At 67.0% G+C, this 55,657-nt stretch carries 53 protein-coding genes and 1 tRNA gene (1 of these 54 cut by a window edge); 29 read left to right on the top strand and 25 right to left on the bottom strand.

The annotated features are described in order from the left end of the window. The 8 genes from V6M56_RS14875 to V6M56_RS14840 form a co-directional block, all read right to left on the bottom strand. Positions 1–439 carry part of the coding region annotated (locus V6M56_RS14875) for a TRAP transporter permease (RefSeq protein ID WP_332684888.1) on the bottom strand (this coding region is incomplete at its 3' end). 598 nt of the annotated region lie to the left of the window's left edge, so 439 of the 1,037 annotated nt are shown. Between the two features lie 143 nt (positions 440–582). After that, entirely contained in the window at positions 583–1,530 is a 948-nt protein-coding gene (locus tag V6M56_RS14870) for a TAXI family TRAP transporter solute-binding subunit (protein WP_332684887.1), read from the bottom strand. 210 nt (positions 1,531–1,740) lie between these two features. After that, a complete protein-coding gene (locus V6M56_RS14865; RefSeq protein WP_332684886.1) occupies positions 1,741–2,142 on the bottom strand; it encodes a GFA family protein in 402 nt (133 codons plus the stop codon). Between the two features lie 283 nt (positions 2,143–2,425). Continuing rightward, positions 2,426–3,175 (bottom strand): ABC transporter ATP-binding protein, encoded by a 750-nt coding sequence (locus tag V6M56_RS14860; RefSeq protein ID WP_442881166.1) that lies wholly within the window; start codon positions 3,173–3,175, stop codon positions 2,426–2,428. Then, positions 3,175–3,936 (bottom strand): ABC transporter ATP-binding protein, encoded by a 762-nt coding sequence (locus V6M56_RS14855; RefSeq protein WP_332684884.1) that lies wholly within the window; start codon positions 3,934–3,936, stop codon positions 3,175–3,177. The genes V6M56_RS14860 and V6M56_RS14855 overlap by 1 nt, the downstream gene beginning before the upstream one ends. A gap of 4 nt (positions 3,937–3,940) precedes the next feature. Next, positions 3,941–5,062: a branched-chain amino acid ABC transporter permease gene (locus V6M56_RS14850; protein ID WP_332684895.1), complete on the bottom strand. Its 1,122-nt coding sequence runs from the start codon at positions 5,060–5,062 to the stop codon at positions 3,941–3,943. A 34-nt stretch (positions 5,063–5,096) separates the two neighbouring features. Further along, positions 5,097–6,122, bottom strand: a complete 1,026-nt coding sequence (locus V6M56_RS14845) for a branched-chain amino acid ABC transporter permease (RefSeq protein WP_332684883.1) — start codon at positions 6,120–6,122, stop codon at positions 5,097–5,099. Between the two features lie 86 nt (positions 6,123–6,208). Further along, positions 6,209–7,555, bottom strand: coding sequence for a substrate-binding protein (locus V6M56_RS14840; RefSeq protein ID WP_332684882.1), 1,347 nt, complete (start codon positions 7,553–7,555; stop codon positions 6,209–6,211). A 197-nt stretch (positions 7,556–7,752) separates the two neighbouring features. Between V6M56_RS14840 and V6M56_RS14835 the strand changes: the two genes are divergently transcribed. The 4 genes from V6M56_RS14835 (at position 7,753) to V6M56_RS14820 (ending at position 12,656) form a co-directional block, all read left to right on the top strand. Continuing rightward, positions 7,753–9,234 (top strand): helix-turn-helix domain-containing protein, encoded by a 1,482-nt coding sequence (locus V6M56_RS14835; protein WP_332684881.1) that lies wholly within the window; start codon positions 7,753–7,755, stop codon positions 9,232–9,234. Between the two features lie 85 nt (positions 9,235–9,319). After that, on the top strand, positions 9,320–9,703 hold the full coding sequence (locus tag V6M56_RS14830) for a response regulator transcription factor (RefSeq protein ID WP_332684880.1): 384 nt from the start codon (positions 9,320–9,322) through the stop codon (positions 9,701–9,703). After that, a complete protein-coding gene (locus V6M56_RS14825) occupies positions 9,700–9,969 on the top strand; it encodes a hypothetical protein (protein ID WP_332684879.1) in 270 nt (89 codons plus the stop codon). Before V6M56_RS14830 ends, V6M56_RS14825 begins: the two co-directional genes overlap by 4 nt. Then, complete coding sequence (locus V6M56_RS14820) at positions 9,969–12,656, top strand: ATP-binding protein (RefSeq protein ID WP_332684878.1); 2,688 nt, start codon at positions 9,969–9,971, stop codon at positions 12,654–12,656. Before V6M56_RS14825 ends, V6M56_RS14820 begins: the two co-directional genes overlap by 1 nt. A gap of 43 nt (positions 12,657–12,699) precedes the next feature. On the opposite strand, the gene V6M56_RS14815 is transcribed toward V6M56_RS14820, so the two are convergent. Then, on the bottom strand, positions 12,700–12,858 hold the full coding sequence (locus V6M56_RS14815; protein ID WP_332684877.1) for a hypothetical protein: 159 nt from the start codon (positions 12,856–12,858) through the stop codon (positions 12,700–12,702). Between the two features lie 29 nt (positions 12,859–12,887). Here V6M56_RS14815 and V6M56_RS14810 point away from each other — a divergent pair, with 29 nt between their 5' ends. From V6M56_RS14810 to V6M56_RS14730, 17 genes are all read left to right on the top strand, one after another. Then, complete coding sequence (locus V6M56_RS14810; RefSeq protein ID WP_332684876.1) at positions 12,888–13,238, top strand: hypothetical protein; 351 nt, start codon at positions 12,888–12,890, stop codon at positions 13,236–13,238. A 118-nt stretch (positions 13,239–13,356) separates the two neighbouring features. Further along, positions 13,357–14,187, top strand: a complete 831-nt coding sequence (locus tag V6M56_RS14805) for a hypothetical protein (RefSeq protein ID WP_332684875.1) — start codon at positions 13,357–13,359, stop codon at positions 14,185–14,187. 156 nt (positions 14,188–14,343) lie between these two features. Further along, positions 14,344–15,945: an arylsulfatase gene (locus V6M56_RS14800; RefSeq protein WP_442881165.1), complete on the top strand. Its 1,602-nt coding sequence runs from the start codon at positions 14,344–14,346 to the stop codon at positions 15,943–15,945. A gap of 67 nt (positions 15,946–16,012) precedes the next feature. Continuing rightward, positions 16,013–16,366, top strand: coding sequence for an HdeA/HdeB family chaperone (locus V6M56_RS14795; protein ID WP_332684874.1), 354 nt, complete (start codon positions 16,013–16,015; stop codon positions 16,364–16,366). A 107-nt stretch (positions 16,367–16,473) separates the two neighbouring features. Next, positions 16,474–18,927 carry a fused MFS/spermidine synthase gene (locus V6M56_RS14790; RefSeq protein WP_332684873.1) on the top strand — a complete coding sequence of 818 codons (2,454 nt, stop codon included), beginning with the start codon at positions 16,474–16,476 and terminating at the stop codon, positions 18,925–18,927. A 116-nt stretch (positions 18,928–19,043) separates the two neighbouring features. Next, a complete protein-coding gene (locus tag V6M56_RS14785; protein ID WP_332684893.1) occupies positions 19,044–20,018 on the top strand; it encodes an HAD family hydrolase in 975 nt (324 codons plus the stop codon). Positions 20,019–20,056: 38 nt separating this feature from the next. Continuing rightward, entirely contained in the window at positions 20,057–20,974 is a 918-nt protein-coding gene (locus V6M56_RS14780; protein WP_332684892.1) for a formylglycine-generating enzyme family protein, read from the top strand. A 573-nt stretch (positions 20,975–21,547) separates the two neighbouring features. After that, entirely contained in the window at positions 21,548–22,531 is a 984-nt protein-coding gene (locus tag V6M56_RS14775; protein ID WP_332684872.1) for an AAA family ATPase, read from the top strand. A gap of 12 nt (positions 22,532–22,543) precedes the next feature. Next, positions 22,544–23,548, top strand: coding sequence for a DUF58 domain-containing protein (locus V6M56_RS14770; protein WP_332684871.1), 1,005 nt, complete (start codon positions 22,544–22,546; stop codon positions 23,546–23,548). Continuing rightward, the gene (locus V6M56_RS14765) at positions 23,545–24,042 is read left to right on the top strand and encodes a DUF4381 domain-containing protein (RefSeq protein ID WP_332684870.1); all 498 of its coding nucleotides are present in this window, start codon (positions 23,545–23,547) and stop codon (positions 24,040–24,042) included. The genes V6M56_RS14770 and V6M56_RS14765 overlap by 4 nt, the downstream gene beginning before the upstream one ends. Positions 24,043–24,044: 2 nt before the next feature. Then, positions 24,045–25,061: a VWA domain-containing protein gene (locus V6M56_RS14760; protein ID WP_332684869.1), complete on the top strand. Its 1,017-nt coding sequence runs from the start codon at positions 24,045–24,047 to the stop codon at positions 25,059–25,061. Beyond that, entirely contained in the window at positions 25,058–25,975 is a 918-nt protein-coding gene (locus V6M56_RS14755) for a VWA domain-containing protein (protein ID WP_332684868.1), read from the top strand. The genes V6M56_RS14760 and V6M56_RS14755 overlap by 4 nt, the downstream gene beginning before the upstream one ends. Continuing rightward, positions 25,972–26,613: a tetratricopeptide repeat protein gene (locus tag V6M56_RS14750; protein ID WP_332684867.1), complete on the top strand. Its 642-nt coding sequence runs from the start codon at positions 25,972–25,974 to the stop codon at positions 26,611–26,613. Before V6M56_RS14755 ends, V6M56_RS14750 begins: the two co-directional genes overlap by 4 nt. After that, entirely contained in the window at positions 26,610–27,884 is a 1,275-nt protein-coding gene (locus tag V6M56_RS14745; protein ID WP_332684866.1) for a BatD family protein, read from the top strand. The genes V6M56_RS14750 and V6M56_RS14745 overlap by 4 nt, the downstream gene beginning before the upstream one ends. 20 nt (positions 27,885–27,904) lie before the next feature. Continuing rightward, entirely contained in the window at positions 27,905–28,165 is a 261-nt protein-coding gene (locus V6M56_RS14740; protein ID WP_332684864.1) for a DUF3302 domain-containing protein, read from the top strand. Beyond that, entirely contained in the window at positions 28,162–29,103 is a 942-nt protein-coding gene (locus V6M56_RS14735) for an HlyD family secretion protein (protein ID WP_332684863.1), read from the top strand. The genes V6M56_RS14740 and V6M56_RS14735 overlap by 4 nt, the downstream gene beginning before the upstream one ends. A 203-nt stretch (positions 29,104–29,306) precedes the next feature. Beyond that, complete coding sequence (locus V6M56_RS14730) at positions 29,307–30,497, top strand: MFS transporter (RefSeq protein WP_332684862.1); 1,191 nt, start codon at positions 29,307–29,309, stop codon at positions 30,495–30,497. Positions 30,498–30,853: 356 nt separating this feature from the next. On the opposite strand, the gene V6M56_RS14725 is transcribed toward V6M56_RS14730, so the two are convergent. The 6 genes from V6M56_RS14725 to V6M56_RS14700 form a co-directional block, all read right to left on the bottom strand. Next, positions 30,854–30,929: transfer RNA gene (locus tag V6M56_RS14725), tRNA-Ile, on the bottom strand. Positions 30,930–31,095: 166 nt separating this feature from the next. Further along, on the bottom strand, positions 31,096–33,501 hold the full coding sequence (locus V6M56_RS14720) for a methyl-accepting chemotaxis protein (protein ID WP_332684861.1): 2,406 nt from the start codon (positions 33,499–33,501) through the stop codon (positions 31,096–31,098). An 87-nt stretch (positions 33,502–33,588) separates the two neighbouring features. Continuing rightward, positions 33,589–33,723, bottom strand: coding sequence for a hypothetical protein (locus V6M56_RS14715; RefSeq protein WP_332684860.1), 135 nt, complete (start codon positions 33,721–33,723; stop codon positions 33,589–33,591). A gap of 269 nt (positions 33,724–33,992) precedes the next feature. Next, positions 33,993–34,403 (bottom strand): acyl-CoA thioesterase, encoded by a 411-nt coding sequence (locus V6M56_RS14710; protein ID WP_332684859.1) that lies wholly within the window; start codon positions 34,401–34,403, stop codon positions 33,993–33,995. Next, positions 34,396–34,767, bottom strand: a complete 372-nt coding sequence (locus V6M56_RS14705; protein WP_332684858.1) for a hypothetical protein — start codon at positions 34,765–34,767, stop codon at positions 34,396–34,398. Before V6M56_RS14705 ends, V6M56_RS14710 begins: the two co-directional genes overlap by 8 nt. A gap of 10 nt (positions 34,768–34,777) precedes the next feature. After that, positions 34,778–35,803 carry a methionine synthase gene (locus V6M56_RS14700; RefSeq protein WP_332684857.1) on the bottom strand — a complete coding sequence of 342 codons (1,026 nt, stop codon included), beginning with the start codon at positions 35,801–35,803 and terminating at the stop codon, positions 34,778–34,780. Positions 35,804–35,874: 71 nt separating this feature from the next. On the opposite strand from V6M56_RS14700, the gene V6M56_RS14695 reads away from it, so the two are divergent. Next, the gene (locus V6M56_RS14695) at positions 35,875–36,687 is read left to right on the top strand and encodes an AraC family transcriptional regulator (RefSeq protein ID WP_332684856.1); all 813 of its coding nucleotides are present in this window, start codon (positions 35,875–35,877) and stop codon (positions 36,685–36,687) included. 71 nt (positions 36,688–36,758) lie between these two features. Beyond that, positions 36,759–37,178 carry a VOC family protein gene (locus V6M56_RS14690; protein WP_332684855.1) on the top strand — a complete coding sequence of 140 codons (420 nt, stop codon included), beginning with the start codon at positions 36,759–36,761 and terminating at the stop codon, positions 37,176–37,178. A gap of 110 nt (positions 37,179–37,288) precedes the next feature. Here V6M56_RS14690 and V6M56_RS14685 read toward each other — a convergent pair whose 3' ends face one another. From V6M56_RS14685 to V6M56_RS14675, 3 genes are all read right to left on the bottom strand, one after another. Beyond that, on the bottom strand, positions 37,289–38,512 hold the full coding sequence (locus V6M56_RS14685; RefSeq protein WP_332684853.1) for an MFS transporter: 1,224 nt from the start codon (positions 38,510–38,512) through the stop codon (positions 37,289–37,291). 314 nt (positions 38,513–38,826) lie between these two features. Then, positions 38,827–40,098, bottom strand: coding sequence for a putative bifunctional diguanylate cyclase/phosphodiesterase (locus V6M56_RS14680; RefSeq protein WP_332684852.1), 1,272 nt, complete (start codon positions 40,096–40,098; stop codon positions 38,827–38,829). Between the two features lie 510 nt (positions 40,099–40,608). Beyond that, positions 40,609–40,893 carry an HlyU family transcriptional regulator gene (locus V6M56_RS14675; RefSeq protein WP_332684891.1) on the bottom strand — a complete coding sequence of 95 codons (285 nt, stop codon included), beginning with the start codon at positions 40,891–40,893 and terminating at the stop codon, positions 40,609–40,611. Positions 40,894–41,158: 265 nt separating this feature from the next. Between V6M56_RS14675 and V6M56_RS14670 the strand changes: the two genes are divergently transcribed. Next, positions 41,159–41,473, top strand: a complete 315-nt coding sequence (locus tag V6M56_RS14670; RefSeq protein ID WP_332684851.1) for a hypothetical protein — start codon at positions 41,159–41,161, stop codon at positions 41,471–41,473. Between the two features lie 204 nt (positions 41,474–41,677). Here V6M56_RS14670 and V6M56_RS14665 read toward each other — a convergent pair whose 3' ends face one another. From V6M56_RS14665 to V6M56_RS14650, 4 genes are all read right to left on the bottom strand, one after another. Next, a complete protein-coding gene (locus V6M56_RS14665) occupies positions 41,678–42,289 on the bottom strand; it encodes a LysE family translocator (protein ID WP_332684850.1) in 612 nt (203 codons plus the stop codon). A 210-nt stretch (positions 42,290–42,499) separates the two neighbouring features. After that, positions 42,500–44,530 carry an RNA polymerase sigma factor RpoD gene (rpoD, locus tag V6M56_RS14660; protein WP_332684848.1) on the bottom strand — a complete coding sequence of 677 codons (2,031 nt, stop codon included), beginning with the start codon at positions 44,528–44,530 and terminating at the stop codon, positions 42,500–42,502. A gap of 203 nt (positions 44,531–44,733) precedes the next feature. Beyond that, entirely contained in the window at positions 44,734–46,620 is a 1,887-nt protein-coding gene (dnaG, locus tag V6M56_RS14655; RefSeq protein WP_332684847.1) for a DNA primase, read from the bottom strand. A 190-nt stretch (positions 46,621–46,810) separates the two neighbouring features. Next, positions 46,811–47,746: a LysR family transcriptional regulator gene (locus V6M56_RS14650; protein ID WP_332684890.1), complete on the bottom strand. Its 936-nt coding sequence runs from the start codon at positions 47,744–47,746 to the stop codon at positions 46,811–46,813. Positions 47,747–47,885: 139 nt separating this feature from the next. Between V6M56_RS14650 and V6M56_RS14645 the strand changes: the two genes are divergently transcribed. After that, entirely contained in the window at positions 47,886–49,328 is a 1,443-nt protein-coding gene (locus V6M56_RS14645) for an MFS transporter (protein WP_332684846.1), read from the top strand. Between the two features lies 1 nt (position 49,329). Here V6M56_RS14645 and V6M56_RS14640 read toward each other — a convergent pair whose 3' ends face one another. After that, positions 49,330–49,791, bottom strand: a complete 462-nt coding sequence (locus tag V6M56_RS14640; protein ID WP_332684845.1) for a GatB/YqeY domain-containing protein — start codon at positions 49,789–49,791, stop codon at positions 49,330–49,332. 134 nt (positions 49,792–49,925) lie between these two features. On the opposite strand from V6M56_RS14640, the gene carA reads away from it, so the two are divergent. Continuing rightward, on the top strand, positions 49,926–51,134 hold the full coding sequence (gene carA, locus V6M56_RS14635; protein WP_332684844.1) for a glutamine-hydrolyzing carbamoyl-phosphate synthase small subunit: 1,209 nt from the start codon (positions 49,926–49,928) through the stop codon (positions 51,132–51,134). A 144-nt stretch (positions 51,135–51,278) separates the two neighbouring features. Here carA and V6M56_RS14630 read toward each other — a convergent pair whose 3' ends face one another. Next, positions 51,279–51,593, bottom strand: a complete 315-nt coding sequence (locus V6M56_RS14630) for a hypothetical protein (protein ID WP_332684843.1) — start codon at positions 51,591–51,593, stop codon at positions 51,279–51,281. A 408-nt stretch (positions 51,594–52,001) separates the two neighbouring features. On the opposite strand from V6M56_RS14630, the gene V6M56_RS14625 reads away from it, so the two are divergent. After that, positions 52,002–52,328 carry an NIPSNAP family protein gene (locus V6M56_RS14625; RefSeq protein WP_332684842.1) on the top strand — a complete coding sequence of 109 codons (327 nt, stop codon included), beginning with the start codon at positions 52,002–52,004 and terminating at the stop codon, positions 52,326–52,328. Positions 52,329–52,541: 213 nt separating this feature from the next. Continuing rightward, complete coding sequence (locus V6M56_RS14620) at positions 52,542–53,345, top strand: prephenate dehydrogenase (protein ID WP_332684841.1); 804 nt, start codon at positions 52,542–52,544, stop codon at positions 53,343–53,345. 73 nt (positions 53,346–53,418) lie between these two features. Here the strand turns inward: V6M56_RS14620 and V6M56_RS14615 are convergent, their stop codons facing one another. Then, positions 53,419–54,354, bottom strand: a complete 936-nt coding sequence (locus V6M56_RS14615; RefSeq protein WP_332684840.1) for a LysR substrate-binding domain-containing protein — start codon at positions 54,352–54,354, stop codon at positions 53,419–53,421. Between the two features lie 92 nt (positions 54,355–54,446). Here V6M56_RS14615 and V6M56_RS14610 point away from each other — a divergent pair, with 92 nt between their 5' ends. Then, on the top strand, positions 54,447–55,346 hold the full coding sequence (locus tag V6M56_RS14610; protein WP_442881163.1) for a DMT family transporter: 900 nt from the start codon (positions 54,447–54,449) through the stop codon (positions 55,344–55,346). The last annotated feature ends 311 nt before the right edge of the window (positions 55,347–55,657 follow it).

Below are 55,657 nucleotides of genomic sequence, written 5' to 3'. Positions count from 1 at the left end.
TCGCCGTCAGCGGCAGCGCCCAGCCGATCAGCCGCCGCGTCGCCTCCAGGACGAGGACGACGAGGATCACCGCCATCGCCATGTCGACCGGGGTCAGGTCGTCGACATAATAGATCCGGTTGACGACATAGTCGTAGTTCCAGAACAGGTAGCTGATCGGCGCGACGGCGAGCGCGAGCAGCACGTAGTCGAGCAGCGAGGGGGCCGCGTCGGCTCCGGCGCGGCGGTAGATCAGGAAGGTCAGCGTGAGCGCGAACAGCAGATGCGTACCGCGGAAGATGATCGCTTCCGGCGTGCCCTGCCCGCCGAGCATCGGCGGCAGGATCACCCACATATGGTAGAGCGCCATCGCGAACGCGATCACGGCGGTGACCAGCCGCACGATGCCGACATGGCTGAAATCGAATTTGAATTCGGGTTTCGGAACGCTGATATCCACGGACCTGTCCTGCTCGAAGACCGACCCTCCGCATGGCGGATACGCCGCGCGTCGCGCGACCGGATCAGTGGCTGCTGGGAGGAGCGCGCCGGAGGGCCGGCGCGCTGTATGTCAGGGCATCCGCGCCATGCGGCGCAAGGCGATCACTTCGCCTGAACCGCGATCCCCGCCTCCTTGTAGAACTTCGCCGCGCCGGGGTGGAACGGCACGCCGACATCCTCGGCCATGATCTTCGGGGTGAGGCCGGCCAGCGCCTTGCTGGTCGCCGCAAGCGCCGGAACGTTCTCCGCGATCGCCTTGGTCATCGCATAGACCTGCTCGGCCGGCAGCTTGCAGGACACCACGACATGGGTGGCGTAGCCGATCACCTTCACGTCCTGGTCCTGCTTCGGATAGGTGCCCTTCGGCACCGTGACCAGCGTATAGCCCGGGTTGAGCTTCTTCATCCCCTCGAGATCGGCCGAGAGGTCGAGCAGCTTCACGTCCCGCGCCGAGGCGAGGTCCATCACCGCGCCCGAGGGAATCGCCGTGCCGAGCGAAAAGGCCTGGGCGTGCCCGTCCTTCACCTGCTCGACCGAGTCGGTATAGGAGACGAAGGAGATCTTGACGTCGTTATAGCTCATCCCGTTGACCTTGAGCAGCTGCCCGGTGATGAGCTCGCCCGTATTGCCGCGCGGCTGGGTGGTGATCGCCTTGCCCTTCAGGTCCTTGACGGAGTTGATGCCGGAATCGACCGGCACCAGCATCTGGAAATACTGCGGATAGAGCGAGGCGACATTGCAGATGTTGTCGTGCTTCTTCGGGAAGGGCGCGTTGCCGGCCAGCCCGTCGACCGTCGAGATCGAGTTGCCGAAGCCGGCCTCGGCCTTGTTCTCCTCGATGGCGCGGACATTGGCGATGCCGGCTCCCGGCAGCGACTGCACGCTGAGGCCGGGAACGGCCTTCTCCCAGAGATCCTTGAGCTGGCCGCCGAGCGGTACCCAGACGCCCCCTTGCGGCCCGGTCATCAGCCGCATCTCCGCCGCCATCGCCGGCGCGGAGAGTACCGCTGCGGCAGCCAGACAGAACAGATAGCTCGGTGCGCGTGTCATCGATCTTCCTCCCTGAAGCGTTTTTTCGCTGGCGCCGCGTCTTCGCGCACGGTCGCTGCCCGATCGGACAAGCCGGCCTTCAGGCCGCGCTTGCCAACCCGTAGAAGCTATCGGCTGAGGCTGAGGTGGCAAGCCCCGATTTCGGGAGGCGGAATCAGGGCGGCACGCGAGGGGAATGGCGGGTCGGGCCGAAGCGCGTCGACCGGGCCTTCAGGTGCTGGAATCCTCGCGATCGCGCCCGTGCTGCTCCGCGCCCTTCAGGTGCGCCAGCCACGGCTCCCGGCGGATGGTCCAGAGCTCATAGGCCGGCACGAGCGCGCCGGGCGGGCTGTCCAGGGTGCCGAGCTTGATCTCGATCTGGTCCGAGCCTTCTTCCCAGCTGAAGAGCGACGAGCCGCATTTCGGGCAGAAGCGCTCGCCTCCCGCCCGGCTTCGCCAGCATCCGAGCTCGCCCGACAGGGTTGCGCTGGCCCTGGGCCAGATTCCGAAGAAGGAGAAGGCCGAGCCGGAATCCTTCCGGCAGGTCTCGCAATGGCAGATGCCGACGCGGATCGGCTCGCCGTCGAGTTCGTAGCGGACCTGTCCGCAGTTGCAGCCACCGGAGAGTTTCATCGTGACCTCGCGCGTTCCGGGTTTTCACCGCCATCGGCGGCAGACCAACGGCGCCAGGTCCGGCCCGGTTCCAGGCGACCGTGCCGGGCGGCGCCGACGCCCTGCAAGTTTTTCGATGTGGTGGCGATGGACAACCCCTCCAGTCACGAGGGGCCGAAAGTGCGCGGGATGATCGCAGCCACCGGCGCCGAACCGCGCTAGGCGCGCGACGGCTCGATCAACTTTTCCGCGTCCTGAAAGCGGACATCGCAGGTGAGCACGCCGGCGGTCGTATCGGCAAACCTTAGATCGCCAGGTATTCGTTCCGCAGCGCGGCGTCTTCCAGCACGGCCGAGGCCGGCCCGTCGAAGACGATGTGGCCCATGTCGAGGATCAGCGCCCGATTGGCCAGTTGCAGCGCCGCCACCGCGTTCTGCTCGACGATGATCGTCGTGATGCCGAGCGCCTTGATCTCGCGCACGATGCGCTCGATCTCCTGCACGATCACCGGCGCCAGTCCCTCATAGGGTTCGTCGAGCAGCAGGAGCTTGATGTCGCGCGCCAGCGCCCGCGCCACTGCAAGCATCTGCTGCTCGCCCCCCGACAGGGTCACGCCTTCCTGCTTGCGCCGTTCGGCAAGCCTGGGGAAATGCGAATAGATCTGCTCCAGGCCCCAGCCCTTCGGCTCGGCGATCCGCGCCAGCTGGAGGTTTTCCTCGACCGTCAGCCCGGGGATGATGCGGCGGTCCTCCTGCACGAGCTGGATGCCCTTCTGCGCCGCCTGGAAATCCTTGAGCTTGTGGATCGGCTCGCCATTGAGCCAGATCTCGCCGCGCTTCAGTTCGGGATCATGCGCGCGCGCCAGGGTCCGCAGCGTCGAGGTCTTGCCGGCGCCGTTGCGCCCCAGCAGCGCCACCACGTCGCCCTCGGCGACGTCGAAGGAAACCCCCTGGACGATATAGCTCTCGCCGTAGAAGGCGTGGATGTCGCGGACGCTGAAATAGGCCGGCGCCGCTTCCGCGGTCTTCACGTCTGGCATGGTCATCGCGTTCATCAATGCGCTCCCCCCAGATAGGCTTCCTGCACCTTCGGATTGCCCCTCACCTCGTCGGGAGGACCATCGGCAATGATCCGGCCCTGTGCAAGGACGGTGATGCGGTCGGCGAGCGAGAACACCACATGCATGTCGTGTTCGATGATGACCTTGGTCATCCCGCGTCCCTTGAATTTCTTCAGCAGGTCGATCGTCGAATTGGTGTCGTGCCGGGACATGCCGGCGGTGGGCTCGTCGAGCAGCAGCAGGCGCGGGTTCTGCACCAGCCCCATCGCCAGCTCCAGCCGGCGCTTGTCGCCGCGCGACAGGCTGGCGGCGATGGCGTCCTTCTGGCCGGCGAGACCGACATCCTCCAGCCAGTGCAGCGCCATGTCGCGGATGTCGGTGCGCTTCTCGACCGGCTGCATGGCGTTCAGCCTGAACGGGCCGTCGCGCTTGGCGAAGGCCGGCACCATGACGTTCTGCAACAGCGTCAGGTCGGGAAAGATCTCCGGCGTCTGGAAAACACGGACGACGCCCATCTGGTTGATCTCGTGCGGCTGCTTGCCGGTGATGACCTGGCCGTCGAAGACCACCGCGCCGGTGTCGGGCGCCAGCCGTCCGATGCAGACGTTCAGGAGCGTCGACTTGCCGGCGCCGTTCGGCCCGATGATGGCGTGGATGGTGCCTTCCTCGACCTGCAGGTCGACGTCGGAGAGCGCGTGCAGCCCGCCGAAGCTCTTGTGCACGTCGGCAACGTGCAGGACGACGTTGCGTGTCATGGCTCTACTCCGCCGGTTGGGTTTGCGCGGCCGGCATCGTCTCGCGATCGCCTGGCCGACGGTTGAACAGGTTCCAGATGCGGCGCAGCCCTTCCATGATGCCGCCCGGCAGGAAGATGACGATCAACATGAAGACGACGCCGAGCGTCAGGTTCCAGCCGTCGCCGACGAAGAGCGCGAAGAACGACACGACCGGCTGCTCGATCGCATCCGGCAGGAAGCCGAACACATTGTGCAGGGTCCGCTCGCCGAAGGCCGAGAAGATGTTCTCGAAATATTTGATCACCGCCGCCCCGATGACCGGCCCGACCAGCGTGCCGACGCCGCCGAGGATGGTCATCAGCACGACCTCGCCCGACGCCGTCCACTGCATCCGCTCGGCGCCGACCAGCGGGTCGGTCGCCGCCATCAGGCCGCCGGCCAGCCCGGCATACATGCCCGAGATGACGAAGGCGGCGAGCAAATAGGGCCGCGTGTTGAAGCCGGTGTAGCGCATCCGGTTCTGGTTCGACTTGATCGCCCGCAGCATCATGCCGAAGGGCGAGCGGAAGATGCGCATGGCGATGTAGAAGCAGACGATCAGCATCACCGCGCAGAGATAGAAGCCGGCATAGCCGCCGCCGCTGATATAGGTCGAGAACAGGTTGACGCGCGGCAGGCCGGCCGCCGGCTCGAAGAACAGCCCGTCGATGATGCGCGGGTCCTGGAGCGACAATTGCAGGCCGGTCTCGCCATTGGTCAGCGGCGTCAGCACCGAATAGACCAGATTGTAGCTCATCTGGGCGAAGGCGAGCGTCAGGATCGAGAAGTAGATGCCCGACCGCCTGAGGCAGACATAGCCGATGACCAGCGCGAAGGCCGCGGCGAAGAACACCGCCATGACGATCGCCGGAATGGCGTTCATGGTGAACAGCTTGAACGACCAGACGGCGGCGTAGGATCCGACGCCGAGGAAGGCGGCATGGCCGAACGACAGATAGCCGGTCAGGCCGAACAGGATGTTGAAGCCGATGGCGAAGATGCCGAATATGCAGAACTTCTGCATCAGCGCCGGATAGGCCGCCCCGATCGGCTCGAGCAGGATCGGCAGGCAGAGGATGACGGCCGAGAATCCGGCCAGGAGCATCCAGTCGTTGCGTGCGGGATTGGTGAACACCGGGTCAGTCCTCCATCACGCCCTTGCGGCCGAGCAGTCCGCGCGGCAGCGTCAGCAGGATCACCACCGCGACCAGGTAGATGATGACGTGGTCGATGCCCGGCACCAGCGACTTGATCTCGTTCATCGAGGCGAAGGACTGCAGAATGCCGAGCAGGAAGCCGGCCGCCACCGCGCCACCGAGCGAGCCCATGCCGCCGACGACGACCACCACGAAGGAAAGCACCAGGAACTCCATGCCCATGTGGTAGTCGGGCGGCAGGATCGGGGTGTACATGACGCCGGCGACGCCGGCGACCACCGCCGCCAGCCCGAACACCACCGTGAAGCGTCGCTCGATGTCGATGCCGAGGAAGCCGACGGTCTGACGGTCGTGCATGCCGGCGCGCACCACCATGCCGTAGGTCGTGAACTGCAGGAAGGCGAACACCACGCCGATCACGCCGAGCGAGAACAGCAGGTAGACGATGCGCCACCAGGGATAGGCCAGCGTCTGGCCCATGCCGAGGATCTGGCCGACATAGACCGTGCCGGCGAAGGCATCGGGCGCCGGCTGCGGGATCGGATTGGCGCCGAAGAAATGCTTGATGATCTCCTGGATGACGATCGCCAGCCCGAACGTCACCAGGATCTGGTCGGCGTGCGGGCGCTTGTAGAAGTGGCGGATCAGCCCGCGTTCCATCGCGATGCCGAGGATCAGCATGACGGGCACGGCGAGCGCGATCGACGCCGGGACCGAATAGTCGTTGAGGAAGACGCCGAAATCGCCGAGCCAGGCCTCGACATAAGGGGTGCGGATTTCGAGCGGGCTGCCCCAGGCGGTCGTCTTCTCCGGGTCGACGACGACGCTTTCGAGGTTGAGCAGCTTGTTGAAGGCGACGGCGCAGAAGGCGCCCAGCATGAACAGCGCGCCATGCGCGAAGTTCACCACGCCGAGCGTGCCGAAGACGAGCGTCAGCCCAAGCGCGATCAGCGCGTAGGCCCCGCCCTTGTCGAGCCCGTTCAGTATCTGCAGCAGGATTGCGTCCATCTTCGTCCGTCCAGGCGTGGTCGATTCGGCAAATGGGACGGAAGGCCGGCCGCCAAATGGGGCGGCCGGCCTTCCGTCCGGTCAGATCAGCAGCGCTTCGGATCAGAGGGTCCGAGCTCGCCGCCGAACATTTTCGGATCGTAGGTGGTCGCCTCGCGCGGCACGACCTTCACGACCTTCATCAGGTCGAACTTGTCCTTGGGGGCATCCTTGCCCTGGACGACAAGGCACGACTTCATGCACTGGTGGTCCTCGGCGCGGTAGAGCGTCTTGCCGTTGCCCATGCCGTCGAACTCGAAGCCTTCGAGCGCCTTGATCACGGCCGGGGCAAAGAATGTGCCGGCGCGCTCGCAAGCGTCGGCGTAGAGCAGCGCCTGGACGTAGCAGGTGTGTGCGGCCTGCGATGGCGGCGTGCCGTATTCCGCGCCGAACGACTTGGTGAAGGCCTTGGTCGCGGCGTCCTCGAGCTTCCAGTCCCAGTTGCTTGTGCCGTAGATGCCCTTCACCGCGCTGCCCGCGCCCTGCGCCATCAGTTCGGAGAACAGCGGAACGACGATCTCGAAGTTCTTGCCGTTGACCTGCTTGTCGCGCAGGCCGAACTGCACCGACTGGGTCAGCGAGTTGACCATGTCCTTGCCGTAGTGGTTCAAAATCAGCACGTCGGCGCCGGAATTCAGCACCGGTGTGATGTATTGCGAGAAGTCGGCGGCGCCCAGCGGCGTGCGGACGGCCGCGACTGTCTGCCAGCCGAGCGCCTCCGTGGCGTTCTTGATCGACTCTTCCTGAGTCCAGCCCCAGGTGTAGTCGGCCGTCAGGTGATAGGCCCGGCGCTCCTTGCCATAGGCTTCGCCGATCACCGGAGCCAGCGCCACGCCCGACTGGTAGGCGTTGAAGAAGTGGCGGAAGCCATAGCGCTTCTTGTCCTTGCCTGTGGTGTCGTTGGAGTGCGTCAGGCCGGCCATGAAGACGACCCCGAGCTCCTGGCACAGGCCCTGCACGGCCACCGCCACGCCGGACGACGAACCGCCCGAAATCATGATGGCGCCGTCGCGCTCGATCATGCGCTTGGCGCCGTCGCGCGCCGCGTCCGACTTGGTCTGCGAGTCGCCGTGCACATAGGCGACCTTCTTGCCGAGAATGCCCTTGCCCTTGAGCGCGGTCGGCTTCAGCACCGAGATCAGGCCGCCGTCACCCTGGCCGTTGAGATGCTTGACGGCGAGTTGGAAGGCCTTGAGTTCGTCCTTGCCCTCGTCGGCATAGGCGCCGGTCAATGGCACGTTCCAGCCGAACGTCACGGTATCGCCCTTCGGCATGTTGCAGGACACGTTGTCGGCGTAGGCGTTGCGAATGAAGTGCATCGGCGTGGCGAGGCCGGCGCCTACGATCGCGCTGCGCTTCAGGAACAGACGACGGTTCATGGATTCGAATGTCATGTGGCTTCCTCCCGTGGATGCCGCACCGCCCCCCGGCCGGCGCGCTCAAGGCGTTTGCCGCCCTGCGAGAGTTATTCCGCCATTTTGTCACTACTACAATAAGCCATTGGTTTAACACGTATATTTTGTCAATTTTTGCGATTGAAGACAACCTGATTTGTCAGTAATTTACAAATGGACATGTTGGCAGGGTGGACATGAACGAGAATCTGGCCGGCCTGAAGATTCGCGCGCTGCGCCGCAAGTCCGGCCTGACGCAGGGCGAACTGGCCAGGCGCGCCGGAATCTCGCCGTCCTACCTCAACCTCATCGAACTGAATAAACGCGCCATCGGCGGCGCCTTGATCGACCGCATCGCCGCCGGCCTGACGGTCGACCGCGCCGAACTCGACGGCGAGGCCGAGCGCCGCGTCGTCGCCGACCTCGACGAGATCGCAGCCGACCCCGAGATCGCCAGTCCGGCGGGACATCCCGGTTCCGCGGCCGAACTGGTCGGCCGCAATCCGGGCTGGGCCAGCCTCACGCTAAGGCTTCACCGGGCCTGGCTCGACAAGAGCGAAGCCATCCTCGCACTTGCCGACCGGCTCAACCATGACCCGTTCCTTGGCGACAGCGTCCACCGCATGCTGACCAACGCCGCGTCGATCCGCTCCGCCGCGGAGATCCTGGAAGACGACGATGCCCTGACGCCTGCCGACCGCCGCCGCTTCCTTTCGATCGTTGCCGACGACACGCAAAAGCTGTCCGGCACGGCGAAGTCGCTGCTCGACTTCTTCGACAGCGCCCATATGCGCGTGCGCTCGGCCACGCCGGCCGAGCATGTCGACGCCTTCATCCTCGCCACCGACAATTACTTTCCCGCCCTTGAGGAGCTTGCGGCCGGCTTTCTCGAAGCTCTGCTTCCGGGCGAGACGCCGGACGCCGCGGCCAGAAGGTCGCTTCGGGTCCGGGGCCTGCATCAGCCCGAGCCGCACCTTGCCGAGACCGCCGAGGCGCGCCGTTTCGGCCTGCTGCGCAGCGCCTTGCGCGACGACGCCCGCGCGGCAACCCGTTTGCTGGTCGAGACGCATCCAGCGCTCGCCTCCGACGAATCGCGCGCGCTCGCCGCCTCCGCGCTCGACGCCTATGCCGCCGCCGCCGTGCTGATGCCCTACGAGGCTTTCCTCGCTGCCGCCACGCGGCACCGCTACGATCTGGACGCGCTGTCGCGACTGTTCGGCGTCTCCTACGAGCAGGCGGCGCACAGGCTGGCGACGCTCCGGCGGCCGGGCGCCGAGGGCGTGCGCTTCGCCTTCATGCGCTCCGATGCCTCCGGTTACGTCACCAAGCGTCTGCCGCTGCCGCGCCTGCCGTTGCCGCGCTACGGCAATTCCTGTCCACTATGGGCGATCCATGCCGCCTTCCAGACGCCCGGGGTGACCGTGCGAAGATTTGGCGAACTGCCGTCGGGCGAGCAGTTCCTGTTCTTCGCACGCGCCGTCGAGAAGCGACCGCCATCCGCCGCGGTGCCGCGACATCTCATGTCGGTGATGCTCGTCTGCTCGGCCGCCGACGCCGCAAGGGTCGGCTATGGCGACGGCATCGACCGCGCTGCCGCCATGGTCCCGGTCGGCACGCTCTGCAGGCTGTGTCCGCGCACCGACTGCAGCCACCGGCAGGAAGCGCCGCTGATCGCCTGAAGCCACACTCCGAAAAGCTTATGGGTGATGCCGCGCGAACGGTATAAGTTCTAAAAAAAGACCAAAATGGGGAGTTCGGATCGACATGGCCAAGGCGCGCATACTCATTGTCGAGGATGAGCCCAATATCGTCGAATCGCTGAATTTCATCCTCAGCCGCGCCGGCTTCGAGGTCGACACGGCGAACGACGGCGCCGAGGCGCTGGACCGCGTGCGCCGGCAGGTCTTCGAAGTTCTCGTGCTCGACATCATGCTGCCGGGCATGAACGGGCTCGACGTCCTGAAGGCCATTCGTTCCGACCGGGCGCTCGCGACCTTGCCGGTGATGGTGCTCACCGCCAAGGGCCAGGCCAGCGATCGCCGGATCGCCGAAGCGATCGGCGCCAGCGACTTCATCACCAAGCCGTTCTCCAATGCCGATGTGGTCGAACGCGTCTGCCGCCTTGCCGAAGGCGGCGTCCCGCGATGAAGCGCCACGCGGCGGACCATCAGGGCGCGCGCGATGCGGCGGCGCTGCTGCCGATCGCCGCGACCGTCCTGCTTCTGCCCCCCTTCATCCTGATCTTCGCCGCGCCCGCCTTCGTCTTTGGCGTGCCTTTGATCGTCGCTTATGTGTTCGGCGTCTGGGCGGTGGTCATTTTCGCCGCCTGGCTTGTGGCGCGCAGGCATGCCGAAGCGTCGGATGGTCCAGGCGCCGCGCAGGAGACCGTACCGACTTCGGTGGACCAGCCCTGATGCTGCATGCCAACCTCGTCGTCCTGGTATGTCTTGCCTATGTCGCGATCCTGTTCGGCGTCGCCTTCGCCGGCGACCGGAGAGCGCGCAAGGATCCGACCGGCTGGCTGTCCTCGCCCCTCGTCTACACCCTGTCGATCTCGATTTACTGCAGTTCCTGGACCTTCTTCGGCTCGGTCGGCTCGGCCGCGAAGAACGGGTTGGAATTCCTCACCATCTATCTCGGCCCGACAATCGTCTTCGCCGGGTGGTGGCTCTTCCTGCGAAAGCTCGTCACGGTCGGGCGCGTGCACCACACCACCTCGATCGCCGACTTCATCTCGGCGCGGTTCGGCAAGAGCCCGGCGCTTGGCGCGTTGATAACCATCCTGGCGGTCGTGGCGATCACGCCCTACATCGCCTTGCAGCTCAAGGCGCTGACCGCCAGCTTCCAGGTCGTGACCTATCCCGCCGGAGCCGTGGTCGCCGCTTCGCAACGCCTTGAGCCGGATTTCCTGGTCGCCTTCTGGCTGGCTGCGGGCCTGTGTCTCTTCTCGATCATTTTTGGTGTCCGCAACATCGACGTGAACGAGCGCCATCATGGCGTGATCGCGGCGATCGCCGTCGAGGCTTTGGTGAAGCTTGTCGCGTTCCTGGCTGTCGGCCTCTGGGTTTACCTCACGCTTTCGGGCACGCCGGAAGAGATGTTTCGCAATGCGCCCGTCAGCCTGATGCATCCGGAGCAGAGCTTCGGGGCGCGTTGGTTTGCGCTCTGCTTCCTGTCCGGCGCCGCGGTCATCTGCCTGCCACGCCAGTTCCAGGTCACGGTCGTCGAAAATTCCAGCGAAGAACAGATCCGCACCGCATCCTGGATGTTTCCGCTCTACCTCATCCTCATCAACCTGTTCGTGATTCCGATCGCGATGGCGGGGCTCAATTATCTGCCGGCGGGTTCCGACCCGGACCTCTTCGTCCTGACGCTGCCCATGACCGGCGGACAGGAGACGATCGGCCTGCTCGCCTTTCTCGGCGGCTTTTCCTCGGCGACCTCGATGGTGATCGTCTCCTCCATCGCGCTTTCGACGATGATTTCCAACCATATCGTGATGCCGCTGGCCATGCGCTTCTCGATGGTTCCGACCAGCGGGGGACAAAACACGCGCAACTTCATTCTCGCCGCGCGGCGCGCCAGCATCGTCTTCATCGTCTTTCTCGGCTTCATCTATTTCTGGGTGAGCCGGACCTCGGATGCGTTGGCTTCGATCGGCCTGATCTCGTTCTGCGGCCTGATCCAGCCACTGCCGAGCCTGATCGCGGGACTGTATTGGCATCGGGCGACGCATCGCGGCGCGATCGCCGGACTGGCGGCCGGCTTCCTCATCTGGGCCTACACGCTCTTCCTGCCGAGCTTCGAAGGCGCATTCCTGATGTCGGCGGACGTGATCGAGAACGGACCGTTCGGGCTGGGCTGGCTGGTGCCCCACGCGCTGTTCGGCCTCGACGTGTTCGATCCGCTCGTCCACGCGCTGTTCTGGAGCATGACGGTCAACACGGGGCTGCTCATCGCGGTCTCGCTCCTGCGCGAACCCACGCCGTTGACCCGATTCCAGGCGACGCTTTTCATCGATATCTTCCGCCGCCAGACCGAGACCGAACTCGGCGTCATCCGCCGCACCGCCAGGGTCCATGAGTTGCGCCAGATCGCCGACCGCATCCTGGGGCCGGTGGAGGCCGTTCATCTGTTCAACAGGCATGGCGCGGAACGCGCCGTCATCGCCAGCGACGAGCTCATTTCCCTGGTCGAGCAGCGCCTTGCGGCCAATGTCGGCGCCGCCTCTGCGCGCTCTCTCCTCTCGCGCGTGGTCACAAGCGAGACGATCGGCGTCGAGGAGCTCAAGCGCCTGGCGGGCGAGGCCGAGCAGATCCGCGCCTATTCCGCCGAACTCGAGCGCAAGTCGCGGCAGGTGGAGGCGACGGCCGCCGAGCTGGCGCAGGCGAACGAGCGGCTGCGCGAGGTCGACACGCAAAAGGACGAGTTCCTGAGCCAGGTCAGCCACGAGGTGCGCACACCGATGGCGTCCATCCGCTCATTCAGCGACATTCTGCTCAATAATCGGGACATGCACGAAACCGAGAAGCTCCGCTTCCTCGGCATCATCCAGGACGAAAGCTTGCGCCTCACCCGGCTGCTCGACGGCATTCTCGACGTCAACCAGCTGGAAAGCGGCAAGCCGGCCTGGGAAACCGGGCCGTTCGATCCCGACGCGGCAATCGACCAGGCGATGGAGAGTTGCGAGGCGCTTGCACGCGCTGCCAGGGTGACGCTCAAGCGCTCCCGCCGCGCCCGCCGGGCCGTCATCCTCGGCGACCGCGATCGTTTCGCGCAGGTGTTCATCAACCTCGTTTCGAATGCGATAAAATACAACACCGACCCGAGACCCATGGTGTCTGTTGCAAGTTCGTTGCGCAAAGGGGTCTTCGAGGCGCGCGTCATCGACAACGGTCCGTGCATTCCGCAAAGCGAACGCGAGCGCATCTTCGCGAAGTTCGCGCGCGGCCCAGCACCGCGCCAGAGTGGCGCCGGCCTCGGGCTCGCCATCAGTCGGCAGATCATCGAGCGATTTGGCGGCCAGATCTACTGCGCGGAAACAGGCAAGACGGGAGTGGCTTTCGTTGTCCGCCTTCAGGCCCAGAGCCACCGCACTTGACCGGCCGGAATCCGAAAGGTCCGGAAATCGTCACGGGCATCGATCAAATCCTGCCTCCCCGGGGTTCGGCCTTGACGTTGCCCAGGACCTTGACCTTGCCGAGGACCGCGCCGGCGAGCTGGGCCGCTTCGATGCCGAACCCGACGACACGCCACAGTAGGTTACGAAACGGCCTGTCGAGCCAAGTCCGCTCGGTGACCATTACATGCGCGCTCCCGACGCATGACGGACATGCGTGATCGCCACCTCGGACAGCCGGTAACCGTTAAATCTGCATCTGCGGCGCTTCTGGCGCAGTATCGCGGAGGTCCGGTTCTGTCGTACCGGGAGGCCTGGATGGACCAAGCGCAAAAGCGAGGGCTGGCGCGGCTGCTGCTTCGGTGGCCCGAGCGGCGCGCCGAACTGCGGCAGCGGTTTTCGCAGGATCTACGGCTAGTTGAGCTGTGCGAGGCCTATGAAGCCGCCTGCGAAGCGGCGGCCTATTGGAGCAAATCCGCAGCGCCGATCGGCCCGGCCCGAGCGCGCGAATATCAGGCCCTGGCGAAGGATACAGAGCAAGATATCCTGAACAGGCTTTCGTAATGTAACGCGTGGTTTTCTGCGGGCCGCGCAAGCCATGTCTGCTTGTCGCGGCCAGTTCTTTGCGCCATCGTCATGAACAGAGACTACGAGATGAAATCCAGGCTTTGGAGGCGAAGCGATGGATGCGAGAATCTCGGCCCGGCGCACACCGCAACCTCCGGCCGCAGCCATCCGCGGCGCACTCGATGAGTTGCTCGAGTCGCCCTCCCTGCGCTTGTCCGAGCGAAACCGCCGTTTCCTCTCCTTCGTCGTCAACCAGACCGTGGCGGGCCAGGCCGATCGCATCAAGGCCTATCTGATCGGCGTCGATGTCTTTGGCCGCGACGAGACATTCGATCCGAATGTCGATCCGATCGTCCGCATCGAGGCGACCCGGCTGCGCTCGGCCCTCACCGCGCATTACGAGACGAGCGGTGCGGACTTGCCGGTGCGGATCTCCATTCCCCCCGGCAGCTATGTCCCGGTGTTCAGCTGGTCGCGGGATACCGCGCTCCAGGACGGTGACGACCTGTCGAGCACTGTGCCCGGCGTCCGCGAGGATCAGCCTGGCATGATGGTCGTGATCAAGAATCGCACGGCACAAGCCGACAGTGAAACGGCGCTGCGGGGAGAGCTTTTCGCCGATGCGCTGGCGATCCGCCTGCGGCAGGCCCGCCTCAAGGTCTTTGCCGTGCCGCCTGAGCAGCGCAAGGCGGCCAATGCCTTCCTCAACGACCTTTTCGCCGATCCCCGGGGTGCCATTTCCCTCGATGTCACCGTGCGCCAGATGGGCGATCACAGGCGGTTTTCCTGGCAGGCGACCGATCTGCGCAGTGGCGAGATCAAGTGCTGCGATTTCCGCGACCTTCCCGCAGCGTCCACGCCTTGCTTTGCGGCCATCGACGGCATTGCCGACATGGTCGTGGCATCCCTCTGCAAGGAGCTCGGCCTGGCATGGCGCGCGCCATGACCGGTCTTTGCCGCCGTCCCCGATAAGGCGGCTTCCGTAACCGTTACAGCCTTAAGCGTCCGCGCCTGCCATGTCAGCGTTGCCTCGCGCGCTTGGGTCGGCGCCCTCACGCTCGAAGCTTGGCCCAGAGCGATGATCCGGAACCGGGAGTGCTTCATGGAACGCCAGAAATTCATGGCCGCCGCAGCGCTGGCTGTGGTGATGGGCCTGTCGACAGGCCCGCTCAAAGCCCAGCCGGCGCCCGCGCCGGCACCAGCCCGGCCCAACATCCTCGTCATCTTCGGCGACGATGTCGGCCAGTCGAATATCAGCGCCTATACGCACGGTCTCGTCGGCTACAGGACGCCGAACGTCGACCGGATCGCCAAGGAAGGCATGATGTTCACGGATTACTATGCCGAGAACTCATGCACGGCAGGGCGTTCGACCTTCATCACCGGCCAGGCCTGCCTGCGTACCGGTCTATGCAAGGTCGGCTTTCCCGGCGCCTCGGTCGGCATGCAGAAGACCGATATCACCATTGCCCAGGCGCTCAAGCCGCTCGGCTACGCCACCGGCCAGTTCGGCAAGAACCATCTCGGCGACAAGGACGAGTATCTGCCGACCGCCCATGGCTTCGACGAATTCTTCGGCAATCTCTATCATCTCAACGCCGAGGAAGAGCCGGAGCGGGCGAACTGGCCGAAGAACGACCCGGCCTTCGTCAAGGCTTTTTCGCCGCGCGGCGTGCTCAGGACCTCGGCCGACGGCAAGATCGAGGACACCGGGCCGCTGACCCGCAAGCGCATGGAAACCGTCGACGACGAGACGACTGCCGCCGCGGTCGACTTCATGCAGCGCCAGGCGAGGGCCAACAAGCCCTTCTTCACCTGGATGAACTTCACCCGCATGCATATGTTCACCCATGTTCGTGAATCGATGCGCGGCCAGAGCGGCATGCCCGGCAACGAATACGCCGACGGCATGGTCGAGCTGGACATGAATGTCGGCAAGCTGCTGAAGGCGCTCGACGACATGGGCGTTTCGCAGAACACCATCGTCATCTTCACCACGGATAACGGCCCCAACGCCTTTAGCTGGCCGGACGCGGCGACGACGCCGTTCCGCTCGGAGAAGGATACGAACTGGGAGGGTGCCTTCCGCGTGCCGGCGATGATCCGTTGGCCGGGCAAGGTCAAGGCAGGCGAGGTCAGCAACGGCATCGTGTCCGGTCTCGACTGGTTCCCGACGCTGCTGGCCGCGGCCGGCGACACCGACATCAAGGATCGTCTGCTCAAGGGCTGGCAGCCCCAGGGCAATGCGACCACCTTCCGCAACCACCTCGACGGCTTCAACCAGCTCGACTACCTGACCGGCAAGTCCGACAAGAGCGCGCGCAACGAGTTCTTTTACTTCAACGACGACGGCGCTCTCGTCGCAATCCGGTTCGAAAACTGGAAGCTCGTCTTCGAAAAGCAAGAGAAAACCGGCCAGATGGACGTCTGGGCCAATCCGTTTACCCCGCTGCGCGCTCCGAAGCTGTTCAACCTTCGGATGGATCCTTATGAGCATGCCGAGATTTCCGGCATGGGCTACGACCAATGGCGGGTCGAGAACGCCTACACGATCTCGTATGGCGGCATTAAGGCGACTGCGTTCCTGGAATCCTTCGCCGAATTTCCGCCGAGCCAGCGGATCGCCAGCTTCAGCATCGACCAGGTTCGCAAGCAGGTCGACAAGAAGATCGACGAGTCCTTCAAGAAGCGCGGCCTGGAATGACCGCTCGGCCGGCCGCCCCTCGGGGCGGCTGGCGCCACCTGCCATTAACCCGACAAAGGCTTCCCCGATGACGATCACCCGTTTCCTCACGTCCACGGCCTGCGCCGCAGCAATGACCGCGGCCGTGTCCTTTTCCGCGAACGCCCAGACCGAGCTTTCCGCCTATGCGGACAAGGATGGGTTCATCAATGTGCAGGAGCTGACCTGCGCCCAGCTCGCCAACACCTACCAGGAAGACGCCGACATGCTGGCGGCCTGGTATAGCGGCTGGTACAACGGCCTGGCCAAGAAGCATTACGCCCATATCACGCGCGCCAAGGCAGGCGAGCACAAGCTCATCGTCTACTGCAAGGCCAATCCCGGCAAGAAGGTCATCCAGGCCATCGACATCCTCCTCAAGGACGAGAAGACCAAGAAGTGAGGTTGGCACGCACCGAGCAGGTCCCGGTGCCACCACGTTCCGGCCGGAGAACCAGGCGTTCCCCGGCCGGCGCGGCGCAAGCGCGCGAAGGGAGCAACGCCGTACCGGTGTTGCTGCTCTTCCTCTCGGGCGCGGCGGCGCTGATCTGCCAGGTGCTCTGGATCAAGCAGCTCACGCTGGTGGTCGGCGTCGATGTCTATGCCGTGACCACCGGCGTCAGCGCCTTTTTCGCCGGCCTCGCCGTCGGCGGCCTGCTCTTCGGCCGTATGGCCGATCGGAGCGCCTGCTCCTTGCGCCTCTATGCGGCGCTCGAAGCCGGCGTCGCTGTCCTCGCCGTCCTGACGACGCTTTGCCTGTCGCAGGCCGCGCCGCTCTTTGCCCGGCTCGAAGCAACGAATCCATTGCTCGGCTGGGCGATGGTCTTCCTGCTCGTCGGCCTTCCCGCGGTCCTGATGGGCGGAACCCTGCCCGCGCTGACGCGTTTCGCGGCCAGCCAGCGCAAGGATGTCGGCCGCGTCGGCGGCGGCCTCTATGCTGCCAACACGGCTGGCGCCATCGCCGGCGCCCTGCTGGCTTCCTTCGTCGTCATTCCCGCAGCCGGCATTCGCGGCTCGGCTCTCGTCGCGGCGGCGATCTGCCTGATCGCCGCGCTTCTGGCACTCGCCTTAAGCAGGGGCGCCACGGTTTCTGTTCCCGCGTCTCCGGAGACCACCGAAAGCCGTTTCACGACTTCCGCGTTGCTCGCGATCGGCCTCTACTCGATCGCCGGAGGCATCGCCCTCGGCTACGAGGTGGTCTGGTCGCAGATGATCGTGCCCTTCATGAGCACGCGCAGCTTCGCCTTTTCGGTGCTGCTGGCCACCTATCTCACCGGCCTTGCTCTCGGCTCGGCCCTCTATGCCCGCTGGGCCGATCGCGTCACGCATCCCTGGAGCGTCTTCGGACTGCTCATCGCCGCGGCCGGGCTGTCCGCCGCGCTCGCCATTGCCGTGCTCGGCCCCTGGCTGATCCAGTTCCAGAGCTTCGTCGAAGCGATCGTGCTGAGGCTGACCGAAAGCGCCTTTGCCGGGATGGCAGCCCGCTTCGCCATCGCCGCGATCTGCGTCGTCCTGCCCAGCACCCTGTTCCTCGGGGCCGCATTCCCGGCGGCGCTTCGGCTGGTCGTCGATCCCCGGCATGTCGGCCGGGGTGTCGGCGCGATCGTCGCGCTGAACACGCTCGGCGGCATCCTTGGCTCCGTCCTGACCGGCTTCGTCCTCGTTCCCGCGCTCGGCCTGGTGCGAAGTCTCGCCGTACTTGCCGTCGGCGCCGCGCTGATCGGCGTGATCGCCGCGCTGCGCGAGCGCCGCAGCGCCTCGAAGATCTGGACCGCCGCGCTTGCCGTCAGTCTGGCGGCTTGCGCAACGGCCGCTCTCCTGCCGTCCGACCGTCTCGCCTCGCTGCTGCCAGGGGCCCGCGGCGCAAATCTGGTCTCCTATGAGGAAGGCCTCGGCGGCACGGTCGCGGTCGTCGAGCGCAATTCGGGGCGCAACCGCTTCCGCCGCCTCTACATCCAGGGCGTCTCGAACTCCGGCGATGCGATGCCGTCGCTGCGCTATATGCGCCTGCAAGCGCTGCTGCCGCTGATCATCCACAATGGCGAACCGAAATCGGCGCTGGTGATCGGCTTCGGCACCGGCATCACCGCCGGCGCCCTGCTGACCCATCCGGGGCTCGAAAAGCGCGTCGTCGCCGAGCTCCTGCCGAGCGTGGTGCGGGCGGCCTCGGCCTTTCAGGGCAACTACCAGGCGGCGGGCGATCCCCGTCTCGATATCCGCCTGCGCGACGGGCGCCGCGAGCTTCTGCGCAGTCCGGAGCTTTACGACCTGATCACCCTGGAGCCGCCACCGCCTTCCGCAGCCGGCGTCGCAAACCTCTATTCCAGCGACTTCTATGCCCTGGCGCGCTCGCGTCTCGCCGGGGGCGGGCTCGTCGCGCAATGGCTGCCGCTACCGACCCAGAACGACGAGGACACGCGCTCGCTGGTGCGCAGCTTCCTCGACGTCTTTCCGCATGCCACGCTCTGGACCACCGAGCTTCACGAGATGCTGCTGATCGGCTCGCAGGAGCCGGTGATGCTCGACCTGCCGCGGATTGCCGGGCGGATGGCGCAGCCGGAGGTGGCGAAGGCGCTCGCCGAAGTCGGCATCGCGTCCCCGGCGGCGCTGCTTGCGACCTTCGTCACCGACCGCGCGGGGCTGGAGCGCTATGCCGGCAGCGCCCGGCCGGTGACGGACGACGATCCCCGGATCGAATATGCCGGCTGGGTCCGCCGCCTGGAGCTGAACACGACCCTGCCGGCCCTGATGGACATGCAGCGCGCTCCGGCCCTCATCGGTGCCGACGATGCCTTCAAGGCGGCGCTCGCTACCGAAGCCGACATCCTCCTGACCTTCTACGATGCCGGTCTTGCCGCTTATTCGGGGGAGCGGACGCGCTGGGCCAGGCAGATGCGGAGCGTGGCGCAGAAGGCGCCGGAGAATCCGTATTATCGCTGGTTCAGTGGCGGGGGACGGGAATGAACCGCTTCGACAAACGCTGCGCGAGGATCAAAGCCATGAGCACCCGATACCCGCCTTCGACCTGGCGTTCGCAGTCGATGCCGAACCGGCGTGGAATCCTCGCCGGCGCGGCGGCAATGCTGATCGGCATGGTTGCCTCGGCGGCCGGCACATTCGCCCAAACCGACCCGCTGCCGTCCTGGAACGACGGCAAGGCCAAGTCGACGATCCTCGACTTCGTCGGGAAGGTGACGCGGGAAGGCGGACCGGACTACGTCAGGCCCGCCGAGCGCATCGCGACCTTCGACAATGACGGCACGCTCTGGGCCGAGCAGCCGGTCTATTTCCAACTGCAGTTCGCCTTCGACGAGGTGAAGCGGCTCGCAGCCCAGAACCCGGACTGGAAAACCAGGGAGCCTTTTCGCTCGGTTCTGAACCGCGACCTGAAAGGCCTTGCCGCGTCCGGCGAGAAGGGCCTGCTGCAAATCATGGCCGCGACGCATACGGGCGTGACGACCGACCAGTTCGCCAAGGCGGTCGCCAACTGGCTGGCCTCGGCCCGGCATCCCACCAAGCAGCGCCCCTATGACGAGTTGGTCTACCAGCCGCAGCTCGAACTGCTCGCCTTCCTGCGGGCCAATGGCTTCAAGACCTTCATCGTCTCGGGCGGCGGCGTCGAGCTGATGCGGGTATTCGCCGAGAAGGCCTATGGCATTCCTCCCGAGCAGGTCATCGGATCCTCAGGTGTGGTGAAGTTCCGCCTCGGTAGCGACGGCAAGCCGGAGCTGTTCAAGGAGGCCAAGGTCGAGTTCATCGACGACGGTCCCGGCAAGCCGGTCGGCATCAACCGCTTCATCGGGCGCCGCCCGATCCTCGCCTTCGGCAACTCCGATGGCGACCTGCAAATGCTCCAGTACACGACAGCGGGATCGGGCTTACGGCTCGCGCTGATCCTTCACCACACCGATGCCGAGCGCGAATGGGCCTATGATCGGACATCCCGGATCGGCAAGCTCGACAAGGCTCTCGACGAGGGCAAGGCGAAGGGCTGGACGATCGTCGACATGAAGGCCGACTGGAAGACTGTCTTTCCGCCGGAGCGGCGACCGTGACGGGCCTCGTTCTCGACAGGCCGGCCGCGCTGGCCGGCATGCGACGCATCGATGGTGGCCCGTTCCGCATGGGGTCCGACCACCACTATCCGGAGGAAGCGCCGAGCCACCGCGCCAGTGTCGATGGCTTCTGGATCGACGAGACGCCGGTGACGAACCGGCAGTTCCGCGCCTTCGTCGAGGCGACCGGCCATGTCACCTTCGCTGAGATCGCGCCCGATCCGAAGGACTACCCCGGCGCCTTGCCGCATATGCTGCGGGCGGGCTCGCTGATGTTCGACCCGCCGACGCACCCGGTCGATCTGCGCGACTGGTCGCAATGGTGGTCGTTCCGGTTCGGCGCGACCTGGCGCAAGCCCTATGGCGCGGGCTCCTCGATCAAGGGGCTCGACGATCACCCCGTCGTGCATGTCGCCTATCGCGATGCCGAGGCCTATGCCGCCTGGGCGGGGAAGTCGCTGCCGACCGAGGCCGAATGGGAGTTCGCCGCCTGGGGCGGACGCGAGGGCGCCGAGTTCGCCTGGGGCGACGAACTGACGCCCGAGGGCCGCCACATGGCCAATATCTGGCAGGGCAGCTTCCCGAACGAGAACACGAAGGAGGACGGCTTCGCCCGGACCTCGCCGGTGAAGGCGTTTCCCGCCAATGGCTACGGCCTCTACGACATGATCGGCAATGTCTGGGAATGGACCTCCGACTTCTGGTCGACGCGCCACCCGGGCGACGCGCCCAAGGCCTGCTGCGTGCCGCAGAACCCGCGCGGCGGGCCGGAGGCGGAGAGCTACGATCCGCGCCAGCCGCAGATCAGGATCCCCCGCAAGGTCCTGAAGGGCGGCTCGCATCTCTGCGCGCCGAGCTATTGCCGGCGCTACCGCCCGGCCGCCCGCCATGCCGAGCCGATCGACACATCGACCAGCCATGTCGGCTTTCGATGCGTCGTCAGGCCGACTTCGTGACTGTTGTCGCGCCGTGCACCGAGATGTGAGCTAAGGATAGGATCGATGGCCAGGACTTTCTCGAATCGATGAGGATCGGATGACAAACGCGATGAAGCTCTTCCGCCTGCCGGCTGCCATGCTGTGCTGTTGGCCCCTGATCGCCTGCACCACCTCGAGCGAGCCGCCGCCGACCGCGTCAGCGCCGGTCGCGCTGCCACTCCCCGCGGAGCGCAGCTATCTCGACCCCGGCCCGGGCGCTCCGCGTACCGGTGGTCCGAGTTATGTCCGGGCCAATCAGACCAGCGCGCCGCGGCAGACGGACTTCTTCGGAAACGACCTCCTCCCGCAAACGCCTTGAGGCTGGAAGCTCGGCTGGGCCGGGCAGGCTTGCCAGCGGGCAGCGCTGTAACTGTTACGGGAATGACTCATCGCTTTCTTTGTTCAGAATTTGGCGCATGCCTAGAGCCGGGTCCGATCAGGTTGATTCAACCTGATCGGCGAATCCGTCTCTGAACTATTGATATCAGAGAACGCGCGATCCGATCGGATTGCGCGGTAACTGATCGGCGCGTGCTCTAGCGGGAAGCGATGATGCCCAGAGCATCGACCACGCCACGTGATGCCATTCTCGAGCTTCAGGGCCGCATCAACCAGGACATCATCGGGCAGGAGCGCGTCGTCGAGCGCATCGTCATCGCGCTGCTCGCCAACGGAAACGCCCTGATCGAAGGGCTGCCCGGCCTCGCCAAGACGCGCGCCATCAAGAGCCTGTCGAAGAACCTGGAATCCGACTTCAGCCGCATCCAGTTCACGCCCGATCTGCTGCCCTCCGACGTCACGGGCGGTGAAATCCTGCGTCAGGACGGACAGTTCGAATTCCGCAAGGGCCCGGTCTTCGGCAATCTCATCCTGGCCGACGAGATCAACCGGGCGCCGCCCAAGGTGCAGTCGGCGCTGCTCGAGGCGATGGAGGAGCGCCATGTCACCGTGGCCGGCCAGCGCTACGACCTGCCGCCGCTGTTCATGGTGCTCGCGACGCAGAACCCGATCGAGCAGGAAGGCACCTATCCCCTGCCGGAAGCGCAGATGGACCGCTTCCTCATGCATATCCGCATCGACTATCCCTCCGACGCCGACGAGGTGAAGGTCATGCGCCTCGTCCGCTCCGAAAGTGCGACCGCCCAGGCGAGCCCATCGCCGCCGCCCGCCAAGATCCCGCAGCAGTCCATTTTCGACGCCCGGGCGGAGATCGACCGCGTCGTCACGAAGGATGTCGTCGAGACCTACATGGTCGCACTCATCGCCGCCACGCGACGGCCTGCGGAGTTCGGCGAGCACCTCAAGAACTGGATCGCTGTCGGCGCGAGCCCGCGCGGCTCGCTGGCGCTGGATCGCTGCTCGCGCACCTACGCCTGGCTGAAGGGGCGCGACTACGTCACGCCCGACGATGTCCAGGCCGTGGCGCATGACTGCCTGCGCCACCGGCTGTCTCTGGCCTACGAAGCCGGAGCCGACGGAATGACGGCAGACACCGTGCTGGACGAGGTGATCAGGCAGGTTGCCGTCGCCGTTTGAACGAGGCCGATCATGGCGCTGATGCGGGAGAGGGCAAGGACCGGCAGCAACGCTCCGAGCGCCGGAGCCCGCGCCTTCGTCACGCTCGACGACCTGCTTCGTCTCAAGCACCGGGCACGCGGCTTCAGCTTCCAGCCGCACCAGCCCGTGCACAGCCTGCTCGCCGGCCGCCATGCCTCGCGTCTGCGCGGCCGCGGCCTCTCCTTCGAGGAACTGCGGCACTATTACGAGGGCGACGACACCCGCACGATCGACTGGCTCGCCACGGCGCGGCTCGGCAGTCCGCATGTCCGGGTCTATTCCGAGGAGCGCGACCGGCCTGTCCTGCTGCTGGTCGACCAGCGCAGAACGATGTTCTTCGGCAGCCGGCGGGCGATGAAATCGGTCGCGGCAGCGGAAGCTGCGGCGCTTGCTGCCTGGCGGGTCACCTCGCTCGGCGACAGGGTCGGCGCCGTGGTCTTCGGCGAGGCCGGAGTCGTCGCCATCAAGCCGCAGGCGCGCGACCAGGGCGTCATCCGCGTGCTCTCCGAGGTCCACCGCCAGAATGCGGCGCTGGCGCACCCCTCGGCGCAGGAGACGACGACCGGAGGCCTGAACGAGGCTCTCCGGATCGCCGTCCGCATGGCCAAGCATGACGGCCTGATCTGCCTGATCTCGGACGCCGCCGGAGAGGATGACGAGACCACGCGGCTGGTGACGCAGCTTTGCGCCCATAACGATGTGCTCGCGATCTTCGTCCATGATCCGCTCGAAGGGGATCTGCCCGATGTCGGGCCGGCGACATTCAACTCCGGACAGGCGCAGATCGAAATCGACGCCTCCGCGCCGGCCTTGCGCGAGCGCTTCTCCACGGACCACACGCAATGGCGCGCGCGGCTCGCGCAGTTTTCCCGCAACCGGGCCATCCCCGTCCTGCCGATCTCGACGACACGCGATGTCGGCGACCAGCTACGCGAGTTGATCGGCCGTCGCCGGGCCCAGGTTCTGGCCACGGCAAGCGGTCAGGCGCCGCCATGAGCGCCGACCCTGGAGACCTCGCCAATCTGGCTGACCTCGCCTTGGCGCCACCCGTATCATTCTGGCCGCCGGCTATCGGGATCTGGATTCTCGCTGCCGCGGCATCGGCCGCTCTGCTGGTGTTCTCCTATCGGGCGCTGCGCCGCTACCGCGCCAACGCCTATCTGCGCGAGGCGATCTCCGAACTCGATGCGCTTTCATTGGCTTCGGGCCCTGACGAGCCGGCCACGGCCGAGGCCGTCTCGTCGATCCTGAAGCGCGTCGCCCTTGTCCGCTATGGCCGCGAGGCTGTCGCCGCGCTGACCGGAGCCGGCTGGACGGGCTTCATCGCCCGGACGGCGCCGCAAGGCGCGAGCACCGATGCCATAGCGGAACATCTGGGCCGTTTCCTCGCCGAGGAAAGCCCGGCTGCGCCACCGGACCAGCGCCTTCTCTTTGTCCAAGCCAGGGTTTGGCTTCGCGGCCAGCGCGCCCGCATCGCGGCGGAGGCGTGACGATGCTCTCCTTCGCCTATCCCTGGATCGTCCTGCTCTTGCCGCTGCCGCTTGCGGTCTGGTTCGGACTGCCCGCCCATGCCGAGCAGAGGCCCGGCTTGCGCGTACCGTTCTTCGACAGGCTCGCCCGGTTGAGCGGGCAGGAGCCTGTTTCTGGCGGCGTCGTGGCGCGTCGCGGCGCGGTCCGGCTGATCGTGGCCGGCCTGTGCTGGCTGCTCGCGCTCGCGGCGCTGGCCCGGCCGCAATGGCTCGAACCACCGCTGCATCGCGACCTGCCGACGCGCGACCTGCTGGTGCTGGTCGACCTTTCCGGCTCGATGGACACTGCCGATTTCGTCGATGCCTCGGGCAAGACCGTCGACCGGCTCACCGCGGTGAAGCAGGTGCTCGACGATTTCCTGTCGCGCCGAAAGGGCGACCGCGTCGGCGTCGTCGTCTTCGGCGATGCTCCCTTCGCGCTCGTGCCCTTCACCACCGACCTCGATCTCTGCCGGGCGATGCTGCGCGACACGGCCGTCGGCATGGCCGGCCCGCGCACGGCTTTCGGCGACGCGATCGGGCTCGGAATCGGCCTGTTCAACCGCAGCACCATCAAGACGAAGACCATCATCGCCCTGACCGACGGCAACGACACGACGAGCAAGGTGCCGCCAGCCGAGGCGGCGCGTGTCGCCAAGGACAAGGGCATCGTCATCCACACGGTCGCGGTCGGCGACCCGCGGGCTGCCGGCGAGGACAAGCTCGACGAGGCCGCGCTCAGGGACGTCGCCAGTGCTACGGGCGGCAGCTTCTTCCGCGCGCTCGACCGCGTGCAACTCGCCGACATCTACCGCCAGCTCGACCAGATCGAGACGCGCCGAATCGACACGGTCGGTTTCCGTCCAAGGCGCGACATCTACTGGGTCCCGCTCGGCGCAGGCCTCCTGCTGGCGCTGATCGCGCAGGCGGCGCTCCTGCTGCGGCGGAGGCGGAGCTTCTCGCCCTCTCCGGTCCAGCCGGTCGCGGGGGTCATGCCATGATCGCCGCGCTTGCGCCATTTCATTTCGAACGCCCGCTCTGGCTGCTCGCATTGCTGCCGGTCGTCGGGCTCTGGTTCCTCGATCGTCGTGGCTCGGACGCGCTGCTCAGATGGCGCGCTGTCATCGATCCGGCGCTCCTCGCCCATCTGATCGTGGGCGAAGCGCGCCGCACGATCGTTACTCCCGCAAACGGTTTGCTGATCGCCCTGGCCTTGACGGCAATGGCTGCCGCCGGTCCGGCCTGGCAGCGCGAGCCCTCGCCCTTCGCCGACGCCAAGCCCGCGGTTGCCGTCGTGCTGAAGGTCACGCCGTCGATGCTGGAGCAGGATCTCGCCCCGACCCGGCTCGACCGAGCGAGGCAGAAGCTGGCGGACATCCTCGCCGCCCGCGAAGGCGCTTCGACCAGCCTCATTGCCTATGCCGGCTCGGCGCATCTCGTTCTGCCGCCGACCCCTGACAGCGACGTCGTCCTGAACCTCGCCAAGTCGCTCTCGCCCGACATCATGCCCAAGGAGGGCGACGACCTCGCCGGCGCTCTCGCCCTGGCGAAGCGCGCGCTCGCCAGCCAGGCCGATGGCGGCTCGATCCTGATCATGGCGGATGAGGTCGAGCCCGATGCGAAAGGCCCGCCGGCAGCGGCGGCGCACCTGCCCGTGACCATCCTGTCGCTTCTGCCGCCGTCGACAGGGGCCGAACGGTCAGGTGCGGCGGCGCAGGCCTTGAATGCGACGATCGTGGCGACGACCGCCGATCAGACCGACGTCGCGGCGATCGTGCGGCGGCTCGACCGGGCCGACCAGGCGCGCGGCGTCGATGGCGAAGGCCAGCACTGGCGCGAGGCCGGCTACTGGCTCACCCCGTTGATCGCGCTTCTGGCCCTGCTCTGGTTCCGGCGTGGATGGGTGCTGGCATGAGGGCTTCCCGCGCACGCCTCTCCTCGCCCTACGCGGTCGTCGGCATCGCAGCCGGCATTCTCATCCTGCTGGCGGCTTATCGCGTCGGTTGGGACGGGCTCTGGCTGACACCGGATCAGCGCGGCCGGGTGCTGATGCGCGAAAATCGCCCGGCTGAAGCGGCCAGGGCCTTCCGAGACCAGCTTTGGCGCGGCATCGCCCTGTTCCGTGCCGGCGATTTCAAGGCCGCGGCACAGGCCTTCGCCGCCACCGACAGTGCCGAGAGCGCATTCGACCAGGGCAATGCGCTCGTCATGCTCGGCCAGTACGACGACGCGCTGAAGCGCTATGACCGCGCAGTCGCACTGCGTCCGGGCTGGCGCGAGGCGCTGAACAATCGCGAAATCGCCCGCATCCGCGGGGAGCGGAAGACGACCAAGGGCGGCGAAGCCGACCAGACGGATTCCCGCCCCGACGAGGTCGTCTTCGACAAGACGAAGAAGGGCGGCGAGGACACGACGGTCGAGGCGGCCATGCCGATGTCGGACGAGGCGGTCCGCGCACTCTGGCTGAAGCGCGTCCAGACGAAACCCGCCGATTTCCTGCGCGCCAAATTCGCCTACCAGCTCCGGGCGGCGCCGACGGAGGCACGCCCATGAGGCTCGTCGCGGCCCTGCTCCTGGTCATCTTCCCGGTGCTGGCGCTGGCTCAGATGCCCGGCCATGCCCCGCTCGTGCGCACGACGCTCGATCCGGTCGATGGGATCGTCATCGGCCAGCCGGTGCGACTGCATGTCGATGTCATGTTCCCCGGCGAAATGCCGCATCCGCCGCTGGTCCGGCTGGGCGATGCGCCGGGCGCCCAGATCCTGCGCTTCGAGACGCAGGCCGTGACGATCCGCGACCGCATCGACGACCTGGACTATGTCGGCCAGAGCTTCGAGTTCCTGGTCTTCCCGCGCCGTGGCGGCGAGATCGCCATTCCCGCCCCGGAGGTGACGCTGCTCGACCGCAACGGCGATCCGGCAGGGTCTGCGACCGGCAAGGCTCTCGCGATGACCGTCACCGTGCCGCCGGGCCTGGACCCGTCCGGCCCGGTTCTCGTCGCGGACAAGGTGACGGCCAGCGAAAGCTGGTCGCCCGATCCGGCTTCGGTCGGCATCAGGACAGGCGGCGCCATCACCAGGACGATCCGCAGGCAGGCCGCCGGCGTTCCGGCTCTCGGCATGGCGGAGCTGCGCTTCACGGCACCCGATGGCGTGCGCGTCTATGTCGATCCGCCCGTCATCGACGACCGCAGCAACAGGGGCACGGTCGACGGGCAAAGGACCGACAAGGTGACCTATGTCTTCGAGAAGCCGGGACACTACACCTTGCCGGAGCTCTCACAGCCCTGGTGGGACATGGCAAGCAAGCAGGCGCGCGCCGAGACGCTCGCGGGTCTCGCCGTCACGGTTGCGGCCGGAGGCGCGGATGCTGCCGACCCGGAAGCGACCCTGACGCGACGCCCGGCGTTCCTGGCCGCTATCGGCCTCGGGGCCGTTCTGCTGCTCGCTCTTGCCGCCATGTTCCGGCGACGATTCAAGGCAGGCTGGAATGCGCTTCGGCAACGCAGCCGCTCGTCGGAAGCCTCCGCGCGCAAGACCCTGGAACGGGCGGCGGCCTCCGGCGACGCCGCCGGGACCTATCGTGCGCTCGCCGCCTGGCTCGACCGTTTGCCGCCTGAGGCCGCCGACGGTGTCCGGGCCGATCCCCGCACCCGCCAACTCATCGAGAGGCTCGAGCGCGCGCTGTTCGGCGCCGATGCGTCCTGGAGCGCGGCCTGCGGAGCGCAGTTGTCGGAGGCGATCACGCGCCGGCATCGAGCCCGGCGGATGTCTCGCACCACGGCCAACCTGTTGCCGCCCTTGAACCCGGCCTTTCCCGACTGACCCGATCGCAGGAGGACTTCGTGACCCCGCTCGACATCTTTGCCTGGATCGTGCTGGTCGTGCTGGTGCTCAGCTCGGCCTTCGTCATCGTCTTCATGGCGATGCTGCCTGGCATGATCGCCCGCAGGCGCCATCATCCCTGGGCGGAAGCCGTCACGGTCGGCGGCTGGGTGACGCTGTTCCTAGGCTTCGTGCTCTGGCCCGTCGTCCTGATCTGGGCCTATGTCGACGTGCCGTCTGCCGCCGCTCCTTCCGCTCGCGATGGGGAGGCCGTGCGATGATCGTCGTCCTGCTCAACGTCTATCTCGCTCTGCTCTTCATCCTGGTGAAGCTGAGGGTCGTGCCCTTCAACCTGTTCTGGAAGGTCTCGCCGCTCATCGTGTTCCTGTTGCTGATGGTCGGCCTGTTCATCCCGATGAACTGGGGCGCGCCGCAAGGCCCGGCTCTCGTCGTCCGGAATTCGGTCGCGATCGTTCCCGAGGTCGCCGGCGAGGTCATCGAGGTTCCGGTCCAGCCCAATCGCCCCCTCAAGGCCGGCGAAACCCTGTTCCGCATAGACCCCGTTCCCTTCGAGGCGCAGCTTCGCGCCATCGAAGCGCAATTGCGGCTGGCGGAACTGCGGCTGTCGCAGATGACGCAGCTCCAGACGCAGGGGACCGGTCGAGCCTTCGATGTCGAGGAACGGCAGGCCGCCGTCGATCAGCTCCGGGCCCAACGCGATGGCGCGCAATGGAACCTGGACAAGACGACCGTCCGCGCGCCGGCCGACGGCTATGTCACCAATCTCGCTCTGCGCAAGGGAGCGCGCGTCTCGAACCTGCCCCTGGCGCCGGTGATGGCTTTCATCGACACCTCCGACACGGTCGTCGGCGTCGAGATCAACCAGATCGACGCGCGCTATCTCGCGGCCGGGCAACCGGTCGAGCTGACTTTCAAGATGACGCCCGGCACCGTGCAGACCGGCAAGGTCGAGACCATCCTCCAGGCGATGGCCTCCGGCCAGGTCCAGACTTCGGGCCTCGCGGTCACCCCGGAAGCGATTCAGGCAGCTCCCTTCGTGGTGCGTGTGCGGCTGGACGACGACGCCTATGCCAGGGCGCTGCCGGCGGGCAGCGCGGGCGATGCCGCGATCTTCACCGACCGCGTCCAGGCGGCCCATGTCATCCGCAAGGTGCTGCTGCGACAGATCGCGATCACCAACTACGTCAACCCGTACTGAGCCTGGGCCGACGACCGGCAGCCGCATGCATTTGATGCAGGCCTGTCAGCCTGTGACGGGCCTCGACTGCCCTGGCGCATTGCCGGAAGACCAGTCCAATGCCGCGATCCTCTGGCTCCGCCTGCTCGGGCGTCAGAGGGCAGAACTCGCGCGTCGACGAGGCTGGGGGACCTGCTTTGAAGCTGCCATTGTGGGGGAGCGCCTTGAGCGCGACTCTCCTGGTGCAAGTCGTAAGTTCGTTCGCCGCTGCAGCGATCCCGTTGCTGGGGCCGATCCTGACGCAGCGATGGGGCCTGGCGCCTGAAAACATCGGCTACGTCTCAGCCGTCGTTTCGGCCGGGATATGCTGGTTTCTGGCATGTGGCGGCCCGATGCTCGACCATCACGGCCCCATTCGCACCCTGCAGTTTGGCCTGATCTTTGTCGCCGCGGGCCTGGCGCTCTTGTCACAACCGATCGTTTCGCTCGGGCTCGCCGGAGCACTGCTCGTGGGCTTGGGGCTGGCGCCAAACACACCTGCCGGCAGTCAGGTCTTGATGCGCACCGCGCCGACCGGACACCGCACCCTGATCTTCTCCATCAAGCAAGCGGGGGTGCCGCTCGGAGGGGCCATTGCCGGCATTGTCGTCGCCCCTCTGGTCCTGGCATTCGGCTTCGTCGGCGCCGTGTCGATACTCGTCGCCATCGTGCTTTTCAGCACCCTGCTGGTCCAGGCCTTTCAGCCCAGGCTCGATGCGGAAAAGGGGCCACCGAACAAGGGCTGGGCTCGCCTGTTTCTGACACCATCTTCGCTGGCGAGATCGGCCCGGGTCCTCAACGCCCATCCGGCCTTGCCGATGCTCACCGCGATGGGTGTTTCGTTCTCGATTGCGCAAGCCTGCATCACCGCGTTCACCGCGACCTACATGGTTATCCAGCATGGGGCGAGCCTGGCTCAGGCGGGGCTCTATATGTCGGTGCTGCTTGCGACGAGCACGGTCGCACGCATCTTCTTCGGATGGCTGGCGGACCGGTTGGGATCGGGCCTTCTGCTCTTGTCCGTTCTGGCGTTGGGAGCGGGCACCGCGATCCTGCTTCTCGTCTGGTCCGCAGCCGCAAGCCATTGGTTGATCTACGGGTGCATGGCGCTGGTCGGCGCGACATCGATGGGCTGGAACGGCGTTCACATGGCTGAGCTCGCCAGGGCGTCGCCAGCGGCAATCATCGGCGATGTTACATCCAGCGCCAGCCTGTTCGGCTTCATCGGGTCGATCTGCGGACCGTTGGCGTTCGCCATGATCGCCAGCCAGACCGCAAGCTTTACCTGGCCTTTCGTTCTCGTCGCCGGCCAGTTGATCATTTTTGGCGTGTTTTCCCTTGTCATCGTGCAGCTTGCGCACCGATCGCACCGGTGAAGGACCGAAAAGCAATCGGAAGCGCGAGCTGGAGAACGCTACTTTGACTCGGAACCACCGCCGTCATCCTGGACAAGTCGCGAAGCGGCGCAGCTCCGGGATCCATCGTAGGGCGCCGGAGCCCTACGATGGATCCCGGGCCGAGCTTCGCTCGCCCAGGATGACGGCTGTGGCTCCGCGTGAAAACAACAGACTCTAGGGCATTGTCAGGTTGTTTCGGCCCATGGCCGGCAGCGCCGAAGTCGTTTTTGGATTCTTCTGGCGTGAAGGCTTTGAGGATTGCCCCGATAGACCGTCAGAGGTCTTTGACGGTTCGCTCGGCGGCTTTTTGCAGGAGCGCCTCGAGCTAGGCGAAATGGTGGGCCGGGCCGGATTCGAACCGGCACCGGCGCTGTTATGAGCAGCGAGCTCTAACCGTTGAGCTACCGGCCCGCGGCAGGCCTAGCATCCGCCCGATGGCAGGCGCAACGGCTTTGCGCCGGTCGCCTCCGGTCGGGCTTCCGGCGGCGGGCACTGGTCCCGATCGCAAGGCCGGAAACAAGACGGCCCCCGCCGAAGCGGGGGCCGTGGGATCAGGCGCCGGCGATGCCGCGAGCGGTCAGGCGGCGCGCGCCTCCTGCTCCTGCTCGACGGCGTGGCCTTCGCGGAAGCTGAAGCGGGCGATGTGCTCCTTCAGCGAGCGGGTCTGCTCGTCGGTCAGCGCCAGGGCCGCATTGGTCTCCTCGACCAGCGCCGCGTTCTGGTGCGCCATGGTGCCGATCCCGTCGATCTCCCGGTTGATCGTCGAGACGTCGCTGGCCTGGCCGCGGGCGGTCTGCGAGATGCCGTTCATCAGCGCCGAGAGGTCGTTGACCGAGGTCAGGATGCTGCCGAACACCGCCGAGCTCTGCTCGACCAGGCCGACGCCGACCTTGACGTCGCCATGGGCGGCATCGACCAGCTTCTTGACGTCGTTGGAGGCATCGGCCGAGCGCTTGGCGAGGCTGCGCACCTCGGCCGCGACGACCGCGAAGCCCTTGCCGCTGTCGCCGGCGCGGGCCGCCTCGACCGCCGCGTTCAGCGCCAGCAGATTGGTCTGGAAGGCGATCTCGTCGATCATCGCGATGACCTCCGAGATCTTGCTCGACGAGGCACGGATGCGCTGCATCGCTTCCAGCGCCGAGGCGACGACCTGCTCGCCCTGCTGGGCGCGCTCCTCGGCGCTCTGGGCCATGCCGACCGCCTCGGCCGCATCCCTGGCGGTCTTCTGGACGTTGCCGGCGAAGGCGCCGAGCTGGTTCGTCGCCACCGAGACGGCGTTGCTCTCCTCGCTGGTACGCTCGGCGAGATCGGTGACGCCGTCGAGGATCTCGCTGGTGGCGCTGCGCACCGCCGAGACCGTCTCGGAGAGGCGCGCCAGCGTGCTCTCGAACTCGCCGGCGAGGCCGTTGGCGCCGTCCTTGAGTTCGGCGAAGGCGCCGCGATAGAGGCCCTCGACGCGGGCCGAGAGACGCCCGGCCGAGAGCTCCGAGAGGACCTCGCAGGTCTCGGTCAGGCCGGTCTGCACGGTCTCGAGCAGTTCGTTGACCGAACCCGCGAGCGCGTTCAGCTCGGCATCGGCGAAGCTCGCCGAAACCCGCCGGCTGAAATCGCCCTGCGCCGCCGCTGCCACGACCTGGCCGAAGGCCTCGCCCAGCTCTTCCATCATCTGCCTGCGCTGCTGCTGCGCCAGGGCTTCGTCCTCGACCTTGGCCAGCTCGGCGGCGCGCAGCGCCACCGCATTGTCGCGGAACAGCAGCACGCTCTTCGAGATGTCGGAGATCTCGTCATTGCCCTTCGTCTCGACATTGGTCTCGAGCTGGCCGTCGGCGATCGCCTTGGTCGCGGCCCAGAGCCGGTTGAGGCGTCCGACGATCATCGGGCGGACATAGAACAGCGCCAGCGCCAGCGCGACCAGCAGCGAGCCGAGCCCGATCAGGCCGAGCCAGAGCTTGCTCTCGCCGATCAGCTCGCGCGTCGAGGCGCTTGCCGCCTGCGCCTCGCCGCGGGCGCCCTTGACCAGGACATCGACCTCGCGCCGCAGCACCTCGGCCGCCTCGTCGACCTCCTTCAGGCCACGCGCGATCGACTCGCGCGTGGTGATGTCGCGGTTGCGGATGTCGACGAGCCCCTCGGTGCCCTCGCCGACGGCGATCAGGTCCTGCACCGTGCGCGAGCGCGTCTGGTTGATGTTGACCTTGTCGGCGTCCTCGAGAATCGTCCGGAGCTTGTAGGCGATGCCGTTGAAGCGTTCGCGCGCCGTGCCGAGCCGCGCCTTGTCGTTGATCTGCGCGATCTCGCGCAGCAACCCGACGAGCTCGTTGACGTCGGCCTGCAGGGTCCGGGCCAGATCGAAGATGACGAAGTCGCGCTCGACCAGCGTCTTGACCGCGCCGGCCAGCGCCTCGCCGGAGAGCGAGCCGAGATCGTCGAAGCCGAAGCTCACCGCGAACTTCGCCTGCTCCGCCTCGCCGCTCGCCGCCTTGACGAAGTTCTCCTGCGCCTTGGACAGGTTGGTGAGCGCGGCCTCCGCCTGCGCGACATTGCGCAGGCGCTCGCCGGTCAGGTCGTTGATGTCGTTGATGTGCCGCGAGAGGTTGTCGAGCGCCGCCTGGGCCTTCTTGTTGTCGACGCTGCCGAGCTGGCCGATCTTGCGCACGAGGTCGAATTGCCTCGCCTCGATCTTGTCGAACTCGCCGGTCAGCGAGGCCCGCTCGCGGACGGTCTGCACCTCCATGAAGCGCGGCGCCAGCGCGGTCGAGGTCGTCGCCGCCTGCCAGAGCTCGAGCGCGAGCTCGACGACCGGCATCTTACGCTCGACCATGTCGTCGACGGTGCTGCCGACGCGCTCATAGGAGAGCCAGGCGACGAGCGAGGCCACCATGGTCAGCACGGTCAGCACACCGAGCGCAGCGTAGATTCGCGCGGCGATGCCGACGCGCGACGCCTTCTTCGGCTGGCGCGCCGGTTTCTTGGTCTTCGACATACCCGATACTCCCGAAGGCATGACCACGCGATGGCGGTCGGGAAGAGGAAGCCGGCCGCTCCCCTCGAGCGGCTGGCCTGCAAGCGATCAGACGGAAATTGAACCGGCGGCGCCGAACGCCATATCGGCGCCGATGAAGGCGCCCCCGAAACGGTCAGGTGGAACTGGCTGCGCATCGGCGCGGGCGGCAAATCCGATCAGGATGTCGCGGCGGTCGACCATCTGGCTCCCCAACTCATCGGCTCAAGGCGCAAGCCCGTTGCCGACAAAATCGTCGAGGTTCGCTTAAGGAACGTTTAAGCGGCTGGATTCTTCTGAATCACCCGGCGTCGTCGCCGGTTTACGCTTGCTTAGGACTTGCCCGCCGAACCCGTTGCAGCGCCCTCCCCTGCGGCAGGCCGGCGCTTGCCGTAACGAACCTCGACCGGCAGGGCCGGCAGGCGCCGCCGCGGCATTCGCCTGGGCAAGGAACGGCCCGGTGACCGATGCTCTCAGCCCTCCGGCGGCGCCGGCACCGGCCTTGGCCTTCCCTCCTCGTCGACCGCGACGAAGGTGAAGGTCGCATCCGTGACCTTCTCGTGGAGCGTGGTCCGGAAGCGCTTCGCCCAGGCCTCGACATCGATCTTCATCGAGGTCCGGCCGACGGATTCCACCGTGGTGTAGACGCTGAGCACATCGCCGACCTTGACCGGCCGATGGAACGTCATCGCCTCCACGGCGATCGTCACCACGCGCCCCTGCGCCCGGTCGACCCCGGCAATGCCGCCGGCGGAGTCCATCTGCGACATCACCCAGCCGCCGAAGATGTCGCCATTGGCGTTGGTGTCGGCCGGCATGGCGATGGTGCGCACCGTCAGCGCGCCGCGCGGCTCTTCCTCGGGCTGCAGGCCAGGCTCAGTCATCGGCGTTCTTTCCTTCCTCGATATGGAAGGAATGGAGCACACGATGCAGCAGCGGCGCCAGCACGAAACCGGTGGCGATCACCACGAAGAGCCCGGAGAAGATCGCATAGAAGCCGGCGAAGAGCTTGCCGGATGCGGTCTTGAGCTCGCTGACCGGCCCCATGCCGGACAGGATCATCGCCGCGTTGACGAAGGCGTCGAGCGCGCTCATGCCTTCGCTGGCGGCGTAGCCGGCCATGCCGATGCCGAGGCCGGCGAGCGTCAGCACCAGCCACAGCAGCATCGCCCGCCCCATGCGCAGCGCAAAGCGCCGCGCCGGGATGAGCCCCTCGCGACGATGTTCGAACCGCGTCAGCTGCAGCATCACCGCCCCTTCAGCCGTGGCCGAGTTCCCGGCGCACCAGGGCGGCCCCGGCCGAAAGCGCCGCCAGCTTGCCATAGGCGACATCGAAGGGCATCGGCGCCAGGCCGCAATTCGTGCAGGGATAGAGCTTCTCCGGCGCGACGAAGGCCAGCGCCGCGCGGATCGTCGCCGCGACCTCCTCCGGCGTCTCGACCGCATTGCTGGCGACGTCGATCGCGCCGGCGAGCACGTCCTTGCCGTCGAGCAGCCTGATCAGCTCGAGCGGCACCTTCGAATTGCGGCATTCGAGCGAGACCTGGTCGATCGAGCTCCTGGCGATCACCGGGAAGGTCTCCTCGTAATGGCGCCATTGCTCGCCGAGGCCCGCCTTCCAGTCGATATTCGCCTTGATGCCGTAGCCATAGCAGATATGGACCGCCGTCGTGGCGGTGAGCCCCTGCGCCGCCCGCTCCAGGCAGGCGATGCCCCAGTCGGCGACGGCGCTCATGTAGACGTTGAACGCCGGCTCATCGAACTGGATCACGTCGACGCCGAGTTCCTGAAGTTCCCGCGCCTCCTCGTTCAGGGCGGCGGCGAAGGCCATGGCGAGATCCTCGCGCCGGCCGTAATGCGCGTCGGCGATGGTGTCGACGATCGTCATCGGCCCGGGCAGCGTGAACTTGAGCTTGCGCTTCGTATGCGCCCGCGCCGCCTGCGCTTCCATGGCGTGCACGGAGCCCTTGCGCCGGATCGGCCCTGTGACCGTCGGCACCTCCGCCTCGTAGCGGTTGTTGCGGATGCCCATGATCGTCTTCCTGTTGAAGTCGATTCCGTCGAGATTGGCGAGGAAGCCGTGGACGAAATGCACCCGCGCCTGCTCGCCATCGCCGACGATGTCGAGCCCGGCATCCTCCTGCAGTTTGACCGAGAGAATGGTGGCGTCGCGCTTGCCGGCTTCCAGCGCCTCCCCTTCCAGCTTCCAGGGCGCCCACAGGCGCTCGGGCTCCGCCAGCCAGAGTGGTTTCGGCAAGCTGCCGGCGAGCGTGGTCGAAAGCATGGCGTTTCCCCTTTGCCGTTGAGCCGGTATTCGATCCGCGCCACTATCGGCCAAATGCGACGGGGCCGGCAATGCAGGCTGATTGGGAACTGGTGCGGGCCCGGCCGCGGCCCGATCTCGCGGGCGCCGTCCTCGGCTATACCGGCTATCGCGAGCATCGCGCGATGCCGATCATCCGCCGCGAGGTCCCGGTGCTGGTCGTGCCGCTGATCGTCAATTTCGCCGCCCCCTTCGCGCTCTCCGTCGCAGGCGGCGAAAGCACCTCGCCGCAAGGCTTCGCCGCCGGCATCATCGACCACCCCGTCCTCGTCACCTCCGGCGGCCTGGCGGCCTGTGTGCAGATCGATTTCACCCCGGCCGGCGCCTATGGCTTCTTCCAGCTCGACCAGCGCGAGATGGCCGGCCGCATCGTCGACCTCGACGATCTCGGCGACCTGCGCGGTCTTAGCCCCCGCCTGCGCGACTGCCGCTCCTGGGCCGAGTGCTTCGCCCTGCTCGACGTCGTGATCGGCCGACGGCTGGCGCGCGGCCGCAGCCTGTCGCCCGAAGTGGCGGGCGGCCTCGCCTGGCTCGCGGCAGGCCGCGGCCGCGGCCGCATGCGCCAACTCGCCGCCGCCCTGGGTTGGAGCGAGCGCCACCTGACGCGGCGCTTCGCCAGCGAGACCGGCGTCGCGCCGAAGACGATCGCCCGCATCCTGCGCTTCGAACATGCGCGCGCGCTGGCTGCGGGCGGCCAGGCGGGCGGCTGGGCCGAGATCGCACTGGCGGCCGGCTATGCCGACCAGGCCCATCTGACCCGCGAGTTCACCGCGCTCGGCGGCCTGCCGCCGGCGGCGCTCGCCCGCAACGATGCCGGCGATCACGGCATTCTGGAACCGGCCTGAGGTCCGATTCGTTCAAGACCAGGCGCGCCCGGTCGGCTTTGCTGGCGCGATCTTGCAACCGGAGACGCCCCATGCCGCAACCCGCCGCCATCTATTTCGGCCTGCGCTACCGCGACGCGGTGAAGATGGTCGACTGGCTCGTCGAGGCCTTCGGCTTCGAGAAGCACGCCGTCTTCCTCTCGGAGGACGGCAGCAAGGTCGTGCATGCCGAGTTGCGGCTCGGCGAGGGCATCGTCATGTTCGGCTCGAGCGAAGGCACCGACTTCGCCAAGCTCGTCAAGACACCGTCCGAGCTCGGCGGCACCAGCGCCTCGCCCTATATCGCGACCGACGACATCGACGCCCGCTGCGAGCGCGCCCGCAAGGCCGGCGCCGAGATCGTGATGGAGCCGACCGACCAGTCCTATGGCAGCCGCGACTTCATCTGCAAGGACCCGGAGGGCCATGTCTGGTGCTTCGGCACCTATCGGCCGGGCGCCGCGCCGGCCTGACCGGCCAGCATCCCCGCCGTCATTGCGAGGAGCGAAGCGACGAAGCAATCCAGGAACCGCAGAACAAGACTTGGATTGCTTCGCTGCGCTCGCAATGACGGCAGCGGCCTCTATGCCGCCGCCAGCTTCGGCCGCGCCTTCAGCATCAGCCAGCAGACGATCGAGAGGTTGATCAGGTTCCAGGCGAGGCCGTTGAGGAAGGCGAGCCGGTAGGAGGCGGTCGCGTCGAAGATCAGCCCCGAGACCCAGCCACCGAAGGCCATGCCGAAGACTGTCGCCGACATGACCACGCCGATGCGCATCCCCGCCTCGCGCGGCGGCATGTAGTCGCGGATGATCACCGCATACATCGGCACGATCCCGCCCTGGAACAGGCCGAAGATGCCGGTGACGATGAAGAGCGAGCTCAACCCGTCGAACCAGAGATAGAGGAAGAGGGCCATGCCCTGCATCAGCGAGGACAGCGCGAGCGTCGCCGTGCCGCCGATCTTGTCGGCGATGAAGCCCGAGCTGATCCGGCTGATGATGCCGAGCGCCATCATCACCGTCAGCATCTCGGCGCCGCGCGCCACGCCGTAGCCGAGATCGCTGCAATAGGCGACGATGTGGACCTGCGGCATCGACATCGCGACGCAGCAGCAGAAGCCCGCCACGACCAGGAGCAGCTGCAGCTGGTTCGGCGACAATCCGAGGCTGCCGCGCGCACCCGCGCTGGTCACCTCGGCCGCAGCCATGGTCGCCGCATTGGGCCGACGCCGGAACAAGGGCGCCAGCGGCAGCATCACGACGAGTGAGGCGATGCCGAGCCATAGATGCGTCGTGCGCAGCCCATAGGTCTCGACTCCCCAGTTGATCAGCTGCGGCCAGAACATGCCGGCGAGATAGCTGCCCGACGCCCCGAAGACGACGGCAAGGCCGCGATAGCGCCGGAACCAGTGCGAAAGATCGGCGATCAGCGGCGAGAAGCCGGTCGCGGCGCCGAGCCCGATCAGGAAGCCGTGCGCCAGCGCGAACTGCCAGAGCGAGGTGGAGACCGAGGCGAGCGCATAGCCGCCGCCCAGCAGCAGCGCGCCGAGCACGATCGGCAGGGCGATTCCGAAGCGATCGACCAGGCGGCCCATGACGATGTTGCCGACGCCGAAGCCGATCATGGCGAAGGTATAGGGCAGCGAGGCATCGGCGCGCATGACGCCGAACTCCTGCTGCACCGCCGTCACCACCACGACCGCCGACCAGGAGCCGACACAGGCGATCATCCCGACCAGCAAAGCGAGCCCCAGCCTGAACCAGGCATAGGAGGAATCGGGCGCGTAGCGCGGATCTTCGGACGACATCTTCCCTCCCCTGGCCGAAGCCGGAGAACGCGCTTCTCTTGGTCGAGCAATAGGCGGGCGCCGGGGGGCCAGCAAGCGCAGCCGCTGCGTGGCGATGCGGCGCCGATGAAGGGGCGCCGGGCAGCGTCGTCCCCACCAGGATGCCGAGGCGATCGGCCTTAAACGATGGATGGAACAAGCCGTCATTCCGGCCGCAGCGAAGCGAAGCGCCGGAATCCATCATGGGGAACGGTGCTCTATGATGGATTCCGGAGCAGCGCCGCCATCGCAGCTTGTCCGGAATGACGGCTTGTTTCAGCGGGAAAACGGCAATCCTAGCCGCGCCGCCCCATCTCCACCGCATAATCCTCGGCCGGCATCGGCCGGCCGAGCAGGTAGCCCTGCATGTAGTTGCAGCCCTCGTCGACCAGGAAGTCGAACTGCTCGCGCGTCTCGACGCCCTCGGCCACGACCTCGATGCCGAGCGCATGGCCGAGCGAGATCACGGCCCGCGCGATCGCCGCCGCCTCGGAGGCGACGCCGAGATTGGCGACGAAGCTGCGGTCGATCTTCAGCGTCGTCAGCGGGAAGACATGGAGATAGGACAGCGACGAATAGCCGGTGCCGAAATCGTCGAGCGCGATCCGGACGCCGAGCGCCTTGATCCGGTGCAGGACCAGCATGGTGCGGTCGAAATCGGTGATCATCACGCCTTCGGTGACCTCGAGCTCGAGCCTTTCCGGCTCCAGCCCCGTCTCGGCCAGCACCGTCTCGATCAGCCCCGGCAGGTCGCCATGGCGGAACTGCAGCGGCGAGATGTTGACGGCGATCCGCAGCGGGTTCGACCAGCCGGCCGCCTCGGCGCAGGCCCGGCGCAGCAACTGCTCGGCGAGCGGCAAGATCAGCCCGCATTCCTCGGCGGCCGGGATGAACTCGGAGGGCGGGACCTCGCCGCGCTCGGGATGCGTCCAGCGCGCCAGCGCCTCGAAGCCGATCAACGCGCCGGTGGCGTCGAACAGCGGCTGGTAGTGCAGCCTGAGCTGCTCTGCGGCGATGGCGAGGCGCAGATCGGCCTGCACCTCTTGCCGGGCACTGGCGACGTCGCCCTCGACCTCCTCGCGACCGCTCAGCTCGATCAGAAGGTTGAATGCGCCGACGAGTCTGCCCTCGGCATCATAGAGTGGTGTCGGAAACGGCATGATCGGCACGCGGCTGCCATCGGGCCGCTCGGCCAGCGCCTCGACACCGCGCACCGGCCGCTTCTCGCGCAGTGCGACGGCCATCGGGCCATCCTGATGCGACAGCGGCGTCCCGTCCGGCCGGAACAGGCGCTCGGTGATGCACCACCTGTCCTTGCCGAGCTGCGGCTCGCGCCCGACAAGGCGCCTGGCGGCATGGTTGAAATAGGTCAGCAGCCCCTCGGCATCGGTCATGTAGACGGCGGCCGGCAGATTGGCGACGACAGCCCTGAGCCAGGAATCGTCGAACCGATCGGACGGATAGCCCGGCTGGGTCAGAAGCGCGAGGGCCTCGCCGCCGGCGGCGAGTGCGGCGCTGCTGGTCTTGCCCTCGTCCGGCATCCGGCGGGGCACGGCGCTACGAAACATGCGAAACCTGTCTTGATGTCGGCCTAGAGCACGCGCCGATCAGATTGCGGCGCAATCTGATCGGATCACGCATTTTCTATCACTAGTTTAGAGACGGATTCACCGATCAGGTTGATGCGATCTGATCGGATCCGGCTCCAGAGCAGGATGCGAAAAAGTGGAAACCAGTTTTTCGCAAGAATCCTGCTCCCTCCTTGATGAGAGACGGATTCAGCTTTCAGGTGGAAACGCTGGCGATTCCCCCGAAAGCATCCGGCTCTCGACGACCCAGGCCCATCTGGAACTAAAAATACGAAGAAAGTTTTAAATCGCAACGGCGGCGAGCCCAACTCGGCGATATGAGCGTTCAAAGCAAAAATCTGCCCGAATGGTGAAAAGAACTCCAGAATTTACTCGACTATCTTTCGTAAAATTCCGCTCCAGAGATCGCGAAAGCAATGAATTTTTACCCGTGCGTCACAGATTGACGTAACGTCATCTTTATAAAAATATACGAAAACTATCTGTCATTTATTTGAATATATTGTCGCCCTGCTCGTCGATCAATTGCTTGCCCTTGACCAGCGCGAATTCGGCGGCTTCCTGCGCTCCCGGGAATCGATCGGCACGAATGAAGCGATGGCTCTTCAGCTCGCCGTCGATCTCCTTTTCGATCACGCCGGCGAGTTGATGCTGTCCGCCTTCCAGGAAAGGCATGGCGCGAATGGTGAAGCCCTTGTGCTCGGCGCTCTTGATCTCGACGGGCGCCGCCGGCGCCGTCTCCTTGCGACCGAACAGGGATTTGAGGAAGGACATGGGCTGGCTCCGTCTGTTTCGCCCTTTATAGCGCAGATGCGCCCTGCAAGGCCAAGCGCCTCGACGCATGGGCGGCGCGCCGGCGCCATGCGGCATCGCGGGTCCATTGGAGACGGTGCCGCGCACTGCGCCAGCTGACTAGCCCCCGGCGCCACTCCTGTTGATTTGGCTCGGCAACCCCCATCTCTGGTTCAGGCAGGGCGGAAACAAAAGGCCCATAGACCAGCCTGAACTTCTCGTGGGCCGCTCTGTCATCGGAGCAGCCATGACGCGCGTCCTGATATTGCTGTCGGCGGCCCTGTCGCTCGGGTTGGCGCCGTTTGCTTCGGCGACGGCCCAGGTTCCGGCGGGCTTGCCTTGCGCCGACCGCGCCGAGGTGGTCGAGAATCTCGGCAGGATCTTCGGCGAGCGCCAACTAGGGCAAGGCCTGGCCGACAGCGGCGTCGTGATCGAGCTCTTCGTCGGGCCGCAAGGCTCCTTCACCATCTTCGCGACGACGCCGCGCGGCCGGAGCTGCCTCATCGCCACGGGCGAGGCCTGGGATCCGCGGCCGCAGGAGGAAAGCTTCGCGGCGCGCTGACCCCGACGCGCCATCGCGAAGGCTGGCCGCGCGCGAAGAAGGCGGCGAGGCGCGATTGCTGCGGCGCCGGCGCCGCCCTTCAGAGCAGGATGCGAAAAAGTGGAAACCGGTTTTTCGCAAGAATCCTGCTCTAACTCTTTGGTAAGAGACGGATTCAGATGTCAGATAGGATCATTCCATGATCCCATCTGACATCATCCGGCCCTAGCGCTCGGTCAGCGCGAGCTTGGCGCCGAGCCCGACGAAGGCGGCGGCGAAGCTGCGCCTGAGCCAGGTCATCGCCGCAGGCCGCGTCACCACATGATCGCGCATCGCCGCCGCGAACAGGCCGTAGAGCGCGAAGACGACGAAGGTCATCGCCATGAACACGCCAGAGAGCTCGAGCATCCGCGCCAGCGGGCTCGCCTCGCCGGCCGGGATGAACTGCGGCAGGAAGGCGACGAAGAAGATCGAGAGCTTCGGGTTCAGCACATTGATCGCGATGCCGTCGACCAGCACGCGCAGGGCCGAGCGCGGATCGGCCCTGGTCTCGACCTTGAGCGCGCCCTGCTCGCGCAGGGTCTGCCAGGCCATCCAGAGCAGATAGGCGACGCCGGCATATTTGACGATCTCATAGGCGAGCGCGCTGGCATGCAGCAGCGCCGCCAGCCCCATCATCGCCGCCAGCAGATGCGGCACGATGCCGAGCGTGCAGGCGATCGCCGCGACGACGCTCGCCTTGCCGCCGCGCGCCAGCCCGGCGGCAATGGTGTAGATCGCGCCGGTGCCGGGCGAAGCGACGATGATCAGCGAGGTCAGCAGGAATTCGGGGGACATGATCGTCTCCAATCGGTGCACCCCATCAGACATGGCGAGCCTGCCGCTGTCGAGCCGGAAGCCTGCTCGATCATGGGCCGAACCGGAGAATTTCTCCTAAGCGTCTCGTCATTCCGGCTGGAGCGAAGCGGAATGGCGCCCCGGCGGGCTGATCCAAAAGAAAAAGGGCGGCTTGCGCCGCCCTTTCAACTCTTCGCCGCTCGGGCTGCCTCAGTTGTCGAGGAAGCTCCGGAGCTTCCGGCTGCGGCTCGGATGCTTCAGCTTGCGCAGCGCCTTCGCCTCGATCTGACGGATGCGCTCGCGGGTGACGCTGAACTGCTGGCCGACCTCTTCGAGCGTATGGTCGGTGTTCATGCCGATGCCGAAGCGCATGCGCAGCACTCTTTCTTCGCGCGGGGTCAACGACGCGAGCACCCGCGTCGTGGTCTCGCGCAGATTGCTCTGGATCGCCGCGTCGATCGGCAGGATCGCGTTCTTATCCTCGATGAAGTCGCCGAGATGGCTGTCCTCCTCGTCGCCGATCGGGGTTTCGAGCGAGATCGGCTCCTTGGCGATCTTCAGGACCTTGCGCACCTTCTCCAGCGGCATGGCGAGCTTCTCGGCCAGTTCCTCCGGGGTCGGCTCACGGCCGATCTCGTGCAGCATCTGGCGCGAGGTCCGGACGATCTTGTTGATCGTCTCGATCATGTGCACCGGGATGCGGATGGTGCGGGCCTGGTCGGCGATCGAGCGGGTGATCGCCTGGCGGATCCACCAGGTCGCATAGGTCGAGAACTTGTAGCCCCGGCGGTACTCGAACTTGTCGACCGCCTTCATCAGGCCGATGTTCCCCTCCTGGATCAGGTCGAGGAACTGCAGGCCGCGATTGGTGTACTTTTTGGCGATCGAGATCACGAGGCGAAGATTGGCCTCGATCATCTCCTTCTTCGCCTGCCTGGCCTCGCGCTCGCCCTTCTGGACCATCAGCACGATCTTGCGGAATTCCTGGATCTCCAGCCCGGTCTCGGAGGCCAGCGTGTGGATGTCCTCACGCAGGTCCTTGATCCGGTCCTTCTCGACGCCGACGAATTCCTTCCAGCCGCGCGAGCCGAGCTTGGAGACGCGCAGCACCCATTTCGGGTCGAGCTCGCCGCCGATATGCTGGCGCAGGAAGTCCTCGCGGCCGACGCCATAGCTCTCGGCCAGGCGCAGCAGCCGGGTCTCGTGCGAGATCAGCCGCTTGTTGATGTCGTAGAGCTGCTCGACCAGCGCCTCGATGCGGTTGTTGTTGAGCGAGAGCGACTTCACCGCGGTGATGATGTCGTCCTTGAGCTTCTTGTATTTGCGGTCCTGCGACGGCGTGAGCTTGGCGTTCTCCAGCCGGTTGGCGATGTCCTGGTCCTGCAGGCGGCGCAGCTTCTTGTAGTTGTCGGCGATCGAATCGAACGTCTCGAGCACGCGCGGCTTGAGCTCGGCCTCCATGGCCGAGAGCGAGACATTGTTCTCGATGTCGTCGTCGTCACTGTCGGGCGGCGGCTCGCCCTCGGCGCCGAAGGCCGGCGCCTCTTCGCCGCCCTCGCCCGCCTCGCCCTCGCCCTCGCCGGGAAGCTGGGCCGGGTTCTTGCCGTCGGGGCCGGCATAGGTCGCCTCGAGGTCGATGATGTCGCGCAGGAGGACCTTGCCCTCCATCAGTTCCTCGCGCCAGATGATGATCGCCTGGAAGGTCAGCGGGCTCTCGCAGAGCCCGGCGATCATCGCCTCGCGGCCGGCCTCGATGCGCTTGGCGATGGCGATCTCGCCCTCGCGCGACAGCAGTTCGACCGAGCCCATCTCGCGCAGATACATGCGGACGGGGTCGTCGGTGCGCTCGGTCGGCTCGAGATTGCGCTTGACCTCGACGGGCAGCGCCGAGCGCGACGCGTCGACCAGGTCGCCGCCCTCGCCCTCCTCGTCATCGCCGTCCTTGCCGGCGCGCGCCGCGGCGCGCTCCTCGCCGGAGGCTTCCGGGTCCTCGTTGTCGACGACGTTGATGCCCTGCTCGCTGAGCTGGCCGAGAACGTCCTCGATCTGCTCGGAGGTGAACTCCTCCGAAGGCAGAACCTCGTTCAGCTCGTCATAGGTGACATAGCCACGCTTCTTGGCGAGCTTGATCATCCGCCTTACGGCCTGATCCGTCAGGTCGAGAAGGGGTCCGTCCGCGCTCGGGGGCGCTTCCGGCGAAACCGGCTCGGACTTTTCCCGCTCGCTCGCTTTGGTGGCCATCAATCAGCGCTCCGCCTTCTTAAGCCGCCGCGCCATCGCCTGCACGATGCCCCGACGCGTAAAAGGGCGCCGCGGCCGTTAGATCGGCCGCGCACCCACCCAAATCATCCCTTTCACAGATAGCGCCGATCATCGTTGATGAATCGTGCACCATCTGCCGCCATCACCGGATTTGCCGACGAAATGCAACGCGCCACGCCCGGTCAGTCATCGGAGTTGGCCTCCGTACCCTCGACGGCGTCGAGGCGGGCCTTCACATCCTTCATCCAGGCGAAATTGGCTTCCGTCGCTTCGTCAGCCAATGCGCGTTCGGCTGCCTTCAGCTCGCTATGTAGCGTGCGCGCCCGATGATGCAAGACGAGAGCCTGATGAATCGAATCAAAAACCGATTCGGGATCAGCGGTTTGCATGAGCTTCAGCCGTTCGGCCGGGCCGGTGACCGCCATCAGCGCGGCCTGCGCCTCCGCCACCCGCGTCTGCTCCAGCCTCCGGCCGAAGGCGCCGCGGTCGAAGCCGCCTTCCACCGTCGCGTCGAGCAGCGCCTGGCGGAAGCGCTCGGCCGCGAGGCCGTCGAGCGAAAGCTCGGCGATGTCGTCGACGCAGCGCAGCACGAGGTCCGGATGGCTCGCCAGCGCCAGCAGGATGAAGGCCTCGCGCGGATTTTCGCCGCGTGAGCGATGCAGCAGCGGCGAACGGACGAGCTGCGGGCTCGCGCGCAGCGGGCCGCTCGGCCGCGCCGCCGCGTTGCCGAAATTGCCACGTCCGCCCCTGCCACCGCCGGAGAACCCCGAGCGCTGCTCGTTGCGTGGCGCCGGCGCGGCGACGGCGAAGAGCTGGCCCAGCCGCTCGTCGATCTCGCGGCGGTAGTGCCGCCGCGTCGCCTCGTCGCGGATCTGCCCGAGCGGCTCCTTCAGCCGGCGCTCGAAGGCGGCGCGGCGCTCGGGCGTATCGAGCTGGCTTGCCTCGAACTCGCGGCTCCACAGCATGTCGACGAAGGGCCGGGCCGCGCCGAGCACCTCGGCGACCGCCGCCTTGCCGCCGGAGCGGGCGAGATCGTCCGGGTCCTGCCCTTCCGGCAGGAGCGCGAAGGCGAGCGACTTGCCCGGCTCCAGCATCGGCAAGGCGAGGTCGATCGCCCGGCTCGCAGCCTTGCGCCCGGCCTTGTCGCCGTCGAGGCAGATCACCGGCTCGTCCGCCATGCGCCAGAGCAGGCCGAGCTGGTCCTCGGTCAGCGCCGTGCCGAGCGGGGCGACGACCTGCGGAAAGCCCGACAGCGTCATCGCGATGACATCGACATAGCCCTCGACGACGATGACCTGGCCGGTGTCATGCGCCGCCTTGCGGGCATTGTGGTGGTTGAACAGCAGCGCCCCCTTGTGGAAGAGCGGCGTCTCCGGCGAATTCAGGTACTTGGCCGAGACCTCGGCGCTCATCGCCCGGCCGCCGAAGGCGACGACCCGGCCGCGCACATCATGGATCGGAAACATGATGCGGTCGCGGAAGCGGTCGTAGGGCACGGCGATCTCGTCGCCATGCACGAGGAGCCCGGCCTCCATCATCAGCTCGGCACCAACCCCCTTGGCGGCGAGATGATCGCGCAGCGCGAAGCGATCAGGCGACGCATAGCCGATGCGGAAGAGCTGGCGCGCCTGGGCCTCCAGCCCGCGGCCGGCGAGGTAGCGCCGCGCCAGCCCGCCGCGCTCGGTCTGCAACTCGGCCTCGAAGAAGCGGGCCGCGAGCTCGACCACCTCGTGCAGGCCCTTGCGCCTCTCCTCCTGCGCCTGCGCCTCGAACGAGACCTTGGGCAGCGCCACCCCGGCCTCGGAGGCGAGCTTCTCGACGGCCTCCGGGAAGGAGAGCCCCTCGGTCTCCATCACGAACTTGAAGATGTCGCCGTTCTTGCCCGAGGAGAAATCGAAGAACGAGCCCTTCTGGTCGTTGACGAAGAAGGACGGCGTCTTCTCGGCGTTGAAGGGCGAGAGCCCCTTCCATTCACGCCCGGCCTTGGCGAGGCGCACGCGTTTGCCCACGACCGCCGACACAGGCAGCCGCGCCTTGATCTCCTCAAGGACGGAGGGCGGAAATTTCATGGCCTTCTATGTGGCGATATACGGATCGGACGCCAGTCCCGGATCGCATCGCGACGACGTTATCGGCACTATCCACAGGCGCGCTGCCCAAACCGGGCAGCAGTCCACACGCAGCCGGCGGATCTTCCGCAAGCGCTTCAGCACTGCCTTCGACGGGCACCGGGAAGCGGCGTGGGCGATCCTGACAATGTCAGCCTTCCGCGGCCCCAGCCCCGCTCGGCGGCAAGGCGGCCATCTGCTCCGCACAAACCTCGCGAACGCAGCCGCGCAGCCAGCGATGCGCCGGATCGGCGTCGAGCCGCGGGTGCCAGAGCAATGAAATGGTGATCTCCGGCAGCGCGACCGGCAGCGGGAAACTGTGCATCCCGGCGCGCAGGGCCGCCGTGTGGCGCTCGGGAACGCTGGCGATCAGCTCGGTGGCCCGCGCCAGCGCCAGAGCCGTCGAAAAGCCGCCGACGACCGTGACGACCTCCCGGGCCAGCCCGAGCAGGCTCAACGCATCGTCGATCGGTCCGCGGTCGTGCCCTTGTCGCGAGACGCTGATGTGCTTTTCCGCGGCATAGCCGGCGGGCGTGATCTCGCCCGAACTCAGCGCGTGCCCCGCTCGCACCACACCGACGAAACGGTCACGGAACAGCGCCTGCGCCCGCACCTCCGGACCGGTCGCCTTGCCGACGACGCCCGTTTCCAGATCGACAGTTCCATCCCGCAGAGGTGCGCTGTCCTTGTCCGGCTTCTGCACGAAGCGCAGCCGCACGCCGGGCGCCTGCCTGCCGAGGCGAGCCATGAGCTCCGCTCCGAAGGTCTCGGCGAAGCCTTCGCTGGTCCGCAGCGTGAACGTTCGCACGAGCTTTTCGAGATCGAGCTCCTCGGCGGGGCCAAGCGCGGCCTTTGCGTCCTGCACGATCTGGCCGACCCGCTCCCGCAGCTCCAGCGCCCGGGGCGTCGGAACGAGGCCGCGCCCTGCCCTGACCAGCAGCGGATCTCCCGTCGTCTCGCGCAAGCGTGCCAGGGCCCGGCTCATCGCCGACGGGCTGAGCCGCAGCCGCCGAGCGGCGCGCGCCACGCTACCCTCGGTGAGCAGCACGTCCAGGGTGACGAGCAGGTTGAGATCGGGCGTCGACATGGATCGACCATAGCGCAACGCGACCATGATGTGGCGTCAGGCGCACGAATAAAGTGCAGATGATGCGCGTTCCGCCATGTCACGCAACGAACTAGCTCTCCGACGGCTTCGCTTCCCGGAGTCGCCAGAGACGGAGTTGATGTTGAAGCCAATCATTGCAGGACGGGAAGAGCCGGCCATCGGAGTAACGGAACGAGCGCCTTCGGTCCGCCTGGCCCTAGCCGCTCTGTCCTTGTCGATGCTGCTGTCCTCGCTCGGCACCAGCATCGCCAATGTCGGCCTGCCGACGCTGGCACAGGCTTTCGGCGCCGCCTTCCAGGACGTCCAGTGGGTCGTCCTCGCCTATCTCCTGGCGATCACCACCCTGATCGTCGGCGTCGGGCGGCTCGGCGACATGATCGGCCGCCGCCGGCTGCTGCTTGCCGGGATCGCCCTGTTCACGGCCGCCTCGGCACTGAGCGGCGTCGCGCCGACGCTCGGGCTGCTGATCGCCGCGCGAGCGGCGCAGGGCGTGGGCGCGGCGATCATGATGGCGCTGACCATGGCCTTCGTCGGCGAGACCGTTCCGAAGGCGAAGACCGGCAGCGCCATGGGCTTGCTCGGGACGATGTCGGCGATCGGTACCGCGCTCGGCCCGTCCCTCGGCGGCGTTCTGATCGCCTGGTTCGGCTGGCGGGCGATCTTCCTCGTCAACCTGCCGGTCGGCGTCCTGACCTTCATGCTCGCCTGGCGCGCCTTGCCCGTAGACCGCCCGCTCCAGAGGGCCGATCGGCCCGCCTTCGACCATGCCGGCACGCTGCTGCTCGCCGTGACGCTCGCGGCCTATGCGCTGGCCATGACGGTCGGGCGCGGTCATTTCGGCCTGCTCAACCTGGCCCTGCTGCTGACCGCACTCGTCGGCGCGGGCCTCTTCGGGCTCGCCCAGACGCGCGCGGCAGCGCCCCTGATCCAGTTGGACATGTTCCGCGAGCCGGGCTTCAGCGCCAGCCTGGCCATGAACGCGCTCGTCTCGACGGTGATGATGGCGACGCTCGTGGTCGGGCCGTTCTACCTTTCCCGCTCGCTCGGACTCGACACGGCCATGGTCGGGATGGTGATGGCGCTCGGCCCCGTCATCGCCGCGCTCAGCGGCTTCCCGGCGGGCCGCATCGTCGACCGCCTGGGCGCGCCGTTCATGGTCCTCGCCGGACTCGTCGCCATGGCCGCCGGCGCACTCGCCCTGTCCGTGCTGCCGGCGCTGTTCGGCATTGCCGGCTACGTTGCCGCGATCGCCGTTCTGACCCCCGGCTACCAGCTGTTCCAGGCGGCCAACAACACTGCGGTCATGGCCGATGTCCGCCCGGGTCGGCGAGGCGTCATCTCGGGCGTGCTCAACCTGTCGCGCAATCTCGGTCTCGTCACCGGCGCCTCCGCGATGGGCGCCGTGTTCGCGCTCGCCTCGGCGACCACCGACGTCGCCACGGCGGCGCCCGAGGCGGTCGCCACCGGCATGCGGGTCACCTTCGCGGTCGCGGCGGTCATGATCCTCGCCGCGCTCGCCATGGCAATGGCCGGCCGCGCCTCCTGGCGCCGCCGGCCGTGACTCAGCCCCCGAGCAGGCCCTTCACCAGCGGGCTGACCTTGCCGAAATCCATCTGGCCGGCATAGGCCGCCCGCAAGCTCCCGATCACCTTGCCCATATCCTTGACCCCGGCGGCGCCGGTTTCGGCGATGGCCTTCTCGATCGCCGCCTTGACCTGCGCCTCGTCCATCTGCTGCGGCAGATAGGCGCTGATCACCGCAACCTCGGCGCGCTCGCCATCGGCGAGCTCGGGGCGGCCATTGGCATCGTAGATCGCGATCGATTCCTGGCGCTGCTTGATCATCTTCTGCAGCAAGGCGAGGATCTCGTCGGGCGCGATCTCGCCCTTTCCGGCGCCGCGTGCCTCGATGTCCTTGTCCTTGAGCGAGGACTGGATCAGGCGGATGGTCGAGACCTTGCCCTTCTCGCCGGCCTTCATCGCGGTCTTCAGGTCGGCGGTGAACTGCTCGCGCAAGCTGGACATGACTGCCTTATCCTCGTCTTGGTTCATTGACGGCGCGCGGGCACCTCATTAAGGCTCGCGCTCCAGACCGGCGGCACCATATGGGGCCCTGCCTTCACTGCCGCGCTTCGAAGCGGCCTGGACGAGACATAGACATGACCGTTGATGAAGGAAACCCCGCCGCGGCGGGCTGGAGCGAGCCGCGCGCGACCGCGGTCCTGGTGCTGGCGGACGGCACCGTGCTCGAGGGCTTCGGCCTCGGCGCGGTCGGCCAGGCTCCGGGCGAGGTCTGCTTCAACACCGCGATGACGGGCTATCAGGAAATCCTGACCGACCCGTCCTATGCCGGCCAGATCATCACCTTCACCTTCCCGCATATCGGCAATGTCGGCGTCAACGAGGAGGATACCGAGACGGTCAACGCCGCCGCCTCCTCCGGCGTGCGCGGCGTCGTGCTCCATGCAGCGGTCACCGAGCCCTCGAACTGGCGCGCGGCCAGGCATTTCGACACCTGGCTGAAGGCAAGGGGCATCGTCGGCATCTGCGGCATCGACACCCGCGCCCTGACCGCGCTGATCCGCGACAAGGGCATGCCCAACGCGATCATTGCCCATGATCCCGCCGGCGCGTTCGACGTTGCGCGCCTGCAGCGCGAGGCCGCCGCCCTGCCCGACATGGCCGGCCTCGACCTCGTCCCCCTCGTCGCCTCGACCCAGCGCTATGACTGGGAGGAGACGCCCTGGCAGTGGCCGCGCGGCTATGGCCGGCGCGACGGCACGGCGCACCGCGTCGTCGCGGTCGACTATGGCGTCAAGCGCAACATCCTGCGCCTGCTCGCCAATGCCGGCTGCGAGGTCCAGGTCGTGCCGTCCACCGCGACGGCCCAGCAGATCCTCGCGCTCAACCCCGACGGTGTCTTCCTGTCGAACGGCCCGGGCGATCCGGCCGCGACCGGGCAATATGCCGTGCCGGTGATCCGGGAGCTGCTGGACAAGAAGGTCCCGACCTTCGGCATCTGCCTCGGCCACCAGATGCTGGCGCTCGCCATCGGCGGCCAGACCCTGAAGATGAAGCAGGGCCATCACGGCGCCAACCATCCGGTCCAGGACAAGACCACCGGCAAGGTCGAGATCGTCTCGATGAACCACGGCTTCGCGGTCGATCCGGCGAGCCTGCCGGAGAACGCCGCCGAGACCCATGTCTCGCTCTTCGACGGCTCCAATTGCGGCATCGCGCTGACCGACCGCCCGGCCTTCAGCGTGCAGCACCATCCCGAGGCCTCGCCCGGCCCGCAGGACAGCCACTACCTTTTCACCCGCTTCGTCGAGATGATGGAAGCAAATAAGGCGGGCAAGACCGCGTAGGAGCCAATCCTCGCCGCGCTCGGACAAAAAAACTTGCCGCCCGGTCGGGTCTCGACCGGGCGGCAAGCGTTCGCTCGCGAATGAACGAATCTCGAGCCTGATCGCAAAAGCTCCTTCCGCCTCTGCGATCAGGGCAGGCTCACCCTATTGCTTCGGCGCGCCGACCTTGCCCCCGACGCCGGCCTTGCCGGCAGCGCCCACCGCGCCCTTGGCGGCTCCGCCGCCCGCTCCGACAGTTCCGGTCGTGTCGACCTGACCCTTGGCGCCGGCCTTCGCCCCGGGCACGCCGACCTGCGTGTTGACGCCGGCATTGGCACCGCCCGAGGCGCCGGGCGCGGTCACCGCGCCCCGTGCATTGCTGCGGGTTTGCGAATCGACCGAAACCCCCTGAGCCAGGGCGGGGACGGACAGCACGGCCGATACGGCAAGCACAGCCACGGACGTTTTGATGCCAGTCATCAGCTTCTCCTTGTCTGGCGCGCAGCAAATTCACGGCCGATCTTACGCGCCGCCCGCAAGAGGGGTCGGCAGCTGCGCGAGATCAGCGCAGGCGGCGCAGGCCAATCCAGACAGCGACGGATGACCGTTCTTCGGGGTTTTCGAGGTCATTTCGCGAAGCGGCGGCCGTAGTTCGGCCCAATATGCGGCAGTCGGCGGTGCCGAGCTGGTGCCTCGGCCGCGACGCCCGGCAGGTCCTCGGCTCTTCTCCCACGACGTCTTCCTCGCCGACGGCCCCGCTGGCCGACCGCCCGACCTTCAGCCTCCAGGGCCGCGCCCGGCCCGCAGGACAACCACTATCTTTTTACGCGTTTCGTCGAGATGATGGCTGCGGAGACGGTGAAGAAAGCCAGCTGAGGAGTGGCGGCGATGATCCATCAGCTGCGCATCTACGAGATTTTCGAGAGCAACAAGGCCGCCTTTCACGCCCGCTTTCGCGATCACGCCATGCGCATCATGGCCCGCCACGGCTTCCACATCCTGGCGCTCTGGGAGACAAAGAGCGCGACACGCACCGAGTTCGCCTACATCCTCGCCTGGCCCGACGCCGCGACCAAGGCGGAGCGCTGGGCGGGCTTCAAGGCCGATCCGGAATGGGCCGAGATCAAGCGCGTCAGCGTGATCGAGCATGGCGACCTCGTCGGCGCGGTCGAGGACCGGTTGCTGACGCCGACCGACTACTCGCCGCCGCTCTGAGTTGACAGGCGGGCGGCGCGGCGGTTTAAGCGCGCCATGACCAATGCCTGCCTTCTCGCCAATTCCTGCCTTCTCGCCAATTCCTGCCTTCTCGCAAGGAACTATTACGCCCCGTCCTCATAAGGCGGTGGCATTTTCATGTTTCAACCGCCGCGCTGGCGGTTGAAATCAGGCAGTCACCCGGCATCGCGGCCCTCCCTCAAGGAAAACGCGATGCATACCCCCCGCAAGACCGTCACCTCGATCGGCATCATGGGCTTCGGCGCCTTCGGCCGGCTGATGGCGAGGCATCTCCAGCCGCATTTTGCGCTCTCGGTCTACGATTCCCAGTGCCCGGCCTCTCCTGATGCTTCCGGCAAGGGCCTCGCGCCGGCGGACATCGCCGGCGTCGGCGCCTGTGATCTCGTCATCCTCGCCGTGCCCGTCGATAGCGTCCCCGCGGCGCTCGCCGCGCTCAGCCCACATCTGCGCGCCGGCGCGATCGTGCTCGATGTCGGCTCGGTCAAGATCGGTCCCGCTCTGGCGATGCAGGCCGGGCTGCCGGAGCATGTCGAGATCGTCGGCACACATCCGCTGTTCGGGCCGCAGAGCGCGCGCCACGGCATCAGGGGCCTGAAGCTCGCGCTTTGCCCGATCCGCGGGCGCAGCGCCGGCCGGATCGCCGCCTTCCTGCGCCTCGTGCTCGGCCTCAACGTGATCCTGACCACGCCGGACGCCCATGACCGCGAGGTCGCCCTCGTCCAGGGCCTGACCCATCTGATCGCCAAGATCCTGGTCCAGATGGAGCCCTTGCCGCGCCGGATGACCACCGCGAGCTTCGACCTGCTGATGCAGGCGACCGAGATGGTGCGCTATGACGCGGCCAACGTCTTCCTCGCCATCGAACGCGGCAACCCGCATGCCCGGGCGGTGCGCGACCGCTTCTTCGCCTTGGCGGAGGAGATGCGCGAGCTGCTGGAAGGCAACCACCGGCAAGAGCCGGAGAAGGCGGAAACCGAGGCGATGCAGCCGGCTTAGAGTCATCCCGGACAAGGGGCGAAGCCGCGCCGCCCCGGGATGACGGCATGGTTCTGAAGGCGACCCGTAAACCTCAGACCGCCGCCTTCGCCTCCGGCCTGAGGAAGGCGGCAAGCTGGCCGGCGGAAAGCGCGGCCTCTTCCGCCAGCCGCGTCGCCAGCGCCGTTGCCGCCGGGCGCGGCCGGCCGAGCGGCCGGTCCAGCCAGTAGGAGACCGGGTTCAGCGCCGTGCGCGGATCGACCATGGCGAGCCGGCCGGAATCGACCTGCGCCTGCGCCAGAGGCGGGCGCGCCAGCGCGACGCCGAGCCCGCAAGCGGCCGCGTCGAGCACGAGATTATAGTCCTCGAAACGCCGATCCTGCGGGCGCGGGCGGTAATCCAGGCCATGGGCGTTGAACCAGGCGCGCCAGCCGGCGGCGTCCGAATCATGGATCAGCGGCTGCTCCAGCAGGCGCTCGGGACGGCCTTCGCCGATCGCCCGCGCCATCCCCGGCGAGGCCACCGGAAAGCACCATTCCTCGAAGAGCTGCACCGAGACCCGGCCCGGCGCCCCGCCGCGCCCGCAGCGTATGGCGAGGTCGATGCCTTCCTCGTCGAGCGCGACCAGGCGGTGGTCGACCTGCAGCACGATTCGCAAGGCGGGGTCGCCGCTCTCGAGCCGCTGCCAGCGCGGCATCAGCCAGAGCGAGCAAACCGAAGGCGTCGCGCTGAAGCGCACCACCGCGGCGCCGCGCTGCTCGCTCCAGCGGTCGGAGCTGTCGGCGAACAGCGAAAAGGCCTCCTGCGTGCGCTGGAGCAGCCTCTGGCCTTCCGGCGTCAGCGCGACGCCCCGCGCCTGGCGCACGAAGACGCGCAGGCCCAGCCAATGCTCCAGCTTCGCCACCTGCCGGCTGACCGCACCATGGGTCAGGTTCAGCGCCTCCGCAGCGCCCGAGAAGCTGCCGGAGCGGGCAGCCGCCTCGAAGGCGCGCAGCGTGTCGAGCGGCGGCAGGTTCAAGCTGTGATCCATCCTCACAGCTCGCCATCGAATTACTCGTTTGTCAATCAGCTCGCCGAGGCGTCTATCGGGGCCGAACCGTCACCCAGCCCTCGAGGCCCGCCATGACAACGATTTCCCCGGCCGCTCCGGCCCGGACCGGCGCAACGATCGACCCCATGCTGATCTTCACCATCACCTTCACCGTCGTCGCCTGGGCCTCCTCCTTCCCGGCGATCCGGGCCGGGCTCACCGGCTTCGGCCCGCTCGAGATGGCGGCGCTGCGTTTCGCGCTCGCCGGCGTCCCCGCCGCGCTCTTCCTCGTCGCGACCCGCGCCGCCCTGCCGGCCCGCGCCGATCTCTGGCGCTTCCTCACCGGCGGCATCGTCTTCATCGCGCTCTATGCGATCCTGCTCAATCTCGGCCAGCGCGTCGTGCCGGCCGGCGCCGCGAGCTTCATCATCAACACCAACCCGATCATGACGGCGGCGCTCGCCATGCTGCTGCTGAACGAGCGCTTCAGCCTGATCGCCTGGCTCGGCACGGCGCTGTCCTTCGCCGGCATCGGCGTCATCGCGCTCGGCAACGGGCTCGACCTGAACATCGGCATCAGCGTGCTGCTGATCCTCGGCGCCGCCTTCTGCAACGCGATCTCGACGGTGGTGCAGAAGCCGCTGTTTGCCCGCCACAAGCCGCTCTCGGTCGCCGCCTGGAACATGGCGATCGGCGGGCTGGCGCTCTCGCCCTTCCTGCCCGGCGCGCTGGAACAGATCCCGGCCGCACCGAGCCAGGCGCTCTGGTCGGTGGTCTATCTCGCCGTGGTCCCGAGCCTGATCGCCTATGGCACCTGGGCGATCACGCTCTCGCGCCTGCCGGCCGGCCGCGCCTCCAACTTCCAGTACTGCGTGCCGCCGATGGCGATGCTGATCAGCTTCCTTTGGCTCGGCGAGGTGCCGACCGCGCTCGGCATCCTCGGCGGCATCATGACGCTCGGCGGCGTGGTGATCGTCAACCTGAAGCGCTGAGCGGCAAACCCTTCACCGGCGAGGCGCGGGGCGCGGGGAACCCCTCTCCTGGAAGGAGAGGGGCAGGGGTGAGGTGTTCGGGAGGGGAATCGTTGGCCTGAACCCAACCGCGCGCTGTGAGCCCTCGCGGAACTGGTCCAGCGGCCGACACCTCACCCTTCTCCGTCATTGCGAGCGAAGCGAAGCAACCCAGGAGCGCAAGATCACTTTTCTTGGCGAGCCCGTCTGGATTGCTTCGCTTCGCTCGCGATGGCGGGAGGGCCGGCGGGGATAATTCGGCAATCGCTCCCCGCCGCCGGAACCTCGCTTAT

Source organism: Allobosea sp., assembly GCF_036675845.1.
In the GTDB taxonomy this organism is placed as follows: Bacteria; Pseudomonadota; Alphaproteobacteria; order Rhizobiales; family Beijerinckiaceae; genus Allobosea.
Note: the sequence above shows the minus strand (reverse complement) of the source record. Positions and strands in the feature narration are given on the sequence as shown.

What these genes read in the sequence shown, in the direction of transcription:
- V6M56_RS14665 (WP_332684850.1), bottom strand. Translation starts at nt 42,289, where the DNA reads ATGTCCCCCGAATTCCTGCTGACCTCGCTGATCATCGTCGCTTCGCCC.
- V6M56_RS14720 (WP_332684861.1), bottom strand. Translation starts at nt 33,501, where the DNA reads ATGTCGAAGACCAAGAAACCGGCGCGCCAGCCGAAGAAGGCGTCGCGC.
- V6M56_RS14855 (WP_332684884.1), bottom strand. Translation starts at nt 3,936, where the DNA reads ATGACACGCAACGTCGTCCTGCACGTTGCCGACGTGCACAAGAGCTTC.
- V6M56_RS14610 (WP_442881163.1), top strand. Translation starts at nt 54,447, where the DNA reads ATGACAACGATTTCCCCGGCCGCTCCGGCCCGGACCGGCGCAACGATC.
- V6M56_RS14615 (WP_332684840.1), bottom strand. Translation starts at nt 54,354, where the DNA reads ATGGATCACAGCTTGAACCTGCCGCCGCTCGACACGCTGCGCGCCTTC.
- V6M56_RS14820 (WP_332684878.1), top strand. Translation starts at nt 9,969, where the DNA reads ATGCTGCATGCCAACCTCGTCGTCCTGGTATGTCTTGCCTATGTCGCG.
- V6M56_RS14870 (WP_332684887.1), bottom strand. Translation starts at nt 1,530, where the DNA reads ATGACACGCGCACCGAGCTATCTGTTCTGTCTGGCTGCCGCAGCGGTA.
- dnaG (WP_332684847.1), bottom strand. Translation starts at nt 46,620, where the DNA reads ATGAAATTTCCGCCCTCCGTCCTTGAGGAGATCAAGGCGCGGCTGCCT.
- V6M56_RS14760 (WP_332684869.1), top strand. Translation starts at nt 24,045, where the DNA reads ATGCTCTCCTTCGCCTATCCCTGGATCGTCCTGCTCTTGCCGCTGCCG.
- V6M56_RS14715 (WP_332684860.1), bottom strand. Translation starts at nt 33,723, where the DNA reads ATGGTCGACCGCCGCGACATCCTGATCGGATTTGCCGCCCGCGCCGAT.
- V6M56_RS14735 (WP_332684863.1), top strand. Translation starts at nt 28,162, where the DNA reads ATGATCGTCGTCCTGCTCAACGTCTATCTCGCTCTGCTCTTCATCCTG.
- V6M56_RS14745 (WP_332684866.1), top strand. Translation starts at nt 26,610, where the DNA reads ATGAGGCTCGTCGCGGCCCTGCTCCTGGTCATCTTCCCGGTGCTGGCG.
- V6M56_RS14750 (WP_332684867.1), top strand. Translation starts at nt 25,972, where the DNA reads ATGAGGGCTTCCCGCGCACGCCTCTCCTCGCCCTACGCGGTCGTCGGC.
- rpoD (WP_332684848.1), bottom strand. Translation starts at nt 44,530, where the DNA reads ATGGCCACCAAAGCGAGCGAGCGGGAAAAGTCCGAGCCGGTTTCGCCG.
- V6M56_RS14645 (WP_332684846.1), top strand. Translation starts at nt 47,886, where the DNA reads ATGTTGAAGCCAATCATTGCAGGACGGGAAGAGCCGGCCATCGGAGTA.
- V6M56_RS14650 (WP_332684890.1), bottom strand. Translation starts at nt 47,746, where the DNA reads ATGTCGACGCCCGATCTCAACCTGCTCGTCACCCTGGACGTGCTGCTC.
- V6M56_RS14640 (WP_332684845.1), bottom strand. Translation starts at nt 49,791, where the DNA reads ATGTCCAGCTTGCGCGAGCAGTTCACCGCCGACCTGAAGACCGCGATG.
- V6M56_RS14705 (WP_332684858.1), bottom strand. Translation starts at nt 34,767, where the DNA reads ATGCTGCAGCTGACGCGGTTCGAACATCGTCGCGAGGGGCTCATCCCG.
- V6M56_RS14835 (WP_332684881.1), top strand. Translation starts at nt 7,753, where the DNA reads ATGAACGAGAATCTGGCCGGCCTGAAGATTCGCGCGCTGCGCCGCAAG.
- V6M56_RS14785 (WP_332684893.1), top strand. Translation starts at nt 19,044, where the DNA reads ATGCTGATCGGCATGGTTGCCTCGGCGGCCGGCACATTCGCCCAAACC.
- V6M56_RS14755 (WP_332684868.1), top strand. Translation starts at nt 25,058, where the DNA reads ATGATCGCCGCGCTTGCGCCATTTCATTTCGAACGCCCGCTCTGGCTG.
- V6M56_RS14695 (WP_332684856.1), top strand. Translation starts at nt 35,875, where the DNA reads ATGCAGGCTGATTGGGAACTGGTGCGGGCCCGGCCGCGGCCCGATCTC.
- V6M56_RS14825 (WP_332684879.1), top strand. Translation starts at nt 9,700, where the DNA reads ATGAAGCGCCACGCGGCGGACCATCAGGGCGCGCGCGATGCGGCGGCG.
- V6M56_RS14845 (WP_332684883.1), bottom strand. Translation starts at nt 6,122, where the DNA reads ATGGACGCAATCCTGCTGCAGATACTGAACGGGCTCGACAAGGGCGGG.
- V6M56_RS14800 (WP_442881165.1), top strand. Translation starts at nt 14,344, where the DNA reads ATGGAACGCCAGAAATTCATGGCCGCCGCAGCGCTGGCTGTGGTGATG.
- V6M56_RS14775 (WP_332684872.1), top strand. Translation starts at nt 21,548, where the DNA reads ATGCCCAGAGCATCGACCACGCCACGTGATGCCATTCTCGAGCTTCAG.
- V6M56_RS14815 (WP_332684877.1), bottom strand. Translation starts at nt 12,858, where the DNA reads ATGGTCACCGAGCGGACTTGGCTCGACAGGCCGTTTCGTAACCTACTG.
- V6M56_RS14690 (WP_332684855.1), top strand. Translation starts at nt 36,759, where the DNA reads ATGCCGCAACCCGCCGCCATCTATTTCGGCCTGCGCTACCGCGACGCG.
- carA (WP_332684844.1), top strand. Translation starts at nt 49,926, where the DNA reads ATGACCGTTGATGAAGGAAACCCCGCCGCGGCGGGCTGGAGCGAGCCG.
- V6M56_RS14770 (WP_332684871.1), top strand. Translation starts at nt 22,544, where the DNA reads ATGGCGCTGATGCGGGAGAGGGCAAGGACCGGCAGCAACGCTCCGAGC.
- V6M56_RS14700 (WP_332684857.1), bottom strand. Translation starts at nt 35,803, where the DNA reads ATGCTTTCGACCACGCTCGCCGGCAGCTTGCCGAAACCACTCTGGCTG.
- V6M56_RS14675 (WP_332684891.1), bottom strand. Translation starts at nt 40,893, where the DNA reads ATGTCCTTCCTCAAATCCCTGTTCGGTCGCAAGGAGACGGCGCCGGCG.
- V6M56_RS14840 (WP_332684882.1), bottom strand. Translation starts at nt 7,555, where the DNA reads ATGACATTCGAATCCATGAACCGTCGTCTGTTCCTGAAGCGCAGCGCG.
- V6M56_RS14795 (WP_332684874.1), top strand. Translation starts at nt 16,013, where the DNA reads ATGACGATCACCCGTTTCCTCACGTCCACGGCCTGCGCCGCAGCAATG.
- V6M56_RS14630 (WP_332684843.1), bottom strand. Translation starts at nt 51,593, where the DNA reads ATGACTGGCATCAAAACGTCCGTGGCTGTGCTTGCCGTATCGGCCGTG.
- V6M56_RS14780 (WP_332684892.1), top strand. Translation starts at nt 20,057, where the DNA reads ATGCGACGCATCGATGGTGGCCCGTTCCGCATGGGGTCCGACCACCAC.
- V6M56_RS14685 (WP_332684853.1), bottom strand. Translation starts at nt 38,512, where the DNA reads ATGTCGTCCGAAGATCCGCGCTACGCGCCCGATTCCTCCTATGCCTGG.
- V6M56_RS14850 (WP_332684895.1), bottom strand. Translation starts at nt 5,062, where the DNA reads ATGCTCCTGGCCGGATTCTCGGCCGTCATCCTCTGCCTGCCGATCCTG.
- V6M56_RS14620 (WP_332684841.1), top strand. Translation starts at nt 52,542, where the DNA reads ATGCATACCCCCCGCAAGACCGTCACCTCGATCGGCATCATGGGCTTC.
- V6M56_RS14765 (WP_332684870.1), top strand. Translation starts at nt 23,545, where the DNA reads ATGAGCGCCGACCCTGGAGACCTCGCCAATCTGGCTGACCTCGCCTTG.
- V6M56_RS14810 (WP_332684876.1), top strand. Translation starts at nt 12,888, where the DNA reads ATGCGTGATCGCCACCTCGGACAGCCGGTAACCGTTAAATCTGCATCT.
- V6M56_RS14830 (WP_332684880.1), top strand. Translation starts at nt 9,320, where the DNA reads ATGGCCAAGGCGCGCATACTCATTGTCGAGGATGAGCCCAATATCGTC.
- V6M56_RS14805 (WP_332684875.1), top strand. Translation starts at nt 13,357, where the DNA reads ATGGATGCGAGAATCTCGGCCCGGCGCACACCGCAACCTCCGGCCGCA.
- V6M56_RS14670 (WP_332684851.1), top strand. Translation starts at nt 41,159, where the DNA reads ATGACGCGCGTCCTGATATTGCTGTCGGCGGCCCTGTCGCTCGGGTTG.
- V6M56_RS14865 (WP_332684886.1), bottom strand. Translation starts at nt 2,142, where the DNA reads ATGAAACTCTCCGGTGGCTGCAACTGCGGACAGGTCCGCTACGAACTC.
- V6M56_RS14710 (WP_332684859.1), bottom strand. Translation starts at nt 34,403, where the DNA reads ATGACTGAGCCTGGCCTGCAGCCCGAGGAAGAGCCGCGCGGCGCGCTG.
- V6M56_RS14625 (WP_332684842.1), top strand. Translation starts at nt 52,002, where the DNA reads ATGATCCATCAGCTGCGCATCTACGAGATTTTCGAGAGCAACAAGGCC.
- V6M56_RS14860 (WP_442881166.1), bottom strand. Translation starts at nt 3,175, where the DNA reads ATGAACGCGATGACCATGCCAGACGTGAAGACCGCGGAAGCGGCGCCG.
- V6M56_RS14680 (WP_332684852.1), bottom strand. Translation starts at nt 40,098, where the DNA reads ATGTTTCGTAGCGCCGTGCCCCGCCGGATGCCGGACGAGGGCAAGACC.